The organism is Mycobacteriales bacterium (genome assembly GCA_035533475.1).
Classification (GTDB): Bacteria; Actinomycetota; Actinomycetes; order DATLTS01; family DATLTS01; genus DATLTS01.
Genome location: DATLTS010000045.1, coordinates 57,041 through 100,665, shown reverse-complemented (window position 1 = coordinate 100,665; position 43,625 = coordinate 57,041). Strand labels below are relative to the sequence as shown.

At 71.5% G+C, this 43,625-nt stretch carries 42 protein-coding genes (1 of these 42 cut by a window edge); 16 read left to right on the top strand and 26 right to left on the bottom strand.

Annotation, left to right across the window (positions count from 1 at the left end; genetic code table 11):
• Positions 1–152 precede the first annotated feature (152 nt).
• A complete protein-coding gene (locus tag VNG13_11030) occupies positions 153–1,025 on the top strand; it encodes a GNAT family N-acetyltransferase (protein HVA61051.1) in 873 nt (290 codons plus the stop codon).
• Positions 1,026–1,045: 20 nt separating this feature from the next.
• On the opposite strand, the gene VNG13_11025 is transcribed toward VNG13_11030, so the two are convergent.
• The 9 genes from VNG13_11025 to VNG13_10985 form a co-directional block, all read right to left on the bottom strand.
• On the bottom strand, positions 1,046–2,008 hold the full coding sequence (locus VNG13_11025) for a response regulator (protein HVA61050.1): 963 nt from the start codon (positions 2,006–2,008) through the stop codon (positions 1,046–1,048).
• A gap of 22 nt (positions 2,009–2,030) precedes the next feature.
• Entirely contained in the window at positions 2,031–4,211 is a 2,181-nt protein-coding gene (locus VNG13_11020) for a response regulator (GenBank protein ID HVA61049.1), read from the bottom strand.
• Between the two features lie 30 nt (positions 4,212–4,241).
• On the bottom strand, positions 4,242–5,960 hold the full coding sequence (locus VNG13_11015; protein ID HVA61048.1) for a methyl-accepting chemotaxis protein: 1,719 nt from the start codon (positions 5,958–5,960) through the stop codon (positions 4,242–4,244).
• Positions 5,961–6,053: 93 nt separating this feature from the next.
• The gene (locus tag VNG13_11010) at positions 6,054–7,619 is read right to left on the bottom strand and encodes a methyl-accepting chemotaxis protein (GenBank protein ID HVA61047.1); all 1,566 of its coding nucleotides are present in this window, start codon (positions 7,617–7,619) and stop codon (positions 6,054–6,056) included.
• 73 nt (positions 7,620–7,692) lie between these two features.
• Positions 7,693–8,181 carry a chemotaxis protein CheW gene (locus VNG13_11005; protein ID HVA61046.1) on the bottom strand — a complete coding sequence of 163 codons (489 nt, stop codon included), beginning with the start codon at positions 8,179–8,181 and terminating at the stop codon, positions 7,693–7,695.
• 143 nt (positions 8,182–8,324) lie between these two features.
• Positions 8,325–8,795, bottom strand: coding sequence for a hypothetical protein (locus VNG13_11000; protein ID HVA61045.1), 471 nt, complete (start codon positions 8,793–8,795; stop codon positions 8,325–8,327).
• 10 nt (positions 8,796–8,805) lie between these two features.
• Positions 8,806–10,722, bottom strand: a complete 1,917-nt coding sequence (locus tag VNG13_10995) for an AAA family ATPase (GenBank protein ID HVA61044.1) — start codon at positions 10,720–10,722, stop codon at positions 8,806–8,808.
• Between the two features lie 162 nt (positions 10,723–10,884).
• Positions 10,885–11,781 carry an N-acetyl-1-D-myo-inositol-2-amino-2-deoxy-alpha-D-glucopyranoside deacetylase gene (mshB, locus tag VNG13_10990; protein ID HVA61043.1) on the bottom strand — a complete coding sequence of 299 codons (897 nt, stop codon included), beginning with the start codon at positions 11,779–11,781 and terminating at the stop codon, positions 10,885–10,887.
• A 9-nt stretch (positions 11,782–11,790) separates the two neighbouring features.
• Entirely contained in the window at positions 11,791–12,216 is a 426-nt protein-coding gene (locus tag VNG13_10985; GenBank protein ID HVA61042.1) for a (deoxy)nucleoside triphosphate pyrophosphohydrolase, read from the bottom strand.
• Between the two features lie 71 nt (positions 12,217–12,287).
• Between VNG13_10985 and VNG13_10980 the strand changes: the two genes are divergently transcribed.
• Positions 12,288–12,587, top strand: coding sequence for a 4a-hydroxytetrahydrobiopterin dehydratase (locus VNG13_10980; protein HVA61041.1), 300 nt, complete (start codon positions 12,288–12,290; stop codon positions 12,585–12,587).
• On the opposite strand, the gene ychF is transcribed toward VNG13_10980, so the two are convergent.
• Positions 12,577–13,653 (bottom strand): redox-regulated ATPase YchF, encoded by a 1,077-nt coding sequence (gene ychF / locus VNG13_10975; protein ID HVA61040.1) that lies wholly within the window; start codon positions 13,651–13,653, stop codon positions 12,577–12,579. The genes VNG13_10980 and ychF overlap by 11 nt on opposite strands.
• A gap of 61 nt (positions 13,654–13,714) precedes the next feature.
• Here ychF and rmuC point away from each other — a divergent pair, with 61 nt between their 5' ends.
• On the top strand, positions 13,715–15,121 hold the full coding sequence (gene rmuC, locus VNG13_10970; GenBank protein ID HVA61039.1) for a DNA recombination protein RmuC: 1,407 nt from the start codon (positions 13,715–13,717) through the stop codon (positions 15,119–15,121).
• A 44-nt stretch (positions 15,122–15,165) separates the two neighbouring features.
• Positions 15,166–15,624 carry a DUF6542 domain-containing protein gene (locus VNG13_10965; GenBank protein HVA61038.1) on the top strand — a complete coding sequence of 153 codons (459 nt, stop codon included), beginning with the start codon at positions 15,166–15,168 and terminating at the stop codon, positions 15,622–15,624.
• Here VNG13_10965 and VNG13_10960 read toward each other — a convergent pair.
• On the bottom strand, positions 15,596–16,579 hold the full coding sequence (locus VNG13_10960) for a 4-hydroxy-3-methylbut-2-enyl diphosphate reductase (GenBank protein ID HVA61037.1): 984 nt from the start codon (positions 16,577–16,579) through the stop codon (positions 15,596–15,598). The genes VNG13_10965 and VNG13_10960 overlap by 29 nt on opposite strands.
• A 74-nt stretch (positions 16,580–16,653) precedes the next feature.
• Here VNG13_10960 and xseA point away from each other — a divergent pair, with 74 nt between their 5' ends.
• Positions 16,654–17,871, top strand: a complete 1,218-nt coding sequence (xseA, locus tag VNG13_10955) for an exodeoxyribonuclease VII large subunit (GenBank protein ID HVA61036.1) — start codon at positions 16,654–16,656, stop codon at positions 17,869–17,871.
• A gap of 103 nt (positions 17,872–17,974) precedes the next feature.
• Complete coding sequence (locus VNG13_10950) at positions 17,975–18,181, top strand: exodeoxyribonuclease VII small subunit (GenBank protein ID HVA61035.1); 207 nt, start codon at positions 17,975–17,977, stop codon at positions 18,179–18,181.
• Between the two features lie 2 nt (positions 18,182–18,183).
• On the opposite strand, the gene VNG13_10945 is transcribed toward VNG13_10950, so the two are convergent.
• Genes VNG13_10945 through VNG13_10935 form a run of 3 tightly spaced genes read right to left on the bottom strand, consistent with a single transcriptional unit; the run spans position 18,184 to position 20,557 of the window.
• The gene (locus tag VNG13_10945; protein HVA61034.1) at positions 18,184–18,756 is read right to left on the bottom strand and encodes a DUF4245 family protein; all 573 of its coding nucleotides are present in this window, start codon (positions 18,754–18,756) and stop codon (positions 18,184–18,186) included.
• Complete coding sequence (locus tag VNG13_10940; GenBank protein ID HVA61033.1) at positions 18,753–19,913, bottom strand: aminotransferase class V-fold PLP-dependent enzyme; 1,161 nt, start codon at positions 19,911–19,913, stop codon at positions 18,753–18,755. Before VNG13_10940 ends, VNG13_10945 begins: the two co-directional genes overlap by 4 nt.
• Before the next feature lie 26 nt (positions 19,914–19,939).
• Positions 19,940–20,557 (bottom strand): TetR/AcrR family transcriptional regulator, encoded by a 618-nt coding sequence (locus VNG13_10935; protein HVA61032.1) that lies wholly within the window; start codon positions 20,555–20,557, stop codon positions 19,940–19,942.
• Positions 20,558–20,643: 86 nt separating this feature from the next.
• Between VNG13_10935 and glpX the strand changes: the two genes are divergently transcribed.
• Together glpX and VNG13_10925 are read left to right on the top strand one after the other, a co-directional pair.
• Positions 20,644–21,678: a class II fructose-bisphosphatase gene (glpX, locus tag VNG13_10930; GenBank protein HVA61031.1), complete on the top strand. Its 1,035-nt coding sequence runs from the start codon at positions 20,644–20,646 to the stop codon at positions 21,676–21,678.
• Positions 21,679–21,770: 92 nt separating this feature from the next.
• Positions 21,771–23,174 carry a class II fumarate hydratase gene (locus VNG13_10925; GenBank protein HVA61030.1) on the top strand — a complete coding sequence of 468 codons (1,404 nt, stop codon included), beginning with the start codon at positions 21,771–21,773 and terminating at the stop codon, positions 23,172–23,174.
• Between the two features lie 86 nt (positions 23,175–23,260).
• On the opposite strand, the gene VNG13_10920 is transcribed toward VNG13_10925, so the two are convergent.
• The 8 genes from VNG13_10920 to VNG13_10885 form a co-directional block, all read right to left on the bottom strand.
• On the bottom strand, positions 23,261–23,692 hold the full coding sequence (locus VNG13_10920) for a cyclic nucleotide-binding domain-containing protein (protein HVA61029.1): 432 nt from the start codon (positions 23,690–23,692) through the stop codon (positions 23,261–23,263).
• A 57-nt stretch (positions 23,693–23,749) separates the two neighbouring features.
• Positions 23,750–24,289 (bottom strand): hypothetical protein, encoded by a 540-nt coding sequence (locus VNG13_10915; protein HVA61028.1) that lies wholly within the window; start codon positions 24,287–24,289, stop codon positions 23,750–23,752.
• 343 nt (positions 24,290–24,632) lie between these two features.
• Positions 24,633–25,949 (bottom strand): PhoH family protein, encoded by a 1,317-nt coding sequence (locus tag VNG13_10910; protein ID HVA61027.1) that lies wholly within the window; start codon positions 25,947–25,949, stop codon positions 24,633–24,635.
• A gap of 117 nt (positions 25,950–26,066) precedes the next feature.
• Positions 26,067–26,834: an isoprenyl transferase gene (locus VNG13_10905; GenBank protein HVA61026.1), complete on the bottom strand. Its 768-nt coding sequence runs from the start codon at positions 26,832–26,834 to the stop codon at positions 26,067–26,069.
• A gap of 28 nt (positions 26,835–26,862) precedes the next feature.
• Positions 26,863–28,404, bottom strand: a complete 1,542-nt coding sequence (locus tag VNG13_10900; GenBank protein ID HVA61025.1) for a phosphoenolpyruvate carboxykinase — start codon at positions 28,402–28,404, stop codon at positions 26,863–26,865.
• Between the two features lie 152 nt (positions 28,405–28,556).
• Positions 28,557–29,105, bottom strand: coding sequence for a hypothetical protein (locus tag VNG13_10895; protein HVA61024.1), 549 nt, complete (start codon positions 29,103–29,105; stop codon positions 28,557–28,559).
• A gap of 62 nt (positions 29,106–29,167) precedes the next feature.
• Positions 29,168–31,156, bottom strand: coding sequence for a thioredoxin domain-containing protein (locus VNG13_10890; GenBank protein ID HVA61023.1), 1,989 nt, complete (start codon positions 31,154–31,156; stop codon positions 29,168–29,170).
• A 21-nt stretch (positions 31,157–31,177) separates the two neighbouring features.
• On the bottom strand, positions 31,178–32,005 hold the full coding sequence (locus tag VNG13_10885) for a UbiA family prenyltransferase (GenBank protein HVA61022.1): 828 nt from the start codon (positions 32,003–32,005) through the stop codon (positions 31,178–31,180).
• 66 nt (positions 32,006–32,071) lie between these two features.
• On the opposite strand from VNG13_10885, the gene arfB reads away from it, so the two are divergent.
• The gene (arfB, locus tag VNG13_10880) at positions 32,072–32,500 is read left to right on the top strand and encodes an alternative ribosome rescue aminoacyl-tRNA hydrolase ArfB (GenBank protein ID HVA61021.1); all 429 of its coding nucleotides are present in this window, start codon (positions 32,072–32,074) and stop codon (positions 32,498–32,500) included.
• On the opposite strand, the gene VNG13_10875 is transcribed toward arfB, so the two are convergent.
• Entirely contained in the window at positions 32,466–32,681 is a 216-nt protein-coding gene (locus VNG13_10875) for a hypothetical protein (protein ID HVA61020.1), read from the bottom strand. The two genes, arfB and VNG13_10875, sit on opposite strands and share 35 nt — an antisense overlap.
• Positions 32,678–33,562, bottom strand: a complete 885-nt coding sequence (gene mca, locus VNG13_10870) for a mycothiol conjugate amidase Mca (GenBank protein ID HVA61019.1) — start codon at positions 33,560–33,562, stop codon at positions 32,678–32,680. Before mca ends, VNG13_10875 begins: the two co-directional genes overlap by 4 nt.
• A gap of 118 nt (positions 33,563–33,680) precedes the next feature.
• Between mca and VNG13_10865 the strand changes: the two genes are divergently transcribed.
• Both VNG13_10865 and greA read left to right on the top strand, forming a co-directional pair.
• Positions 33,681–34,100 carry a DUF4307 domain-containing protein gene (locus VNG13_10865; protein ID HVA61018.1) on the top strand — a complete coding sequence of 140 codons (420 nt, stop codon included), beginning with the start codon at positions 33,681–33,683 and terminating at the stop codon, positions 34,098–34,100.
• 314 nt (positions 34,101–34,414) lie between these two features.
• Positions 34,415–34,897 (top strand): transcription elongation factor GreA, encoded by a 483-nt coding sequence (gene greA, locus VNG13_10860; protein HVA61017.1) that lies wholly within the window; start codon positions 34,415–34,417, stop codon positions 34,895–34,897.
• Positions 34,898–34,916: 19 nt separating this feature from the next.
• Here greA and ilvA read toward each other — a convergent pair whose 3' ends face one another.
• Positions 34,917–36,140, bottom strand: coding sequence for a threonine ammonia-lyase (ilvA, locus tag VNG13_10855; GenBank protein ID HVA61016.1), 1,224 nt, complete (start codon positions 36,138–36,140; stop codon positions 34,917–34,919).
• A 56-nt stretch (positions 36,141–36,196) separates the two neighbouring features.
• Between ilvA and VNG13_10850 the strand changes: the two genes are divergently transcribed.
• The 3 genes from VNG13_10850 to VNG13_10840 all read left to right on the top strand — a co-directional run bounded on the left by VNG13_10850 (position 36,197) and on the right by VNG13_10840 (position 39,278).
• Positions 36,197–37,063, top strand: coding sequence for an alpha/beta fold hydrolase (locus VNG13_10850; protein HVA61015.1), 867 nt, complete (start codon positions 36,197–36,199; stop codon positions 37,061–37,063).
• A gap of 83 nt (positions 37,064–37,146) precedes the next feature.
• The gene (locus tag VNG13_10845; GenBank protein HVA61014.1) at positions 37,147–37,650 is read left to right on the top strand and encodes a winged helix DNA-binding protein; all 504 of its coding nucleotides are present in this window, start codon (positions 37,147–37,149) and stop codon (positions 37,648–37,650) included.
• Positions 37,647–39,278: an MDR family MFS transporter gene (locus VNG13_10840; protein ID HVA61013.1), complete on the top strand. Its 1,632-nt coding sequence runs from the start codon at positions 37,647–37,649 to the stop codon at positions 39,276–39,278. The genes VNG13_10845 and VNG13_10840 overlap by 4 nt, the downstream gene beginning before the upstream one ends.
• Positions 39,279–39,339: 61 nt before the next feature.
• Here VNG13_10840 and VNG13_10835 read toward each other — a convergent pair whose 3' ends face one another.
• Complete coding sequence (locus VNG13_10835) at positions 39,340–40,530, bottom strand: FIST N-terminal domain-containing protein (protein ID HVA61012.1); 1,191 nt, start codon at positions 40,528–40,530, stop codon at positions 39,340–39,342.
• A 42-nt stretch (positions 40,531–40,572) separates the two neighbouring features.
• Between VNG13_10835 and VNG13_10830 the strand changes: the two genes are divergently transcribed.
• Entirely contained in the window at positions 40,573–41,988 is a 1,416-nt protein-coding gene (locus VNG13_10830) for a sigma 54-interacting transcriptional regulator (GenBank protein ID HVA61011.1), read from the top strand.
• Positions 41,989–41,990: 2 nt separating this feature from the next.
• Positions 41,991–43,625: the 5' portion of a VWA domain-containing protein gene (locus VNG13_10825; protein ID HVA61010.1), read on the top strand. 321 nt of this gene lie beyond the right edge of the window; only the first 1,635 of its 1,956 coding nucleotides appear in the window; its start codon is at positions 41,991–41,993; its stop codon lies beyond the right edge, outside the window.

Sequence of the window (43,625 nt, the reverse complement as noted above, 5' to 3'; positions counted from 1 at the left end):
GTCAAAGTCACCGACGCGCAGATGGCGGCGGTCGGCCAGGTCCTCAAGCCCCACAGCTTCCACGGAGAGTGGAACTACTCGGTGCGCCCAGGAATCATATCTATGTAACTAACTCGCCTGGGTTATTTCCTGGCAAGCCCTAACGTCGCGGCATGGACGACGTGCGAGTGCGGCCACTGAGCGTCGATGACGTCCCGGCCGCCCAGGAGGTCTCCTACCACGCCCTGCGCGAGGCCGGCCGCCACTATGGCTGGGACATGCCCGAACTCGATGACGGCCTGCGCGATCGGGGCAGGCGCCGGCTCGCCCACTGCGTGGCCCACGATCCGGCCGGAGCGTTCGTCGCGGAGTGCGCAGGGGAGATCGTCGGGATCGGCCTGGCGACACGTCGCGGACCGTTGTGGTTCCTGTCCCTGCTTGCGGTGGCGACCCGCATGCAGAGCCGGGGAGTGGGGCGGCGCCTGCTCGAGGCGACGATGAGCACGTTCGGCGGGACCGGTGCGATCTGCGCCAGCGACGACCCCAAGGCCCTGCGGCGATACCGGGCAGCCGGGTTCGAGCTGCGGCCGACATTCACCGCGAAGGGAACGCTTGACCGGGCGCGAGCACCGGCGATCGACGATGTGCGATCTGGGTCGTACACGGACGACCGGGACTTCGTCGAAGCGATCGCCCGGTCCCGACGCGGAGCGCCGCACGGACCCGATCTGGAATTCATGGCGGCATCCGGACGGGGTCTGTTCATCACCGAAGATGCCCGCGGACGCGGGTACCTGGTGGCCTCCGAGTCAGGTCCGGTGGTGTTGGGCGCGACGACCGAGGACGCCGCGGCCCGGCTGCTGTGGACCGCGCTCGCCGAGACGACCGAGCCCGAGGTCGAGGTGCGCTGGATGTGCCAGCAGCAGCAGTGGGCCTTGGACGTCGTCCTCGAGGCGGGCCTGGCGATGCGCCCCGCGGGGACGCGCTGTGTCGCCGGACCGATCGGTCCGATGTCGCCCTATCTACCCAATGGCGGGCTGGGCTAGGTACGACGTACCTCGGCGGTTCAGGACGTGCGGGCGCCGGAGAGCCGGGCGTTGTCGATGACGATCGCCGCCGGCCCGTCGATCAGGCGAAGGGTGGCGAGGGCAGTCTCGCCGAATGCGTTCTTCGTCGCACTCGACAGCGCGAGTACGCCCATGACATGCCCCCCGTGTCCGCGCAGCGGCATTGACAGGAACGTGGACATGCGGGCGTCGTCCTCCGCCCCAAGATGTCCTTCGGCGTCAGCCAGCCGGACGTCCAGACTGCCGACCGAGATCTCGAGCTCGGCCGAGGCTGCGGCCGCCTCGGCGGCCGCGCTGAGGTTCTCCTCGTAGTGTCCGACCGAGCTGTCGCGGGCGACACCGACGTATGCGGCGCGCTCCTCGAGCAGGAGCACCGTCGCGATGTCGTACTCGACGAAGCGGGCCAGCACCTCGAGCAGGCCCGCGACGGTTTGCTCGAATCCGCGCGCCGTGGCAGCCAGCGCGGTGACCTCGGCGGCCACCGAAGTTTCGAACAGCTTGCGGTCGAGGAGGTCGCACACCCGAGTCAACACGTCGTCGTCGGACAACTCGAGCGGGTCGGGACGCAGCACGGGCCGTCCGCCGCGCGCGGTCTCGGCAGCGGCAATGACCTCGCTCACGGCTGCCGCCAGTTCGGGTGCTTCGAAGTCCTTGGTGAGATACCGGTCGGCGCCAGTCTGCACGGCCCAGTAGCGATCGCTGGCGGCATCCAGCGAGGTGAGCATGATCACCGGAATATCCGCGGTCTGCCAGTCGTCCTTGAGCAGACGGGCGGCGACGTACCCGGACACCCGGGGCATCTGGACGTCCAGCACGACGGCGTCGGGCTGGCTGCGGAATACCGCCTGCACCGCTTCGATCCCGTTCTCGACCGCCAGCACGTCATAGCCCTCACGGGTGAGCACGGAGGTCACGATCCGGCGCAATGTTGCGCTGTCGTCGGCGATGACTACGGAAGGCATTCGGGTCTCCTCACGGGCCGGATCAGCGGCCGAGCAACCGGCGGACGGTGTCGACGAGCTGGGCCTGGTCGAACTGGCCTTTGAGCAGGTAGGCGTCGGCGCCGGCTTCCAGACCGGCCCGCTGGTCGGCTTCGTCACCGCGCGACGTCATGATGATCACCGGCACCTGCTCCCAGCGCGGTGTGCGGCGGATGGTTCGGGTGAGCGCGAAGCCGTCCATGCCGGGCATCTCGATGTCGGACAGGACGAGGTCGACCGGGTCCTCACGCAACTGCGCCGCCCCTTCGAGCCCGTCGACGGCGGTGACCACCTCGTAGCCAGCTCCCTGGAGGATGACCCGCTCGAGCTCCCGGACTCCAACCGAATCCTCGACGACGAGGATACGCGCGGGCTTTATCGCCGGGGTATCGCCGGCCTCGCGCTCGACTGGCATCGAACTCCCCAGCCCGCCGGTACCGCCGGTGACCCGGTCGCCGAGCTCGCGCAGGTCGAGCAGGCAGACGACGCTTCCGTCGCTGTCGATCGTCGCCCCCGTCACCAACGGCAGCCGACCCAGGAAAGGTCCGAGGTCCTTGACTACCAGCTCGAGCTCGCCTTCGAGCCGGTCGACGGCCCAGGCCACGAGCCGTTCGCCGTGGCGAACGACGAGCGCGGCGGTCGGGGCACGCTCGCCGGCCACGTCTAGAGCCCGACCGAGGTCGAGCAGTGGCACCGACATGCCATGCCGCACGACGACGGCGGTACCGGCGACCTGGTGGATCTCGGCGTTACGCAAGCCGATCGACTCGGCCACGCCCGGAACCGGGATCGCGTAACGCTCGTCGCCCACCCGAGCGACGAGGCAGCGCAGCACGCCGAGGGTCACCGGAAGGGTGAGCACGAAAGAAGTGCCGCGGCCGGGCACGGTGTTCACCTCGACGCTGCCTCCCAGGTCCTCGACGGCGAGCCGCACCACGTCAAGCCCAACGCCGCGACCGGAGGTCTCGGTAACAACCCGGGAGGTGGACAGCGCCGGGGCGAACAGCAGCTGTAGCAGGGCGGGGCCGTTGACCGTCGAGTCGGCGGGTATCAGTCCGTGGCGTACCGCGGCGGCGCGCACCTCGTCCTCGTCGACGCCGGCGCCGTCGTCGCTGACTTCGAGCACCACCGTCCCTCCGGCGCTTCGGGCCGCGACGGTGACCGTCGCCTGGGTCCGCTTGCCGGCGGCGGCCCGCACCTCAGGTAGCTCGCAGCCGTGATCGACCGCATTGATGACGAGGTGCTTGAGCGCATCGGCGACGCCGTCGAGCACCTGCTTGTCGAGTTCGACCTCCTGCCCGGTCAGCACCAACCGGACATCCCGTCCGGTCGTTGCGGCAACGTCCCGGACCAGGCGCGGGAACGCGGCCACCACCCGGCGGACCGGCACCATCGCGAGGCTCATTGCCCCGTCGCGCACCTCCGCCAGCCGGCCATGCGCCTCGTCGACCAACTCCCGAAGATCGCCGGCCGCATTGCCGAGCGCGTCACCGGTCCCCACGAGCCGGTGCAGGGCCAACTCGGCGTCCTGCGGGAGCCCGGCGCCGGGAAGCGCCTCCCGGAGCGCCTTGACCCACCGAAGCTGCTCCTGAGCGAGCCCGACCAAAGCGCCGCTTGCCCGCTCCACCCGGCGCACATCGAGCTCCGCCTCGCCGACGACGTCGAGCAGGTCGTAGACCTTTCCGGCCGCGACCCGGACCGAATCCGTGGCCCGAGCCCGCACGCTCTCGTCATGCTCGTCATCCTCGGCCGAGTCCGGCTCGGCCGTGACGAGCGATGGGACCTGCGCCGGGTCGTCCCCGGCGATCGCGCCACGCAACGCGTCGGTCAGCGGAACGAGATCCGTCGCGGCCAGCGGCGCGACCGCACCCGGCATGGACCGCGCGATGCCGTCACAGGCGACGAGCAGCAGGTCGACCAGGTCCCGGCGAACCTCGAACCGGCCGTCTCGCAACGATCCGAGCAAATCCTCGGCCAGGTGGGCGACGTGCAGGACGCCGTCCAGGCCGAGCATCCGGGCCGAGCCCTTGACGGTATGTGCGTCCCGGAACAGTCCGGCGACCACCTGGCGCGGCGCGGGGTGGGCCTCGAGTTGCAGCAGGCCGGCGGACAGCGACGCCAGGCGTTCCTCGACCTCGGCGCGGAACGTCGCGACGAGCTCGGGATCGTCAGCCCAGCCAGCCATTGCTGCTCACCCTTACTTCGTCGGCCATGCTCAGGCGACCTTGAACCCGGTGAGCGACTCGCGCAGTTCCTCCGCCAGGGCGCGCAGCTGCCCAGCGGAGCTCAGGTAGCGCTGCGAACCCTCCTGGTAGCTCGCCGATGTGGTGCCGAGCTGAACCATCGCCGAGGCCACCCCGTCCGCAGCCACCTGCTGCTGCCGGGTGGCCAGCGCGATCTCCGCGGCCGCGGCGACGGTCCCGGCGGCCTCGGTGGCGACGTCGCGCAGGGCCAGGGCCACCAACGCCGCACGGTCGGCGCCGAACGCGACGTCGACCGCGCCGCCCTCCCCCATCCGGACCGTCCCGTCAGCCTCGCCGGCGACGGTCTCCAGGCTGCGGCGGGCCTCGGCGGTGACCTCACGCGAGCGCTCGGCCAGCCGACGGATCTCGGTCGCGACGAACCGGAAACCCCCGCCGTGCTCACCGGCCCGGGCCGCCTCGATCGCCGCGCCGAGCGCAAGCCGATTCGTTCGCACCGCGAGGGCGTCGATGCCGGCGAGGATGACCCCGATCTGCCGGGTGCGCTCGGCGAGGCTTCGCGCGCGGGCGGTGATGTCGTCGACCCGCACGGCGATCGCGTCCATCGCGACGCCAGCCTCCTGAATCGCGGAGGTCCCCGCGTCGACGTGCGCCATCGTGTCGCGCGCACAGTCGGCCACCCGCACCGCGGTTTCGGCGATGACGCTCGCCGTCCCGGCCAGCTGTTCCATGGTGCTCGCGGTCTCCCGGACCGCCTCGTGCTGGTGCTGCACCGCGTCGGCGTGCCCCTGGGCCGTCCGCAGCACCTCGCCCGAACTGGCGGCGAGCTGGCCGCCGACCCCGGCAAGCCGGCGGGTCAGCCGGCGCAAGGAGAGCAGCGTGTCGGCGAAGGCGACCGCGAGCCGGGCGGTCTCCGGCGGCGAATCGGGAGGCAACGACGGCACTCGGGTGAGGTCACCGGCGGAGACGGCATCGAGCAGGGAGATCAACTGGTCGATGTCGCGGGCGATGGCCGCGCGATGCGCGGCGGCGTCCCGCGCCGCCTGCCGGGCGCCCACGCAGAAGGCGCTCGAAGCCCAACCGGCGGTGGGAAACAACGGCATGACGATGAGGAGCATGCCGGCGCCGCCGAGCGCCGTATGCGATGCCCAGGCGGCCACGTACACGCCGCCTGACGCCAGCGCGCCCAGGCTCAACGCCGCCGGTGTCCCGACGGTGGCCCCGATCAGGAGCACGACCGGAACGAACAGCACCCAGTAGGGCCCCGTTATCCCACCGGTGCTCGCCACCACGCCGGTCAGACCCGCGAGGTGCAGGGCGAGCAGTCCGAGCATGACGGCCCATCCGGGACGCGAGCGGCGCGGGCCGGGCCGGGAGGCGGCAATGGCCAGCCCGAGGGCCGAGCTGGACGCGAGCAGCCCCCACCCGGCCAATCCAGCCAGGCTCAGCGGGCCGCTCGCGTGCAAGCGGACCATGACCGTGGCCGCGACGGTGCCGAGCAACAGGCAGCCGAGCGTGACGAGCTCACCGATCCGGAGCAGCCGGGCCCGGTACTCGGCGGTCGGGCTCGGCTCGGCCCGCGGCCGCGCGGCGGGGACCGCGGGCTGGGGGGGCGCAGATCCGGGAGCGGCTTCCCGTGCGAGCGACCTGGGGACCGGAAGGGAAGGGCGGGGCGGCCGGCCCGGCGCCCCGCGGGGAGCGGGGATGGCGATGCGAGCTCCGCGCGTGCGCATCTGCCACCTTCCGGCCCCGGGCTGGTGCTCCGATCGGTCCAGTTAGATGTCGGCGATCGGCCGCGCCGACTTCACCGAACGGGCCGACCGGGGTCAGGCGACTTTGAATTGGGCGATCGAGGCACGCAACTCGGCCGCGAGGACGTTGAGCTGGGCGGCGGCGGCCGCGGCCTGCTTGGATCCCACCGCGTACTGCCGGGAAACGTCCGAGACCTGGGTCATGGCCGCAACGACCTGGTCCGAAGCCGAGCGCTGCTGCTGGGTGGCGATCGAGATCTCCTTCGCCGCGGTCGTCGTCTCGTCGACCATGCCGGAGATCCGCTCGAGCGCGTCCACGACGCCCCGCGCCAGGGTCGACCCGTTGCGGACCTCCTTGGCGCCTTCTTCGCTGGCGATGATCGTCGCGTTGGTCTCGGTCTGGATCTCGCTGACGATCGCCTGGATCTGACCGGTCGACTCCTGCGCCCGTTCCGCGAGCTTTCGCACCTCGGACGCGACAACGGCGAAGCCGCGCCCGTGCTCGCCGGCCCGCGCGGCTTCGATCGCCGCATTCAGTGCGAGCAGGTTCGTCTGGTCGGCCAGGTCGTCGATGACCTCCAGGATCCGGCCGATCTCCTGGCTCTTCTCGCCGAGGCTGAGGGCCCGCGAGGCGATCGAGTCGACCCGGTTCGCGATCGTGTCCATCGCGTCCACACTGGCCGAGACCGCGGTGCGCCCCTCCTCCGCATGCCGGAGGGTCTCCGCCGCGTAGCGCGCGACGGCCTCCGCCGTCTCGGCGATCTGCGCCGCGGTGGCGGCCAGTTCCTCGATGGTGGAGGTGGTCTCCGACACGGCGGAGGACTGCTGGGTGGCCGAAGCGGCGTGCTCCTCGGCGGTGGCCAGCAACTCGCCGGCCGCCGCGCCGATCTGCTCGCCACCGGAGCGGATCTGACCGACGAGGGATCGCAGGTTCGACAGCGTGTGGGCGAAGGAGCGGGACAAGGTGGAGACCGCTTCGTCCGACGACGCGGTCGCGGGCTGTTCGTCGAGGCTGACCGCGAGGTCTCCTTCGGCGGCCCGGGCCAGGGCGGCGGACAGGTCCTCGACCCGCGCCTGGAGCGCATCGCGCTCATCCCGGGCGAAGCGCCGCATGGTCCAGACGGAGCCGGCGAGCGTGCCGTTGAACCAGGCGATCATCGGAAACAGCGGCACGATCAGGACGAGCCACCCGGCGTCGGCGAGGGCCAGGGTGTGTGCTGCCGCGGATCCGACGAGCAAGCCGATCGACCCGAGCGCACCGAAGACCATGCTCTGCCACTGACGCATGCTCACGGCCGCGAAGAGCACGACCGGGATGTAGAGGATCCAGAACGGGCCACGGACCCCTCCCGCTACCGCGAGGGTGCCGGTAACGAAGATCATGTCGGTGGAGAGCAGGACGACCCGGTAGCTGGTGATCTTGTCGCGGACATGCGAGCTCACCGAGTGCAGCGCAGGCAGCACGCTGAGCGCGATCGCGTTGATCAGACCGAGCCCGTTCCAGATCAGGAAGGGCTGAAGGTGCACGCGGATGAGGCCACCGGATTCGCGCGACAGCAGGAAACCGGCGGCCGTTGCCAACGCCAGGCTGCCCCAGGTCGCGACGGCCGCCACCCGGGTCAGCCGCTTGGAGAAGTCCACCTGTCCTCCCGAACGCCGCGTGTTCCTGTCGAAGGCATCGGGCGCCGGGCAGCCCGGCTGTAGCCCAGTCGGCTCAACCGCGTCGCACCCGGGGCAGGGAGTCGCGCAGCCGGAACACTGCGGCGACGTTCAGGACCGCGATGGGGCCCTGCGCGTCGAGGACCTGACCCGCGATCAGTGCGGCTGCCGTGTCGGTCAGCGTCACCGGGGGCGGATCGAGGTCCCCAGGCACCGTGATCACCCCGTCGACCCCATCGGTCAGCAGGCCTAGCGTGATCCCCTCGTGGCTGGCCACCACCAACCGCGAGCCGCCGAACGCGGACCCGGACTCGTTGCCGAGCAGCCGGCGCAGATCGAGCACCGCGAGGATCCGGCCGCGCCAGTTCGCCACCCCGGCCGACCAGCTCGGGACGCCCGGTACCCGGGTCAGGACCGGGGGCCGGCCGACCTCGGCCACCGCCGACATGGCCAGCGCGTAGCGCCCGCCCCCGATCCGCAGGACGACGGCCGCGTGCTCGGCGTCGGTCTCCGGGTCGAACGCGACGTCCGCGCTTTCGGTCACGGTTGCCTTGTCGGCAGCGCTGGCCGCCCGGTGAAGCCGGCGGGCTCAGCAGCGCATGTCGGCTGGCTCGAGTGGGCGATTGTGCTGATCTTCCACGCGGCGACTGGGCGGATTGCCCCGGGCAGACCGCCCACTCGCCGGGATCAGGGACCCGGCGGGGGGTTCACCTGAGCTGGGGCGGCGATCCGGACCCGGTCCGGCCGGCGGATCGGGCGGCCGCCCCAGAGAATCGGCAGCAGCGCGCCGACGGCGCCGCCGAGCATGAACCCCCACGCGACTCCGAGCAGGTTGCCGTCGCCGACGGGGTAGGCGAGGACGAGGCTTCCGCCGGGACCGTGGACCATGCCCCAGACCAGGACGAGGAACCAGCCGAGCGCCGGGGCGAACGCCCCGAGCCGGCTACCGGTGCTCAGCGAGGCCAGCCGTCCGGCCAGCAGGTTGCCGACCAGCGCGATCGCGATCGAGATGCCGGTCAGGCCGCTCGGCACGAGGAACGCCCCGATCAGCCCGAGCAACACGCCGAGCCCGAACCCGACGGCGACACCGGCCCCCCGGAACAGGATCGATCCGCCCCCGTGATCCGCCGGCGCGGCAACCTGCTCCCCGGGCTGCACCCCGCCGAGCCTACGTCTGGACGGTGACCGCCTCGTCCCGCAGGTCGATGACCTCGGTGACCACCTTCGGTTCGGCGGCGTGGGCGGCCTCGAGGACGGCGGTGATCTCCGGCCCGATCAACTCGTCCCGGTCGAGCAGGGCGTCCCGGAGCGCCTCGAGAAGATGGCGGTTCTCCACCAGCCGGGCGCGGATCAGCTGCTTCTGCTCCTGGAGCAGGGCCTCGACCCGGCTCCGGCCGTCGGGGTCGCCCAGCACCCGGCCGACGATGTTCGTGTCGGAGAAGGCACTGTTCTGGACTGCGGCGTAGCTGACGAGCGTGCCGACCATCCCGGACGAGCCGATCATCTCGGCGGCCAGGTTCGTGGCGTAGAGCAGGTCGCCGCCCGGCCCGGTCGACACGTCACCGAAGAAGATCTCCTCGGCGCACTGCCCGGCCAGCGCGATCTGGATGAGGGCCAGCAACTCCTTGCTCGATCGGGTGAAGACCTCCTCACGGTCCCCGTGGGCCAGCAGCCCGAGCGCCGAACGCCGCTTGATGATCGTGAGCACCTCGAGCCGACGGTCGGGCGCCACCAGGTGCGCGGCCGTCGCGTGTCCCGACTCGTGGGTGGCGATCAGGCGCTTCTCGTGCGCCGTGTACCCGACCGGCTGCCCCATGCCCACCTCTTCGGTGAGCCGAGCCCGCTCGACGTCCTTCCAGGACATCGCGGGCTCCTGCCGGCGCACGGCATTGATCAGAGCCTCGTCGAAAAGGTGCTCGATCATGACCGGGCTGTAGCCCTGGGTGACTGCGGCCAGGGCGTCCCTGCGGTCGTCGTCGTCCAGTTCGGGGGTGTGCGCCTTGGTGGCGAGGAAGTGCTCGATGAGCTCCCGGCGTCCCTTCTTGTCCGGCAACTCGAAGGTGAGCCGACGATCGAAACGACCGGGCCGCAGCAGAGCCGGGTCGAGCTTGTCGGCGCGGTTGGTCGCGGCGATGAGCAGGATGTTGGTCGCCGGCGGGACCGGCTTCGGGATCTGCCGCTGCGCGGGGAGCAGCAGGTTCAGCCCATCTACGACCTTGCCCCACGCTTTCTGCCCGCCGCTCGGCTCGTCGAAGGACTGCATCTGCACGAGCAGTTCGTTGACTACGCCGCCGACCCCCTCGCTGATCGCGTTGTGGTTCTGCACCAGGGCCGGGGCGCTCTCGCCCGCGCAGCTCGTCGCGAGCATCCGGGCGATATCCGGGCCCGGGGCCATCGCCAGGCCGCTGCGCGTCCCACCGATGGCGTCGATCTCCTCGATGAAGCCGATCGCCCCCCCTTCGGCCCGGGCAGCCTTGCGAAGCTCCTTGAAGTAGGAGCGGATCTTCCGGGCGGTCGCCCCGTAGAACATCGACTGGAACGACGTGGCCGACACGAACAGGAAGGGCACCCCAGCTTCGGCGGCCATCGCTTTCGCCGTGAAGGTTTTGCCCGTACCCGGCGCGCCTTCGAACAGCAACCCCCGGCGAGGGCGACCCCCCATCTGGTCCCTGAACACCCGGTGCGCGAGGAAGAGGTTGAGCGAACGGACCACTTCCTCCTTCACCTGGTCGATGCCCTTGACGTCGTCGAGCCGGACGTCGATCTGCTCCGGCCGGTAGGTGATGTGCGGCGATCGACCCGAACCCAGGTACTGCCCGACCACCGCGAGGATCAACAGCAGGAAGAACAGAACCGGCGCCATGACCAGCCAGTCGATGTGCGGCAACTGGAAGACGTTGAACGGTCGGTGGTCCGCAAGCCGGTACCAGAAGTAGGCGCCCGGGATCGCGAGGAACGCGGCGAGCTTCCACAGCCGGCGCCGGCGCTGGCGTTCGCGGGTCACTCCGACGTCGGTGCCGGCGCCGGCAAAGACGGCCGACCCGGTCGCGAACGGCAGGATCGTCGTCGGAGAAGCTTCGCCCACGGAGTGCTCCCCAAAGAAAGTTGCTGGCCGGGCTCAAGTTGCCGGCCGGCCGGGCCGATATCGGGTGTGCGATCGGTGCTGCGCGCTCAGTCTTGCCCATACCGACCGTTTTGACTACGCAGGGTGACCATCTTCACCCGAATGGGCCATCGAGCGGGCCCGTCAGACGCAGACCAGCCCGCCGAACAGGTCGGTCTCCCAGCCCTGGTCGCCAGCCCCCGGCCCGCGCTCCCCTCGGATCAGCCGGAAGTACTCCTGGCCGAGCGCGGCCTGCCCGAGATTGTCCGACAGCGCGAAGAACGGGGCGTCGACGCTGATCTGGCTGCGGTGTGCCCGCATCGCGGCAAGCTTCGCCTCGAGATGGTCCCGCGCGTCCACCATGGTGGTCACCAGCTCGTCCGGCACGCCGAACGGCAGGTCCTCGGCGCGCTCGACCGCGGCGAACCACGAGGTGTCCCCGGCCGCACGGAGCGCGTCGATGCCCCTCTGGAGCACCGACCGGGGAAGCACCGCGTAGTAGAGCTTGCCGATCCCCCAGGGCCCGCCCGCGCCCGGATAACGGTCGCCTTCGGCGGCGGCGGCCAACGCCGCCACGGCCACGTCGTGAGCCCGGATGTGATCCGGGTGCCCGTAGCCGCCGTTCTCGTCATAGGTGACGAGCACCTGTGGTCGCACCTCGCGGATCACGGCCACCAACTCCCCCGTCGCCTCCGCCAGGTCGGCCCGCCAGAAGGCACCCGGCCGTTCGTTGCTCGGGGTTCCCATCATCCCGCTGTCCCGCCAGCGACGGGGCCCGCCCAGGAAGCGCTGGTCCGTGACGCCGAGTTCGCGGCAGGCCCCCGCCAACTCCTCGATCCGGAGCTCGCCGAGCCGGTCCTCCTGCTCGACCGACAGGTGGGCGAGATCGGGAACTACGATCTCGCCCTCTTCGCCTAGGGTGCAGGTCACCAACGTCACGTGCGCGCCCTCGGCGGCATATTTCGCCATCGTCGCGCCGGTCCCGATGGTCTCGTCGTCGGGATGGGCGTGGACGAGGAGCAGCCTCCGGTCGCTGGTCATATCCGAACCCTACGACCGGCCCTGATCCCCCTCCGCCGTGAGCAGGCCCCGCAGCAACGGCACGAGAGGCAGGTCGCCGGGGAGCCAGGGAACCTCGTTCAAGGTAGCGGAGGTCAGCCAGCGCAGCCGATCATGATCGTGAGGCACCGGCTGCCCGGCCACGATCCGGGCGACCCACACCCGAAGGGTGCCCGGCCGGCCCGCGACCGTGACCGTAAGGTCCGGTCCCAGCCGGTTACCGAGAGTGACCTCGATGCCGAGCTCCTCACGGCACTCCCGGCGGAGCGCCGCACGGTCGGACTCCCCAGGTTCCACCTTTCCGCCTGGCAGTTCCCAGCGCCCGGCGAGCTGGGCCGGGTGGGTCCGTCGGGCGGCGAGCACCCGCGGCGGGGGATCGCGCAGGATCGCTGCCGCCACGATCGTCGGGTCGTCCACGAGACGGCAGGTTCGCACGTCTGGCCGGGCGGCGCGCACAATCTGGCCGGGCAGCGCGCACAATGCGGGTCATGCCAGACCATCTGAGCGCGGAGCGGGTGACCACCGAGCTGGCCGGTCTCGACGGTTGGACCGGCGACACCACCCGGATCCGGCGCAGCGTCGACGCGGGATCCCGGTCGGCCGAGATCATCGAGGCGGTGGCGGTCACCGCGGCGGAGCTCAACCACCACCCGGTCGTCGCGAGCGAGGCCGGGACGGTGACCTTCGAGGTGTGGACGCACTCGGCGGGAGCGGTGACCGGGTTGGACATCGAGCTGGCCCGACGAATCGACGCGGTCCTTCACGGGCTGCTCGACCTCAACCGGTGAATCGGAACTCCACCACGTCGCCGTCCTGCATCACGTAGTCCTTGCCTTCGATGCGCGCCCGGCCGGCCGCGCGCGCCGCGGGCAACGATCCGGCCGCCAAGAGGTCCTCGAAGGACACCACCTCCGCCTTGACGAAACCCTTCTGGAAGTCGGTGTGGATGACCCCCGCGGCTTCCGGCGCCGTCGCCCCGCTGCGGATCGTCCAGGCCCGGGCTTCCTTGGGCCCGGCGGTGAGGAACGTCTGGAGACCGAGCGCCTCGAAACCCACCGCGGCCAGCCGGTTGAGCCCGGGCTCGTCCTGACCGGCCTCGCGGAGCAGTTCCGCCGCCTCGTCGTCGGGTAGCTCGACAAGTTCCGATTCGAGCTTGGCGCACAGCAGGACCGCCGGCGCCGGGGCCACCGAGGCGGCGAGCTTCGCCGCCAACTCGCGGTCGCCGAGATCGGTGTCATCGACGTTGAACACGTAGATGAACGGCTTGTCGGTCAGCAGGTGCAGGTCGGCCAGCGCCGCACGGTCGAGGTCCGGCTCGCCGGCGATCGGCCGGCCGGCGTCGAGGACAGCCCGCGCGGCCTGCACGGTGGCCAGCCGCGCCTGCATCTCCGGCCGCATCCGGGACTCCCGCTCGAGCCGGGCGAGTCGGGAGTCGACGGTGTCGAGGTCGGCGAGTACGAGCTCGGTGTTGACCGTGCCGATGTCGGACTCCGGGGAGACCCGACCGTCGACGTGGGCGACGTCGGGATCGGCGAATACCCGGACCACCTCGCAAATCGCGTCCGCTTCGCGGATGTTGGCGAGGAAACGGTTACCCAGCCCCTGCCCCTCGCTGGCCCCACGGACCAGGCCGGCAATATCGACGAAGCTGACGGTCGCCGGAACGATCCGGGCGCTGTCATAGAGGGCCGCGAGGCGTTGCAGCCGGGGGTCCGGAACCGGGACCACGCCGACGTTGGGCTCGATGGTGGCGAAGGGGTAGTTGGCGGCGAGCACGGCCGCCCGGGTGAGGGCGTTGAACAGGGTGGATTTCCCGACGTTGGGCAACCCGACGATCCCGATGGCCAGACTCACTCCGGCATTGTCCCGGCGTGTGCTCCCCGAAACTGTCGGGCCCCCCTGCCACGATCGGCCCATGACCGCATCACTGGTTCTGGCCGCCCTCCTCCTGGGCCTCGCCGTCGGCGCCGCCGCGGTGGCGCTCGCTCACCGTGGCCGACTTGCCCGGCTCACCGCCGAGGCGGGGCAAGCCGCCACCGAGCTCGCCCGGGCGCAGACCCGACTCGCCACCGCGGAGGAATCCGCGACCGAGCGGCGCGCGCTATTGGATCAAGCTCAGGTGGAGCTGGCCGACCGGTTCCGCGCGCTCTCCGCCGAGGCCCTCGACCGTGGCGCAACCCGGTTCCTGGAACTCGCCGACGCCCGGCTTCGCGAGGCGGGCGCCAAGGCGACCGGCGAGCTCGACCAGCGTCGGGCGGCCGTCGAGTCCCTCGTCAACCCGCTCCGCGAGACGCTCGCGAAGGTCGAGGTGCAGTTACGTGATCTCGAGCAGGCCCGACTGACCGCGTACACGGCATTGAGTGAACAAGTCAATTTCGTCCGAACGACTTCCGAGCAGCTCCGTCACGAGACCGGAGCTCTGGTCACCGCCCTACGGGCGCCCCAGGCGCGCGGGCGTTGGGGCGAGATGCAGCTGCGCCGGGTCGTCGAGGTGGCCGGAATGGTGGAGCACTGCGACTTCGAGGAGCAGGCCACGGTCCTGACCGACGACGGCGCGATCCGGCCAGACCTGGTGGTGCGCCTGGCTGGCGGGAAGAACGTCGTCGTCGATTCCAAGGTGTCCCTCGCGGCCTACCTGGAGGCCGCCGAAGCCACCGACGAGGCGGTCCGCGCAACTCGGATGACCGCGCACGCCAGGCACCTCAGGACCCACGTGGACGCGCTGGCGACCAAGGCGTACTGGACGGCGCTGCACCCGACGCCCGAGTTCGTCATCTGCTTCATCCCCGGCGAGGCGTTCCTCGCGCCGGCGCTCGAGCAGGAGCCGGGCCTGCTGGAGTACGCGATGAGTCGCAAGGTCGTCATCGCCACCCCGACGACGCTGATCGCCATGCTGCGCACGATCGGCTACGCCTGGCAGCAGGCCGCGCTGACCGACAACGCCCGCGAGGTATTCGAGTTGGGAAAGGAGCTCTACGTCCGGCTCGGCACCCTGGGTGGCCACGTCGACAAGCTCGGCCGCTCGCTGGCCCGGGCGGTCGGGGACTACAACTCGACGGTCGGGTCGCTCGAGCGGAACGTGCTGAGTCAGGCCCGCAAGTTCAGCACGCTCAAGGTGACCGAGGGCGAGCTCGAGCGGCCGCGGACCATCGAGGAGACACCGCGCCCGCTCGGGAGCCCGGAACTGCTCGCAGCCGCGGAAGCGGCCACCGTGGTGCGTCTCGCGCCCAGCCCGGACGACCTCGACGAGGCCGAAATCGCCCAGGTCGCCCTGGCCCGGCCGGCTCTCGACCAAGCTTCGGCTCAGCTCCGGCACGGCTGAGCCGGCCCTGAGCCGCCCCTGGGACCCCCTGAGACAATGGCCCGGTGAGCACCCCACTGTCCGCGCGGCTCGCTGACCGGCGCGGCCTGACCGGCGCCGGGGCGGTGGTCCTCGCCATCGGCCTGACCCTGTTCGGGGCGGTGATCGATGCCGGCACCGGCCCGACCAGCCAGGCCAGCCTGCGGACGCTGTTCACGTTCTGTTTCGTGGTCGGCTGCCTGCTGGCGGTGCTGCTGGTGCGCCGCGACCAGGTCGGCCCGGTGCTCGTGGCGATCCCGCTCGCCTACGGAGCAGGCTGCCTGTTCAGCGGCGCGATCCACGCCTCGCGGGCTCAGGACTCGGTCCTGAAATCGGGGCTGATCGACGGCGTGACCTCGCTCGCCACCCGGGCCCCGAGCCTGCTCATAGTCCTGCTGATCGCCTTACTGCTCGCCACCGTCCGGATCAGATCCGGCCGGGGCTCGCTCCGCCGCCCTAGCCAGCCTGGACTCCCGCGGCCTTGAGATCGCGACGGAGCTCGGGGGGCAGCGCGAACTCCAACCGCTCCCGAGCCGATTCGATCTCCTCGACCTCGGTGAAGCCGAGGCCGGCCAGCAGCCGGAGGACCTCCCCGACCAGCTCGTCGGGCACCGAGGCCCCGCTCGTCAACCCGACGGTGCGCGCCCCGTCCAACCAGTTCGGCTCGATGTCCACGGCGCCGTCGACGAGGTAGGCAGCCCGGGCGCCGGCGTCGCGAGCCACCTCCACCAGGCGCACCGAATTCGACGAGTTCGGCGATCCCACGACGATCACCACGTCGGATTCGGCGGCGATCCGCTTCACCGCGACCTGCCGGTTCTGCGTGGCGTAGCAGATGTCGTCGCTCGGCGGGTCGAGCAGGTTCGGAAATCGTCGTCGCAACGCCGCGACAGTGGCGTTCGTCTCGTCCACGGACAGCGTTGTCTGGGACAGCCAGGCCACCTTCTCCGGGTCGCGCACCCGGACCCGTGCCGCCTCGGCCGGCCCGTCGACCAGGTGCACGTGCTCGGGGGCCTCCCCGGTCGTCCCGACAACCTCCTCGTGCCCCGAATGCCCGATCAGCAGGATGTCGTAGTCCTCCGCCGCGAACCGCCGGGCCTCGACGTGCACCTTGGTCACCAAAGGGCAGGTGGCGTCGATGGTCCGCAGCTCGCGCCGCGCGGCCTCCCGGTGCACCTCCGGCGCGACACCGTGGGCGGAGAAGACCACGAGCGCCCCCGGCGGAACCTGGTCGGTCTCCTCCACGAAGACGGCGCCGCGGGCCTCGAGGGTTCGCACGACGTGCGCGTTGTGCACGATCTGCCTTCGGACGTACACCGGCGGACCGTGCAGTTCGAGAGCGAGCTCCACCGTCTGGACGGCCCGCTCGACCCCCGCGCAATAGCCCCGCGGCTTGGCGAGCAGGACCCGTTTGCCGGTGCGGTCCGGGGGTGGCGTCATTGCTCGATGCTACGTGCCCACAATCGCGCCGATCCCCATCGTGGATCCGGGGCTCGGCACCTAAGCTGCGCAGGATGGCGCTCGAGTCCTCCGCGGAAGCCCCGCTTCCCGTCCGCACCGTGGCCCTCGCGCTCACCCGGTGGGTGGCCCGACTCGGCCGGGTCTGGGTCGAGGGCCAGGTCACGGACCTGTCCCGCCGGCCGGGGGCCGGGACGGCCTTCCTCACCCTGCGTGACCCGGTGGCCGACGTGTCGCTGCGGGTGACCTGCCCACGGGGGCGCCTCGACGAACTCGACCCCCCGCTGTCCGATGGCGCCCGGGTCGTCATCTGGGCCAAGCCTGAGGTCTACCCGGCCCGTGGCACGCTCGCGCTCCTCGCTTACGACATCCGCCCGGTCGGCATCGGAGAGCTGCTCGCCCGGCTCGAACGGTTGAAGAGGATCCTCGCGGCGGAGGGCTTGTTCACGGCCGAACGCAAGCGGCCGCTGCCCTTCCTGCCGGGCACGATCGGGCTGATCACCGGCCGCGGCGGAGCGGCGGAGCACGACGTCGTCGAGAACGCGCGCCGGCGTTGGCCGGCGGTCCGGTTCCGGGTCGAGAACGTGGCCGTGCAAGGGCCGCACGCGGTAGGCGAGATGGTCGGTGCCCTGCGAATCCTCGACCGGGACCCGGCGGTCGATGTCATCGTTCTCGCCCGTGGCGGCGGCTCCGTCGAAGACCTGCTGGCGTTTTCCGACGAGACGCTGTGCCGGGCGGTCGCCGACTGCCGGACGCCCGTGGTGAGCGCGGTCGGGCACGAAGCCGACACCCCGCTCGTCGATCTCGTCGCCGACCGTCGGGCGTCCACCCCCACCGACGCCGGAAAGCTGCTCGTCCCGGACGTAGCCGAGGAGAACCACCGGCTACAGGCCCTGCGCGACCGCGGCCGGCGGGCGCTCGGCACCCGGCTCGAGCGGGAGGCCCAACGGGTCCACGCACTGCGGGAGCGACCGGTGCTCGCCCGGCCGGGGGAACTCCTCGACCGCTGGGCCGAGCAGATAGCGGCGCTCGTCGATCGGTCCCGGCGCTGCGCTGCCGGCGCGGTCGAGGCAGCCGGCGCCGACGTCGCGCAGGCCCGCATCCGGGTCACCGCGCTGTCCCCGGCCGCCACGCTGGCCCGTGGCTACGCGATCGTGCAGACAGTGGCAGGCGACGTGGTCCGGGATGCGGGCGAGGTCGCCCTCGGCGATCCGCTGCGGGCCCGACTCGCCAACGGCGGACTCGACCTGGTCGTCACCGGCGCGGGTCCCTGATCCGGGCGGTGGACGAAGAAGGGCGGCCGGCCGCTCCGCCCCGTACGCTGCCGATGCCCGGCCCAGCGCTGCCGATGCCCGGCCCAGCGACGAGAGGAACGCCGTGACCGAGGCCGCCACCCCGAGCTACGAGCAGGCCCGGGCCGAGCTCGAATCGGTCGTCCGCACGCTGGAGTCCGGTGGCTGCACGCTCGAAGAGGCCCTGAGCCTGTGGGAGCGCGGCGAGGAGTTGGCCGGCATCTGCCAGGCGTGGCTCGATGGCGCCCGGGCCCGGCTCGATGCGGCCCTCCGGCCCCCCGCCTCGAGCTGAACTCAGCCGAGCGCCGCGGCCATCGTCTCCAGGTCGGTCAGCCCGGTTGAGCCGTACACGAGGATCGTGACGCCAGCGGCGGTGCGGGTCAGCGCCAGCTCTGCGCGGGTGTCGCGCAGTTCCCGCCAGCCGGTCCCGGCGACCAGCACGGAGTCGCGAACGGTGACCGCCCCCGGGCCCAGCTCGCCGGTGAGGAAAGCGGCCGACCCGGCCGAGCCGGTGACGGCCGCCTCCTCGAGGGCGACGTAGCCCGCGCCGGGGGTGGTGAAGCCGATGTGCAGGTGCACCGGCGTGGGCCCGCCGCCGGTCACCCGGACACTCGTGGCGGTCCAGCCCCCGGGGGGGCGGGCCGGCGCCGGCATGGCCACCCCGGCGAGGCGGCTCGCGACCCGGACCTCGGTGTCGTAGCTCACCGGCGGCGGCCCGGCGTGCCGGCCGGGGAAGAGCAACACCCGGCCCGCGCCAGCGAGCAGCACGACGACGGTGAAGGCCAGAACCAACCCGAGCGAGCGGCCCATGTCCGCGATCGTCTCGAAGCCGCGCCGGCCCCGGGCCGGCTCCCCGCCAGCGCTCACCGGGCGCCGATCTGCCGGCAGATCGCGTCGATCTCGTCGAGCACCCGCGTGCATTCCTCGGCGGTGGAGAAGAAGTGCGGCGCGATCCGCAACCCGCCGCCCGGACGATAGTCGACGACCACGTCGCGCCGGATCAGCTCGTCATGCACCCGCACCCCCTCCGGGATGTCGAGGGTGACGTGCCCACCACGCTGCGCAGGGTCGCTCGGCGAGCCGACGAGGTAGCCCCGGGAGCGGGCGTCCTCGAGCAGTGGCTGGGTGAGGCTTACCGATCTGGCCCGGATCGCCGCAACCCCGATTTCGACGATGGCCCGGTAGCCCGGCTCGGCGGCGTAGGCCGCCGGGACGTTCGGCGTGCCGCCGGCGAATCGCCCGACGCCCGGGGCGTAGCGGATCTCGTCCAACTCGAAGGCGAAGGGCTCGGCGTGCGAGATCCAACCGACCGCGGCCGGGCGCAGGGTCTCCGCGAGTGCGGGCCGTACGTAGAGCCAGCCGTTTCCCGGCCCGCCACACAGGAATTTCACCGAGCCGCCGACGCAGAAATCGACATCGAGGTCGACGACGTCGATCGGAACCGCCCCGACGCCCTGGTAGGCGTCGAGGAGGACCAGGGCGCCGACTGCGTGCGCCCTGTCGATGATGGGCCGCGGGTCGATGAGGGTCGAGCTGCGAAAGGTCACGAGCGAGATCGCGACCAGAGCGGTGTGCTCGTCGACCGCCGCGCAGACCCGATCGACGTCGATGTGAATGCCATCCGACGCCGCGGTCACCACTACCGGCCGAGCGCCGAACCGGCGGTACTCCTGCCAGAGATAGTGGCTGCCCGGCCAGTCGAGGTCGGTCGACACCACGGCGTTGCGGGAACCGGTGAAGTCGATCGCGCTCGCAACACTCACCAGGACGTCGGCGACATTCGCGCGGAGAATGGTGCTCCCCGCCGGGGCGCCGATCGTCCGACCGACGAGGTCGGCCACCCGCGCCATGTTCGGGAACCAGGAGTTCCAGGCGAGCACGCCGTTCTCGTCCCAGAGCCGGGCGAACTCGGCGAGCCGGCCCGGGGTGTCCCGGTGCATCGCGCCGAGGGAGTTGTTGATCAGGTACGTCTTGCGCCCCAGAATCGGGTAATCGCAACGTCGTGCCAGCAGTTCCGGGTGCACCTGCCGGGACGCCGGGGTCTCGCCGGTCAGCGGGGCGTGCCGATCCGCGAGATGAGCTCGAGCACCTCGTCGGCGAGCCGCCCGGCGGCTGCCTCGGACTCCTGGATGGCCACCTCATGCCCGGCCTCGCCGACCACGGTGGTGAGCACGAGCACCAGGGTGTCGCCGAGCGGCTGCTGCTCCGGGCGCAGGAGGTAGGCGTTGCGGGCCGTCCAATCCCGGTATCGGCGGCGCGCTACCAGCTCGAATCCGGGCGGCCCGCCGCCGGCGAGGAAGAGCCGGGCCAGGTCGCGCTCCGCCCAACAGCCGGCGAGGTAGCCCCGCGAGCCGGCGATGAACAGGGCGATCGGGTCGGTTTCGCCAGCCAGCCGGGCACGCCGAACCTCCGCCGCCGCTCGACCCTCCTGCCGGGACTGGTAGTCCTCGAACAGCGCCAGGTAGAGGTCCGCCTTCCCGCCGAAGTGGTGGTAGAGGCTTCCGACGCTCGCGCCCGCCCGGGCCACGACATCGGCCACGTTGGCCTCGGTGAATCCGGCGCCGGTGAAGACCTGCTGCGCCGCGCCGAGCAGGGCGGCCCGGGTTGCGACGGCCCGCCCCCCACCGCGCACCGGGCTCGGCGCGGCCACTGCCTCGGTGTCGCTCACCCGACCACTCTCGCATCCGAGGAGGCGGCCGCCCACTCCCGACGACGCTACGATGCCCGGCGACGACCGCAGAGGGGTGCCCGCCGATGACCGACGACACCACCGACCCGGACGAGGCTGCCGTCCGGCGCGAAGAACCGGACCGAAACCTCGCCCTCGAACTGGTCCGGGTAACGGAGGCGGCGGCGATGGCCGCCGGGCGCTGGGTCGGCCGGGGCGACAAGATCGGGGTCGACCGGGTCGCGGTCAACGCGATGCGCCAACTCATCCACACCGTGTCGATGCGGGGCGTGGTGGTCATCGGCGAGGGCGAGAAGGATGAAGCGCCGATGCTCTACAACGGCGAGTCCGTCGGCGACGGGACGGGTCCGGAATGCGACGTAGCCGTGGACCCGATCGACGGCACCCGGCTCGCGGCCATGGGAATGAGCAACGCGGTCTCGGTGATGGCGGTCGCCGAGCGGGGCACGATGTACGACCCGTCGGCGGTGTTCTACATGGAGAAGCTGGTCACCGGTCCGGATGCCGCTGCCGGCGTGGACATCGAGGCGCCGGTCGCCGACAACATCGCGGCGATCGCCAAGTCCAAGGACTCCGCCGCCGAGGACGTCACCGTCGTCATCCTCGACCGCCCGAGGCATGCCGACCTGGTCAGTGAGGTACGGGCGACCGGGGCGCGGATCAAGTTCATCACCGACGGCGACGTGGCCGGGGCGATCATGGCGTGCCGGGAGGGCACCGGGATCGACCTGCTGCTCGGCATCGGTGGCACCCCGGAGGGGATCATCACCGCCTGTGCCGTCAAGTGCCTCGGGGGTGTCATCCAAGGCAGGCTCTGGCCGCGCGACGACGACGAGCGCCGGCGTGCCCTCGACGCCGGACACGACCTCGACCGGGTACTGCTCACCGACGACCTGGTCGCCAGCGACAACGTCTTCTTCGTCGCCACCGGCGTCACGGACGGCGAACTGCTCCGGGGTGTCCGCTACCGGGCCGGGGGCGCAACGACGCACTCCCTGGTCATGCGGTCGAAGAGCGGAACCATCCGCAGCATCGAGAGTCAACATCAGCTCACCAAGTTGCGCTCCTACGCGGCGATCGACTTCGACCGGGCCGGCTGAGGAGAGCCGCGATTCCTCGGCTACCGGTCAGCCGCGATGGCGGCGAGGGATAATTCGCGCAGGGTCCCATCGGGCGGCGGGAAGGCACGAGAATGGCCGGCGAAGAGTTCCGCGTCGAGGCGGACTCGATGGGCGAGGTCCGCGTGCCGGTCGCCGCGAAGTGGCGGGCCCAGACCCAACGCGCGGTCGAGAACTTCCCGGTGTCCGGGCTGACCGTCGACCGAGCCCTGATCTCGGCCCTGGGCGCGATCAAAGGCGCGGCTGCCCTGGTCAACGCCGAGTTGGGGGTGTTGCCGGACGACGTCGCGAAGGCGATCGCCGACTCGGCTGCCGAGGTCAACTCGGGACGCTGGGACGACCAGTTCCCGATCGACGTCTACCAGACCGGGTCCGGCACGTCGACGAACATGAACGCCAACGAGGTGATCGCCACTCTCGCCACCGAACGGCTCGGCGCACCGGTGCATCCCAACGACGCGGTCAACGCCTCCCAGTCGTCCAACGACACGTTCCCATCCGCCATCCATATCGCCGCCGTGCAAATGGTCGTGCGTGACCTTCAGCCGGCACTGGCGCATCTCGCTACGGCCCTCGAACGCAAGGCAGCGGAGTTCGTCGACGTCGTGAAGTCCGGGCGAACGCATCTCATGGACGCAACCCCGGTCACCCTCGGCCAGGAGTTCGGCGGCTACGCGTCCGCCATCCGGCTGGGGATCGAGCGACTCGACGCAGCCCTACCCCGGCTCGGCGAGCTTCCGCTCGGCGGGACCGCGGTCGGCACCGGGATCAACACGCCGCCGGGATTCGCGGCGAAGGTCATCGCCCGGCTGACCGACACGCTGTCGCTGCCCTTGTCCGAAGCCCGCGACCACTTCGAGGCGCAGGGGGCCCGGGACGCGCTCGTCGAGGCGTCCGGAGTGCTGCGGGTGGTCGCAGTGAGCCTGTACAAGATCGCGAATGACCTGCGTTGGATGGCCAGCGGCCCGCGGGCGGGTCTCGCCGAGATCCATCTGCCTGATCTGCAACCCGGCTCGTCGATCATGCCGGGCAAGGTCAATCCGGTCATCCCGGAGGCGGTCTGCCAGGTGGTGGCGCAGGTCTTCGGCAACGACGCGGCGGTCAGCTTCGGCGGCGCGGCCGGCAACCTAGAGCTCAACGTCATGTTGCCGGTGATCGCTCGCAATCTGCTCGAGTCGATCCGGCTACTCGCGAACATCTCGCGGCTCTTCGCCGACCTTTGCATCGACGGCATCGTCGCGGATGCCGAGCGGTGCCGGTTCTTCGCCGAGTCCTCCCCCTCGATCGTCACCCCGCTGAACCGCTACATCGGCTACGAGGAGGCGGCGAAGGTGGCTAAACAGGCCCTCGCCGAGCAGAAGACGATCCGCGCGGTCGTCATCGAACGTGGCCACGTCCGCGCCGGCCGACTCACCGAGGCCCAGCTCGACGAGGCGCTGGACGTCCTGGCCATGACCCGTCGGCCGGAGAACGGCTGAGTTCAGGCCGGGTTCGTTTCGAGCTCTCCCGGAATGCCGGCATCTCGGTCAGCTTCGGGCTACCGACCTCGAACGGTCGGCTCGACTCACCGCACCGGCCTGGCATCGGCCTCGTGCAGCCGACGAGCCATCCCGACCAGCAGCTTCGTCGTCACCGCCGGCTGATCGGCGAGCAGGGTGAAGAACTGCCGCTGGGCAAGCACGAGGACCCGACCCGGGCTCACCATGGTGACGGTCGCGTTGCGCGGACCGGGCTCGAGCAGGGACAACTCACCGAAGAAGTCTCCCGGGCCAAGCATGGCGAGTGTCGCCGAGCCGCGGGTGACTTCGGCCTTGCCTTCGGCGAGAACGTAGAACTCGGCGCCTCGGGAGCCCTCCCGAACCAGCTCTTCGCCGGCGGCCACGACGATCTCGTCGGCCAGCCGCGCGACCTGCTCGAGCTCGCGGATCGAACAGGCCCGGAACATCGGCACCGCCCGTAACCGCTCGACGTAGGTGTGCCTGCTGATGCGCGCCATCCCCGGCCCCCTCGCCATTGCCCCAGTACGGGTCGACACCCCCCGTTTCCCGGCGTACTAGTAGTAGCCGTACCAATCCGAATGCGCAAGGGCGGTGCAGGGGGTGCCGTAGGTGCCGGCGATGTAACCGAGGCCCCACTGGATCTGGGTCAGCGGGTCGGTGCGCCAATCCGGCCCGGCGGTGGCCATCTTCCAGGCCGGCAACGCCTGCGGGATCCCGTAGGCGCCGGAACCGTAGTTGACGGCATCGAACCGCCATCCGCTCTCCCGGCTCCACAGTTCGTCCAGACACGTCCATTGCCCGGAGTACCAACCCCGGCCCGCGACCAGGGTCTCCGCCAGAATGCGCGGATCCAGGGCGGTCCGGACGCTCGTCCGGCTGGCCCGATGGACGCCCCGGAACGGGAGCCGTTGGGCCGGGTGAAGGGGCGGGACGCCCAGTCGCCATGCCACGCTGACCCGCCGGGCGACGGTCGCTACCGGGGCCGCGGTCGCGGCGAACGCCAGAGTGGGGACGGCAGCGGCAACGACCATCGCGGCGGCGCCCCCGAGAGCGAACGCAGCAGACATCCCCCGGGCGTGTGTCCGGCTTCTCATGAGTCCTTCCTCGATCGGCGGCGCGGGAAAGTCCGCGACGTCGGGTATCCGCAGCCATCTGCGGGACCGCCGGTATCGGCGGGGCGACGGGCGACCGCTTGTCGCCCGGGCGGCTCATGCCGCTCGAGTTGTTCAGCTGTGCTAACTCCAGCAAGCATCCCCGGGATTCGCAATTTCATGCGTGAGGAAGCTCACATTCCGCCGGGCAAAGCGGACAAACACGCTCAGCCCGGCGGAAAGATCCGGCGAGTGGATGCGAGGTTTTGCGAGTTGCCGCGTTGAAATGGGGAGGGAGCGCCCCGTCCGGCTGGGCGGACGGGGCGCCCTCTTTGTGTCCGGGTGGCTACAAGGCCAGTTCTTCGAGCATCTCGGTGACGAGCGCCGCGATCGGCGAGCGCTCCGACCGGCTCAACGTGACGTGCGCGAACAGCGGATGGCCCTTGAGCGCCTCGATCACCGCCGCGACCCCGTCGTGCCTGCCCACCCGAAGGTTGTCCCGCTGCGCCACATCGTGGGTCAGGACGACCCGGGAGCCGGCACCGATCCGGGACAGCACGGTGAGCAGCACGCCGCGTTCCAACGACTGGGCCTCGTCGACGATGACGAACGAGTCGTGCAGGGAACGCCCGCGGATGTGGGTGAGCGGCAGGACCTCGAGCATCCCGCGGTCGACGATCTCGTCGACGACGGCCTCGGAGACCAGGGCACCCAGGGTGTCGAAGACCGCCTGGGCCCAGGGCGCCATCTTCTCCGACTCGCTGCCGGGCAGGTAGCCGAGTTCCTGGCCACCGACCGCGTAGAGCGGACGAAAGACCACGACCTTGCGGTGCTGGCGGCGCTCCATAACCGCCTCGAGGCCGGCGCACAGGGCCAGCGCCGACTTGCCGGTGCCCGCCCGCCCGCCGAGCGAGACGATGCCGATGTCGGGGTCCAGCAGCAGCTCGAGAGCGATCCGCTGCTCGGCGCTGCGGCCGTGCAGCCCGAAGGCCTCCCGGTCGCCGCGGACCAGCCGCACCGACTTGTCCGGCTGGACCCGGCCGAGGGCGCTGCTGCGCTCGGAGAGCAGGACCAGGCCGGTATGGCAGGGCAGGTCGGCCGCGGCCGGCAGCACGGCGGACTCCCCCGCGTAGAGGGCATCGAGCTCGGTCGAGCCGACCTCGAGCTCGGACATCCCGGTCCATCCGGAGTCAACCTGCTCGAAGCGGTATTCCTCGGCATCGAGGCCGACACTCGCCGCCTTGACCCGCAGCGGCAGGTCCTTGCTCACGAGGACGACGCTCGCACCCTCCGCGGCGAGGTTTCTGGCGACGGCGAGGATCCGGCTGTCGTTGTCGCCGAGTCGGAAGCCGGGCGGCAGGACGCCCGCGTCGGTGTGGTTGAGCTCGACGCGCACGGTCCCGCCGTTGTCGCCGACCGGGAGCGGGGCGTCGAGCCGGCCGTGCCGGCTCCGCAGGTCGTCGAGGAGTCGCAGCGCCTGGCGCGCGAAGTAGCCGAGCTCGGGATGGGCGCGCTTCGCCTCCAGTTCGCTTATCACGACGACCGGCAGGACCACCTCGTGCTCGGCGAACCTCGTGACAGCGGCCGGATCGGCGAGCAGGACGCTCGTGTCGAGAACATAGGTGCGTCGTGCGGTCCGACGGGACCGGCGTGGAGTGCTCACCTGGCCTCCCCGGCGGTCGGCGCCGCGCCAAGCCGCCAACCGCGACGGTACGACCGGCTGGGGACGGCGCCCGGCTCCGACACGCGGCGCCATCGACGGGGTCGGCCGCCGACATGGTCAACCGCCGAAACGACGCTCGCGATCCGCGTAGGCGCGCAGCGCCCGGAGGAAATCGACCTTGCGGAACTCCGGCCAGTAGGCCTCGCAGAAGTAGAACTCGGAGTGCGCGCTCTGCCAGAGCAGGAAGCCCGAAAGCCGCTGCTCCCCGGACGTCCGGATGACCAGATCGGGATCGGGCTGGCCCCGGGTGTACAGGTGTTCGGCGATGTGCTCGACGTCGAGGTAGGACGCTACTTCCTCGATCGAGAACCCGCGGCTGGCGTGCTCCTGGAGCAGCGACCGGACGGCGTCCGCGATCTCGCGACGCCCGCCATAGCCCACCGCCACGTTGACCAAGAGGCCAGGCTTGCCCACCGTCGCGTCGGCGGCCTCCTTGAGCGTGCGCGCGGTCGCGTCCGGCAGGAGGTCGAGCGCTCCCACCGGATGCAGCCGCCACGGCTCGGCTGGCGCGGCCAGTTCGGTGACCGTCGCCTCGATGATCCCGAGCAAGGGCGCGAGCTCGACCTCGGACCTGGTGAGGTTGTCGGTCGACAGCAGCCACAGGGTGACCACCTCCACCCCGGCTTCCTCGCACCAGGCCAACACTTCGGCGATCTTGTCCGCGCCGCGACGGTGCCCGCTGTTGAGGTCCACGGCACCGGTCGCCCGGGCCCAACGCCGGTTACCGTCGAGGATCACCCCGACGTGGCGTGGCCGCGGAGCGCCGGCGAGCTGGGCGAGCAGCCGTCGTTCGTAGAGGGAGTAGACGAGCTGCCGCGCACCCACCGGCCGAGCGTAGCGGGCGGGTGCCCCGTCAGCCGATCGACTTGACGATCTGCTCGTCGAGTCCGACGAAGGTGGCCAGGTACTCGCGGCGCTCGCGCTTGAGGCGCTCCACGGTTTTCTGGTACTCATCCGCGCGGCCCTGCCGCTCGTAGAGCCGACGAGGCTGAAGGATCTCCAGGTCATCGATCCCGGGGCAGCTGGTCGCGATCTCGTAGCCGAAGTCCGGGTCTTGCTCCCATTCGATGGTGCCTTCGGCAATCGCCTGCACGAGTGCCGACGAATGCGCGATCTTGACCTTCGTCGCCCGATCGCTACCCGCCGGGCCCCCCACGGCCCCGGTGTTCAACACGTAGACCTTGAGCTCGTGACTGTCGAGCAGCTCGAGCAGCCGATTGCCCATGTCGGCATGCGCCCGCGGGAAGAAGGGATTGGTCCCCGGCACCCGCAGCGCCTTGCCCTCCTCGTCCTTGCCGCCGGCCGACGTGCCGGTGGTCTCCCCCAGCATGAAGAAGGCGGCAGCCTGCGCTCGGTCGAGCCGGGCGACCCCGGGCACGATGTTCTCGTTGCGGTTGAGGATGAGCAGGTACTCAGCGGGCGGCAGGTCCCGGGCGTCGAACGGGTCCACGTACTTGAACGGCCAGGTGGTACGGCCGTTCTTCGTGTACGAGGTATCGAAGAAATCGACCTTGCCCGAGGCGTCGACGGAGACGTTTTCCAGGTAGGCATCCGGTTTGGTCGTCGCGCCGTAGATCTCCGGCTCGGTCTCGGCGGACAGCCCGAACGTCTTGGCGAAGCAGCCGTTCTCGGTGCCGTAGACCTTGCCACCAGGCATGAGGCCGATGAAGTCGTCCTGCACGGGGCGCGATTTGAGCTGGGTGGTGAACGTCGTGGTCGTCTTGCCGGTGCCGGACAGCCCGACGATGAGGACGGTCTTCTTCTCCCCCTCGACCGGGATCATCTTGCAGCCGGCGTGCATCGCCAGGCCGCCCCGCTCGAAGACGATGTTGTTCCACATCCGCAGGCCGCCCTTTTTGGACTCTCCGAAGTAGTCGGAGTTGATGACCCGCGTGATGTTGTGCTCCAGGTCGACGAGAATCGCCCGATCGTTCGGATAGCCCGGCACGGCCAGGTTGGGCGTGTATACGACAGTGGTCACCGGCTCGGTGGTCGGTTGCTCACCGGCCGCCCACTCGCCAGGGAAGAACAGTTGCTGCTGCATGCCCGCGACGTTGGCGTTTGCCGACTCGATGATCAGTCGGGCTCGGACCCGAAAGTCCGGGTCGTTGCCGATGTAGCCATCGACAGCGACCATCGCCTGCTCGGCGATGTAGGCGTCCTGGAGCGCGGACAATCGCTCGTACTCCGCTCGGGTCACCGACTGGTCGGTGACCGACGACGGGTCGTCGGTCACGATGTAGGTGGATGCCTTGCTCCGAGAGTCCACGCGGGCCTTGACGACGAGATTGTCGAACTCGGTGCGCTGCGCATTGGGCATGAGCTCAGTCAGCTCCCGGAGCCGCTCCGGTGACGGATTCCACTCGACCGACCTGGCCTTCAGCTGGTACGCCACGGTGCGCTCCTTCACAGGGAAATGCAGACCCCGGGGCGCCACGCGCGCCGGGGCCGGGTATCGGGGAGCCGTCAGTCTACCGGAGTCTGGACACAATCCTGAGCTTGGCCACCGCGCCGTTCACGGGCGACCAGTCGGCGCGCTCGGAGCGGTCAGGCACTCGCCGGTCCGGCGCGACGGACGCGCTCGACGTCACCGAGCGCCGTCCGCAGATCGTCGAGCCAACTGCTCGTGTGCTCACCCACGAGTTTTACGCACCAAACCAGCGCGTCGCTGCGGCTGCGCGCGACACCCGCGTCGACGAGGGTGTCGAGCACGAGACGCTCCGGCTGGCGAAGCCGGGTCATCACCGGCATCGAGAGGGTGGTGAACAGCTGCCTGGTGCCGCCACAGGCGGCGCCCCACGCGACCTTCCGTCCGTAGCGGTGCTCCGCGTCTCGGGCGATGGCCATCCGTGCCTCGCGTGTCTCCTCGCGAAAGCGCGTGATCCGGCCGGCCTCGGCCGCGGCGACCGCCGCCGGGTTGCCCTCGACGGTGATGGCGGGGAGGACGCCAACGACGAGGATCTCGTCCCGGTCGACACTCACCTCAGGGGTCCCGTCGAACCAGGCGTCGGGCAGCCGTCCGGTCAGCCAGGCGGTCACGGCCTCGGCCGGCTCGGTGTCGTCGGCGCGGTCGCTTCTCGCTCCTGGTGCCTGCATGAGTTCCTCCACTGGCCCCCCCGGCGGGCCGCCCCGGCCGTTTCCGTGACGCGATTACATAATTACACAGTAAACGTGGGGGAGTCCAGGGTCACGCCCAGGGCGACGGCGAGCGCGGCGGGGTCGGTGATCGGGGCGGCGCAGACGAAATGACGGCAGATGTAGGCGGCGCCCGCGCCGCGGTCCACGAGCAGCGGAGAATCCCCCTCGGTGACGACGACGGCGCCGGGCGAGGGGGTGCGCCGGGCGATCCGGACAAGATCGGGGCGCCCGATGACGGCGATCTCGAGCGGCCCGGCGAGCAGCGCCTCCCCCACCGCGGCCGCGGCCGCGGCGAAGCGTGGCTGCCGTTCGACGAGCGGGGCCACCAGGGCCAGCGCCGACTCGGCGGCCGCCCGGTACTCGTCCTCACCGGTGAGGGCGGCGTAACCGAGCAGCGCCCCGGCCGCCGCGGATCCACCGGCGGGCGTCGCGTTGTCGGTGACGTCCCGCGGCCGGCGGATCAGCCGCTCGGCGTCGGCCGCGGTGTCGTAAAACCCACCGTCGTCGGCTCGGAACTGGCTGAGCACGACGTCGAGCAGGCGGCCAGCGACCTCGAGCCAGTGCGCCTCGCCGGTGGCCTGGTGCACGGCCAGTAAGCCGTCGGCGAGGTCGGCGTAGTCCTCCAGCACCCCGGCATCGGTTCCCGCCCGGCCGGCCCGCGACGTGCGGCGCAGGCGGCCCCCGATCAGCTGGGTTGCGGTGACGAGCCGCGCAGCCGCCGTCGCCGCGTCGACGAAGTCGGAACGACCGAACAGCAAGCCGGCGTCCACCAGCGCGGCAATGGCCAGCCCGTTCCAGGCGGCCACCACCTTGTCGTCCCGGGCGGGTCTCGGCCGGGTGTCACGCGCCGCGACCAGCCGGGACCGCACCGAGGCGAACCAGTCCGGATCGGCGGGGTCCACCGGTAGTTGCAGGACCGAGCTGCCGTGCTCGAAGGTGCCGCCGGAGGTCACGGCGAACAGGCGGGCCGCGGCCGGCCCGTCGGCGCCGAGCACCGCCCCCAGCTGATCCGGGGTCCACACGTAGAACCGACCCTCGCCGCCGTCGCTGTCGGCATCGAGGGAGGAGGCGAACCCACCCTCCTCGGTACGCAGCTCGGCGAGCAGGAACCCGGCGGTCTCCTCGGCAACCCGGCGGGCCAGCCGGTCGCCGCTGACCCGCCACACGTGGGTGTAGACCCGCAACAGCAGAGCGTTGTCGGACAGCATCTTCTCGAAGTGCGGAACCGTCCACGAGGCGTCCACCGAGTACCGCGCGAACCCACCGCCGAGCTGGTCGTAGATGCCACCCCGGGCCATGCGATCCGTCGTGTTGGTGACGACGGCCAGAGCCGCGGCGGAACCGGTCCGCGCATGGTGGCGGAGCAGAAACTCCAGACACATCGCTGGCGGGAACTTGGGGGCGCCCCCGAAACCACCATGGGCGGTGTCGTGGTCCGCGACCAGGGAGGCCGCGCCCGCGTCCAGCGTGATTCCGTCGAGCGGCCGGCCACCGGACCGCGGCGCCGCGGTCACCTCCGCCAGCCGGGAGACGATCTCCCGGCCGGCGGCGTCGATCGCATCGCGACGGGTGCGCCACGCCTCCGTGACCGCGCTCAGCACCCTCGGGAATCCGGGCATCCCGTGCCGGTCCGTCGGCGGTAAATAGGTGCCCGCGTGGAATGGAGCGCCGTCCGCGGTGAGGAAGGTGGTCATCGGCCAACCGCCGTGCCCGGTCAGCGCCTGGACCGCGTCCATGTAGACGGCATCGACGTCAGGACGCTCCTCCCGGTCGACCTTGATGCAGATGAAGTGATCGTTCATCTGCGCAGCTATGGCCGGGTCCTCGAACGACTCGTGTGCCATGACGTGGCACCAGTGACAGGCGGCGTAGCCGATGGACAGCAGAACTGGTATGTCGCGGCGCTTCGCTTCCTCGAACGCCTCGTCGCACCAGGGCCACCAGTCGACCGGGTTGTCCTTGTGCTGCAACAGGTAGGGGCTGGTGGCGCCGGAAAGCCGGTTGGGCATGACCCACCGTGCCACGGCTGGTCAATGGACCAGGTGATGGCCGCCCGAGACCACGAAACCAAGCACCAGTACGCCAATCGCGATCAACGCCAACCGGAAGGCCGCCGCCGTGCTGCGACCGGAGCGGACGAGCAACGCCGAACCCGCCGCGACCGCGGTCGCCAAGACGCTGGCCAGGACGGCGAACCCTGCCGCCCGCGTTCCGGTCAGGAGCAGGACCGAGCCGACGGCGACGAGCGCGCTACTCACCAGGGCCGACCGACGGGGCCCGATCCGCTGCGGCAGGCCGCGGACGTGGGTTCGGGCGTCGGCCAGCGCGTCCGGCACCGTGTTCGCGAAGTGCGCTGCGACCCCGAGCACGCCCCCGGCGGCGACGAGCAGCGGCCGCGGCGGGGGGTTGCCGGGTAGCGCCAACGCGACGAAGACCGGCGGGACCAAGGAAAAGGAGACGAGGTAGGGGAGCCAGGAGAACAGGCCGAACTTCAGCCGGAGGTTGTATGACCAGGCGGAGGCCACCGCGACCAGATGGGTGGCACCGGCGAGGCCCCCCAGGGACAACGACAGCGGGACACACGCGCCGGACGCGGCAGCCGCGGCGGTCCACGCCGTGCGCCGGGAAATGTCGCCGCGTGGCAGCGGCTTGTCCGACCGCCGCGCGGCACGGTCCCGAGCGACATCCAGCGCATCGTTGGACCATCCGACCGACAGCTGACCGGCGAGGACCGCGGCGGCGAGCAGCACCGAGCGGATTCCGAGCCCCGCGGCCAGCGCCGTCGCGGTGCAGAACAGGGTGACCGCCGCGGTCGGCTCAGGGTGCGTCGCGCGTAGCAGCGCGATCGCTTTCTTCACCGGCCGAGCGTAGGTGTTGTGCGACGCTGCGCCGGTGGCGCGCCCGCGGCCGAAGAGGAGGCGACGTTGACGGGAGGACTCGAAGTCGGTTCCGGCATCGTGATCCCGGAGCACGAGCTCGGCTGGCGGTTCTCCCGATCCGGTGGCCCGGGCGGCCAGAAGGTCAACACCTCCGATACCCGAGTCGAGTGCAGCTTCGACGTGGCCGGGACGTCGGTGCTCCCCGACTACCTGAGGGCCCGGGTCTTGGAACGGCTCGGCCACCGACTCGTCGACGGCGTGCTGACGGTCACCGCGAGCGAACACCGCTCCCAGCTCCGGAACCGGGAGGCCGCGGCGGCTCGCCTCGCGGCCCTGCTCCGGGAGGCGCTTCGGCCGCCGGCGAGCCCGCGGCGACCTACCAGGCCGACCCGAGCGGCCCGCGAACGACGCCTGGACGCCAAACGCCGCCAGGCGGCCCTCAAGAGGGATCGGCGGACTCCGGGGGGCGACTGATCGGCGCATCTCGGGTCGGATCGGGTCCGGTCCCCGGCGGGGGGCTCGGGAAGTCGGTACGCACCTTCCGCAGTTGCGTGTTCATCGACCGGAACAGCAGCGCGCTGGCACCGATCAGCCCGAGGACGACGAGGAAACCGAGCAGGCCGGCGCCAATCGTCGAACCGGCGGCAAGGGTCACGCCTCGAGGGTACGCCGGGCCGGATCGCCACCGGTCGGATCGCGCAGCCCGGCGAACAGGTCGTTCTCTGGCGTGGGTGCGTCGACCAGGGAGCGCGCCAGCTGGAAGTCCTCGGTCGGCCACGCCCGCTGCTGAAGCTCGAGCGGAACGGCGAACCATGACGATGCCGGATCGACCTGGGTCGCGTGCGCGAGCAGCGCCTGGTCCCGGACCGGGAAGTAGTCCGCGCACTCCACCCGGGTCGTGAGCCGATTCGCATCCTCCGGCTTGTCCACCCACGCGACCAGCCGCTCCGCGTAGGGCGAGTCGAGCCCGGCTTCTCGCATCGCCGCGTCGAGGGCGAGGAACCGGTCCTTGTGGAACGGCAGCTGGTAGTAGAGCTTTCGCGGGCTCCACGGCTCCCCCGTACCGGGGTAGCGCTCCGGGTCCCCCGCCGCGTCGAACGCCTCCACGCTCACCCGGTGGCACATGACGTGGTCGGGGTGCGGATAGCCGCCGTGCTCGTCGTAGGTGACGACCACATGGGGCCGCCCCCGGCGGATGAGCTCGACGAGTGGCCGGGCCGCGACGTGCAGCGGCTGGAGTGCGAAACATCCGTCCGGCAGCGGTGGCAGCGGGTCGCCTTCGGGCAGGCCGGAGTCGATGAAACCCAGCCACACGTGGCGAATGCCGAGCACCGCCGCCGCAGTCGCCATCTCCGCGCGCCGGACCGCAGCAAGGTGGGCCCGGACATCGGGACGGTCCATGGCTGGATTGAGGATCGAGCCCCGCTCCCCGCCGGTCAACGTGACGACGAGGACGTCCACACCCTCGCGGACGTAGCGGGCGCAGGTGGCCGCGCCCTTGCTCGACTCGTCGTCCGGATGGGCGTGCACCAACATGAGGCGCAAGGGCGTGTCCGAGTCGAGCGGCACGACGTCTCCCGTCCGGGGTGGGCCACGGCGTCCGGTCACCGCGCGGGACGATTGTCGCCGATCCACCTTTCGCGGGGAGCCGCCGATGCCCAACCAGCCGCCGGGCCCGCTCACCGCCGCGGGCCGCCGGGTACCGGCGGACCGGTACGGCCGACCGCGCGAGGGCGCCCGACCTGGCTGGCGGATCGCCCTCGGGGTCGTGGGCGCGGTCCTGCTTGCCGGCGTGGTCGGGCTGGCACTGTGGATCGCCACGCCGGCCGTCAGCGACGGGGTAACCGGTTACCAGGTGCTGTCCGCCCGGGCGGTCCGGGTCGACTTCGTCGTGCACAAGCCGCCCGGGTCCGCCGCTGTCTGCGTCGTGCAGGCCGTCGCCCTGGACGGCGGAACCGTGGGGCAGCGTTCCGTGGTCGTGCCGGCGGGATCCGGACGCGTGGCGTTGAGCGTCGTCGTGCCCACCACCGCACTCGCGATCACCGGCGACCTGGCGAGCTGCAACCTGCGCTAGCCCGGCCGGGCGGATCGCCGAATCCCGGGTGGGACCGCCACGCCCCGGCGCCGAGTGGGCGGTTGGGTCAGGCACAACCGCCCACTCGGAGCGTGGCGGTCGAGGCAAACCGCCCACTCGGCGCGGGCGGGCAGCCGGCAGGGCGGGGCGGGGCGCCAGGGCAGGGCGGGCAGCCGGCAGGGCGGGGCGCCAGGGCGGGTCGGGGCGGGGCGGGGCGGCCAGCAACCCGGATCGGCCGGCCGGGCGGCAGCGGGTGCCGCGCGCTGTAGCCTCGATCCATCGTTCCCGGTCCCCTGCCCGCGGAGGCATACATCGTGACTGAGGCCTGGCTGACCCAGGAGGCCTACGACCGGCTGCAGTCCGAGTTGGACGAGCTCACCGGCCCGGGCCGCGTCGAGATCACCAAGAAGATCGAGGCGGCCCGATCCGAAGGTGACCTCAAGGAGAACGGCGGCTACCACGCCGCCAAGGAGGAGCAGGGCAAAGCCGAGGCCCGGATCCGACAGCTCACCCAGCTGCTCCGCGAGGCGCAGGTCGGTGAGGTGCCACCGGACGCCGGGATCGCCGGCCCCGGGATGGTCGTCGATGTCGTGTTCGAGGGCGAGACCGAGGCCGAGAGGTTCCTGATCGGCAGCCGCGAGGAAGCCCACCTGTCCGAGTTGGAGGTGTACTCGGCGCAGTCGCCACTGGGCAAGGCGCTGACCGGCGCGCGGGTCGGGCAGACCGTCGAGTACACGATGCCGAGCGGTCGGACGATGAAGGTGGAGCTGATCGCCGCCAAGCCGTACTCCCGGTGAGTGCTGCGCGGCCGCAAGCTCAGCGAAACTCGATCGGGTAGCCGGCCGCCCGCAGCCGGTCGAGGACCTCCGCGCAGTGCGCCGGGCCGCGGGTTTCGAGTTGCAGTTCGACCTCGACCTCGTCCAGATGCAGCCGCGGCCCGGTCCGGACGTGCTCGACGTCGAGGACGTTGGCCCCGGAGTCGGCCAGCTCGCCGAGCAGGCGGGCCAGCTCCCCCGGGCGATCCGGGATCCGCATCCGGAACGAGAGGTAGCGCCCGGCCGCCGCCATCCCGTGGCGCAACACCCGCAGCAGAAGCACCGGGTCGATGTTGCCGCCCGAAAGCACGACGACCACCGGCGGCTCGAACGCCGCCGGGTCCGCCATGACCGCCGCAACCCCGGCGACGCCGGCCGGCTCGACGACGAGCTTCCCGCGTTCCAGGCAGAGCAGCAGCGCCTGGGACAGGGCCTCCTCGCTGACCGTCGCGACAACGTCGACCAGGCGCGTCACATGGGCGAAGGTGAGATCGCCCGGACAACCGACCGCGATGCCGTCGGCGATGGTCGCGAGGCCGGGCAGCGCCACCGGGTGACCGGCGGCGATCGACGCGGGATATGACGCGGCCCCCGCGGCCTGTGCGGCGACGATCCGCACGTCCGGCCGGGTGCCCTTCACCGCGGCCGCAACCCCGCTGATCAGCCCGCCGCCACCGGTCGGCACGACGAGCGTGCGGACGTCGGGACGCTGCTCGAGAATCTCCAGGCCGATCGTCCCCTGCCCGGCGATGATGTCCGGGTGGTCGAACGGGTGGATGAACACCGAACCGGTCTCGGCGGCGTGCGCCTCCGCCGCAGCCAGCGCCTCGTCGATCGTGGTGCCGACCAGATGCACCTCACCGCCATACGCCAGCGTCGCCTCGATCTTCGGCAGGGCCGCGCCCTCCGGCATGTAGACGGTTGACCGGGCGCGGAGCAGGCGGGCGGCGAGCGCGACTCCCTGCGCGTGGTTCCCGGCGCTCGCCGCGACCACCCCGCGGGCGCGTTCGGCGTCGCTCAGCCGGGCGATTCGCACGTAGGCGCCCCGGATTTTGAACGACCCGGTCCGCTGGAGGTTCTCGCATTTCAGCCACACCGGTCCGCCGACGAGATCGGCGAGCGGCCTCGACCCCTCCATCGGGGTGACGCGCACGACATCGCCCAGCAACACCCGGGCGGCCACGACATCATCGACTTCAACGAGCACCCCCGCCGCCCCGGCCATGTCGGCAGTGTGCCGCAACGAGGAGTAGCGTCCGCGCGGAACCCAGAGGAGATGGCATGCACGACCCGCACCCGTTGCCCGGTAGCGATGTCGTCGTCGACGGGGTCCGCCTGCATGTCACCCGGCACGGTCGTCCGGGCGGCCCGCCGGTCCTGCTCATCCACGGCCTGCCGACGTCGGCCTATCTGTGGCACGACGTGATGCGCGACTTGGGGCACAGCCGGCTCACGATTGCCACCGACCTGGTCGGGCTCGGCCGGTCGGAGCGGCCGCCCGGGCGGTACTACGGGCTCGGTGCCCAGGCCGTGCTCCTGCGTGGCCTGCTGGACCAGCTGGGCTTCGATCGGGTGGTCGTCGTCGGCCACGATCTCGGTGGTGCGGTCGCCGTGCACCTGGCCGGGCTCGCCGCCGATCGGATCGCCGGACTCGTGCTCGTGGACAGCCCTGTGCACGCCGACGCGTGGCCGACCCGACCGGTGCTGCCGTTGCTCGCGCCGCTCGCCGGCGAGGCCTTCGCGGCCGGACTTCGGGCCACCCCGGGCCTGGCCCGCTCGGTGCTCGCCCGCTCGCTCGGCGCCTCGCTCGCGGACTCCCGGCTCACCTCCCGCGAGATCGACTCCTACCTGACGCCGTTGCTCGGCCCGGACGGCCCGCGTGGCCTGCTCCGGTTCGTCCGCGCGGTGGACCTCGAGGCGACCGAGTCGGTCTGGCGGCTGGTCGCCGCCGCCCCGCCGCCGGCGCTGGTCCTGTGGGGCGAGCGGGACCACCTGCACCCGGCGGAGTACGGCCGGCGGGTGGCGGGCGAGCTGCGGGGTGCCGCCTGGGTGCCGGTGAGCGGAGCGGGACACCTGCTGCCGCAGGAGCGGCCCGAGCGGGTCGCCGAAGAGCTCACCGGGTTCCTCGCGGAGTTCGCCGCGGCCTGACCGAAAACCCGTGGCGCGCCGGAATACCGGTGTGCGAAACTTGCTTGACACAAGCAATGTCCGCCGGATCGGGAGAACGCCAGATGCCGAGGTCCGCGACCGCCGCCGGGGCCGGGGCCGACACCCTCGACGCGCTCGACCGGGCCCTGTTCCGGGTGGCGCGCACCGCTTCGGCGCTGCGAGTCGACGCCTACGCCCACGGCGCGCCCTGTGACCGGGCGGGCCTGGCCATCCTGTCCAGCCTGTCCAGCCTCGAGCACGGCGAGCGGCCCCGGCTCTCCGATCTCGCCCTCGCGCTGGGCCTGGACCTGTCCACGGTGAGCCGGCAGATCCGCGTCCTCGAGGAGGCGACTCTCGTCGTCCGCGAGGGCGATCCGGAAGATGGGCGGGCCTCCCGGTTCGCGGTCACCGACCGTGGTCGCAGCGTGCTCCACGAGGTCCGCAGCAAAAGGCGCGACATTCTCGGCCGCGCGCTGTCGTCCTGGACCCCCGCCGACCGGGCAGCCCTCAGCAACCTGCTCCAGCGACTCGCCGATGACCTCGGGCCCGATCCGTGCTCGCCCTTGATCCGAAAGGAAACTCCGTGACCGTCGACCGGGACCCTGCCGCCGGCTTCGAGCTGACGCACCGCCAGGTACTCATCGTCTTCGGTGCGGTCATGCTCGGCCTGCTCCTCGCCGCGCTCGACCAGACGATCGTCGCCACCGCCCTGCCGACGATCGTCGGTGATCTCGGCGGCCTCAACCACCTCTCGTGGGTGGTCACCGCCTACCTGCTGACCTCGACCGCCTCGACCCCGCTCTACGGGAAGATCTCCGACCTGTACGGCCGCAAGCGGATCTTCCAGGTCGCGATCGTGATCTTCCTGATCGGCTCGGCGTTGTCCGGGCTGGCCCAGTCGATGACCGAGCTGATCGCGTTCCGGGCTATCCAGGGACTAGGCGCCGGGGGTCTCATGACCCTGGCCATGACGATCATCGCGGACATCGTCAGCCCGCGCGAGCGCGGCCGCTACCAGGGCTACTTCGGTGCGGTGTTCGCGCTGGCCAGCGTGGGCGGTCCGCTGCTCGGCGGCCTGTTCACCGACCACCTGTCGTGGCGTTGGGTGTTCTACATCAACCTGCCGATCGGCATCGTCGCCCTCGTCGTCACCAGCACGGTGCTCAACCTGCCGTTCAAGCGCCGGGACCACAAGGTCGACTACACCGGCGCCGCCCTGATGGTCGCCGGCGTGACGGCGTTGCTGCTCGTCACGGTGTGGGGTGGCCAGCAGTACGCCTGGACGTCGGCCACGATCCTCGGCCTGGCCGCCGCCGGCTTCGCCCTGGTCGCGGCGTTCCTGCTGTGGGAGACCCGGGTCGACGAGCCGATCCTGCCCCCGGCATTGTTCCGCAACCGGGTGTTCGCCGTGTCGACCGCCGTGACGTTCATCCTCGGCGTCTCGATGTTCGGGGCGATCATCTTTCTGCCCTACTACCTCCAGCTTGTCGACGGGGTCTCGGCTACCGCGTCCGGGCTGCTGCTGCTGCCGGTGATGGTCGGCATCCTGACCACCTCGATCGCGTCCGGGCGGCTGGTGTCCAGGCTCGGACGCTACAAAATGTTCCCGGTCGCCGGCACCGCCACCCTCGCCGTCGGGATGTTCCTGCTCTCCCGGCTCACCGCTACCACGTCGCATCTCGAGACGAGCCTGTACATGGTCGTCGTCGGCGCCGGCCTCGGATTGTGCATGCAGACCCTCGTCATCGCCGTGCAGAACTCGGTCCCGGTCCAGGACCTCGGCACAGCGACGTCGGCCATCACCTTCTTCCGTTCGATGGGTGGGTCCTTCGGCACCTCGCTGTTCGGCGCGATCCTGACCGCGCGCCTGACGTTCTGGGTCCCGCGCCTGCTTCCGGCCGCTGCCGCCCGCAGATTCTCCGGTGGCAACATCACGAGCAGCCCGGCCGAGCTGCACAAGCGGCTGGCCCACGAACCGGCCATCCTGCACGGTGTGATCGAGGCATTCGTCCGGGCCCTGCACGACGTGTTCCTCGTCGTCACCCCGGTGGCCGCGCTCGGCTTCGTCATCGCGATTTTCCTCAAGGACGTGCGGCTCCGGGATACCCCAGGGCTGGCCAGGGACGTCGACGCGCTCCCGGGGGGTGAGGTCGCCGAGGGCGCCTGGGCGGAGTCCGAGCAGGTTCAGCCGGTGGTGGCCGCCGCCGACCAGTAGCCCGGCAGCCCGACCGAGGGCGGCGGCCAGCTTGGTGCCGCCGATGTCTACGGCGAGGAGGTCAACCACCGGTGCCGCGCGCGGCGGTCGGACCGGAGCCGAAAGCGAGCACGGAAGCGGTGAAGCCGTGCAGGTAGTTCCGGCCGCCGACCGGGCCGATCTCTCCGGCCGCGAAGAACCCGCCGACCCCGCTGGTCGCGAGTCCCCGGCGGACCAGCTCGACGTCGTGGTCGGCGGTGGGGAACAGCCGGGCCCCGCGCCCGTTGCAGGAGAACAGCAGCGCGCCCTCGACGGTGTCGAAACTCGGGTCGGCGCGGAAGCCGGCCAGCAGCTCGCGGAGGTCCTCGTCGGCGGAGTCGGCGTCACGGACCTGGAATCGCACCGTGCGGCCGACCTCTACGAGGTCGGCGACGAGCAACGCCTGCCGATCCCGGTCGGCCCCGACGATCCCGCGCACCAGGAAGTCGCCGCGCTCGTGATTCTCCGCGTATTCGTCGATCACCACGCCGAGCTGGAGGCCCTCGCTGACCAGCGCCTGCTCCACCACGCCCAGCCCGGCCACGATCGACTCCAGCTTGGTCAGCGCGGGCATCCCGGCCAGCTCGAGGATCGCGTTGGCGTCGGCCGAGGTGACGATCATCTCCGGACCGACCGGACGGCAGCCCTGGCTGACCAGCGAACGCGCGCCCACCGGCCCGCCGAGCACCGCCCCGACCGCACCACGCCCGACCACCCGGTCGTCGACGAACAGCCGGGCTGAGCCGGCTCCGCCGGATCCGCTGGCGAGCCCGCCGACGAACGGCAACCCGCGCAGGGCGCTGTTCGACTGGGCGACGAAGCCGTCGACGGGGAACGAGTAGGGGTCGGCGAGCAGGATCACCACGGCGTCGGCGTCGGTGCGCTCGGGCAACCCGACGACGGCGAACCCCTCGTCAGCACGCATCACCTCGAGGTGGAACGTCCGGATCCGCACCCCGGGCAGCACTCCCGCCCAGACCGCGACCGCACTGGTCCCCTCCACCCCGCGACCGGCGCCGATGACCCCGGTCCCGGTGCATCCGATCACCTGTCGGGCGCCGGTCAGCTCGGCGGCCCGCAGGCCGGCGGACTCCACGTCGTCCGAACCGCAGACGAACACGCAGGCCAAGTCCGGGGTGCGCCCGGCCAACGGTTCGATCGCCTGACGGGCGGCGCGCTCAGCCGCCGCGACGAGGTCGGCGTCGGTCGCGAGACCATCCCCGAAACGGGCCACACCGGCATTGTCTCCCGGCTTGACCCGGCGACGTAGCGTGGTCTGGTGACCCCACCCCCAGCGGCGACGCTCGGTGCCCTCCGCGACTCCGGGCACCGCCACCGAAGCGTCAAGGCCGAGATCCGTGACAACCTGCTGGCCCGACTGGCCGCCGGCGAGGAACGCTTCCCCGGCATCGTCGGCTTCGATGACACCGTCCTCCCGGAGCTCGAACGTGCCCTGCTCGCGGGTCACGACCTGGTTCTGCTCGGCGAGCGCGGTCAGGGCAAGACACGCCTCATCCGTTCGCTCGTCGATCTCCTTGACGAGTGGACCCCCGTCATACCGGGCTGCGACGTGAACGACCATCCCTTCGCACCGGTGTGCACCCGTTGCCAGCGCCTCGTCGAGGCCGACGGGGACGAGACACCGGTCGGCTGGCGGCATAGGAGCGACCGGTACGGCGAGAAGCTGGCGACCCCGGACACGTCGGTCGGCGACCTGATCGGCGACATCGACCCGGTCCGGGTGGCGGAGGGGCGCACCCTCGGGGATCCGGAGACCGTGCACTTCGGGCTGGTTCCCCGGACTAACCGCGGGATCTTCAGCGTCAACGAGCTGCCCGACCTGGCCGAGCGCATCCAGGTGGCGCTGCTCAACGTCCTGGAGGAGCGGGACATCCAGGTCCGCGGGTACACGCTACGGCTGCCACTCGACCTGCTGCTGGTCGCGTCGGCGAACCCCGAGGACTACACGAACCGGGGCCGGATCATCACCCCGCTCAAGGACCGCTTCGGGGCCGAGATCCGCACGCACTACCCGATTCGGCTCGACGACGAGCTGCAACTTATCCGGCAGGAGGCGGTGCTCGAGTGGGGGCGGGACGCGGTCTCCGCGGCGCTGCCCGATCACCTCGTCGAGGTCATCGCCCGCTACGCCCGGCTGGTCCGGGAGTCCCCGGCGGTGGACGCCCGGTCCGGCGTCTCCGCGCGGTTCGCCATCGCCGCCGCCGAGACGGTGGCCGCGTCGGCGGTCCGCCGGGCCGCGATCACCGGCGAGGCCAGCCCGGTCGCTCGCGCCTGCGATCTCGCGGCCATGGTGCCGGCCACCCGAGGCAAGGTCGAGTTCGACGCGAGCGAGGAGGGTCGCGAGCTCGAGGTTCTCACCCACCTGGTCCGCCGGGCGGTCTCCGACACCTTCCGGGCCCGGCTGGGCGGAGCCGACCTGACCGGCCTGCTCGCCCCGTTCGAGGCGGGGCAAACGGTGGAAAGCGGCGACCTCGTGCCCGCCGAGGACCTGCTCCGCCAGGTGGGACCGGTCACCGGGCTGGCGAAGATTCTGGAGCGGCTCGGCCTGGACGAGGCGGCGGAGAATCCCGGGCTCGCCGCCGCCGGGCTGGAGTTCGCCCTCGAGGGCTTGCACCTTCAGCGGCGGCTGTCCAAGGACGAGGTGCCCGGCCGCGTCGTTTACGGCGGCTAACGGTGGTCTTCCGCTACGGCGAATGGCAGGGCGGCCCGGATCCGCTGGAGCCGCCGTTCGACGCCCGGCACGCCCTCGACGAGATGGGTGACGCGATCCTCGCCGGCGATTCGCCGCGGGCCGCGCTCCGCGAGCTGATGCGTCGGGGCCTGCCGGACCGGCGCGGGCTCGACGACCTGCTTCGTCGGGTTCGCGAGCGGGCGAAGGCCGTACGTTCCCGCGGCCGGCTCGACGGCACCCTCGAGCGGGTCAAGGAGCTGCTCGACGAGGCGCTGGCGGCCGAGCGCCGCGACCTGTTCCCCGACCCCTCCGATGACGCCCGACTGCGCGAGGCCGAGCTGGACCAGTTGCCCGCGGATCCCGCCCGGGCGGTCCGCCAGCTCGGCGAATACAGCTGGCGCTCGCCGGAGGCGGCCGCGAAGTTCGCCGAGATCCAGGACCTGCTCAGGCGGGAGGTCCTCGACAGCCAGTTCCGCGGGATGCGCCAGGGTTTGCGGGACGCCGATCCCGCCGCGATGGCCCGGGTGAAGGACATGCTCACCGAGCTGAACTCGATGCTCGACGCCGACGCCCGGGGCGAGGACGTCACCGAGCGATTCGAGGCGTTCATGGGCCGCTACGGCGACCTGTTCCCCGACCGGCCGGGAAGCCTCGAGGAGCTCGTCGACTCGCTGGCCCGCCGCTCGGCCGCCGCGGCCCGACTGATGGCCTCACTCTCCCCGGAGCAGCGCGACGAGCTCGCCAACCTGATGGCCGCCGCACTGTCCGACGCGGGCCTGGCCGGCGAGATGGGCCGGCTCGCCGACGCCCTGCGCGGCCGGCGCCCCGACCTGGATTGGACCGGGCGGCAGCGGATGCGCGGCAACACCCCGCTGGACCTCGGGGACGCCACCACGGCCCTGGAGGAGTTGGCCGACCTCGACGAGCTGGCCGCCACCCTCGGTCAGGACTACCCGGGGGCCAGCCTCGACGACGTGGACGAGGGGGCGGTCGCGCGGGCGCTCGGACGGCAGGCGGTCGACGACATCGAGGCGCTCCGGCGGATCGAGCGGGAGCTCGAGCGCCAGGGGTATCTGCGCCGCGAGCGTGGCGCCCTCGAGCTCACCCCCCGCGCCGTCCGGCGGATCGGGGAGACCGCGCTCCGGCGGGTGTTCGCGCAACTCACGGCGCAGGGACGCGGGGACCACGACGTGCCGGACGCCGGGGCGGCCGGTGAGCTCACCGGCGGGTCCCGGCCGTGGCGGTTCGGCGACGAGCAGCCGCTCGACGTGGTCCGCACCCTGCGCAACGCCGTGCTGCGCTCCGGCGTCGGATCCGGCCGGGTCCGCCTCGACGTCGACGACTTCGAGGTGGTCGAAACCGAGCGCCGGACCGGTGCCGCGGTGGCCCTGCTGGTCGACCTGTCCTACTCGATGGCCCTGCGCAACACCTGGGGAACGGCGAAGTCGACCGCGCTCGCGCTGCACACGCTCGCCACCACCCGCTACCCGCAGGACGCGGTGCAGATCATCGGATTCAGCGACTACGCCCGGGTGCTGAGCCCGATCGACCTGGCCGGTCTGTCCTGGGACATGGTGAAGGGGACCAACCTTCAGCACGCGCTGATGCTCGCCGGCCGCCACCTCGCTCGGCACCCG

Excerpts from the sequence above, each read along its gene's own strand:
- rmuC (HVA61039.1), top strand. The coding sequence starts at position 13,715 with ATGACCGCATCACTGGTTCTGGCCGCCCTCCTCCTGGGCCTCGCCGTC.
- VNG13_11020 (HVA61049.1), bottom strand. The coding sequence starts at position 4,211 with ATGGCTGGCTGGGCTGACGATCCCGAGCTCGTCGCGACGTTCCGCGCC.
- VNG13_11030 (HVA61051.1), top strand. The coding sequence starts at position 153 with ATGGACGACGTGCGAGTGCGGCCACTGAGCGTCGATGACGTCCCGGCC.
- ilvA (HVA61016.1), bottom strand. The coding sequence starts at position 36,140 with ATGGCCGGGGCGGCGGGGGTGCTCGTTGAAGTCGATGATGTCGTGGCC.
- VNG13_11015 (HVA61048.1), bottom strand. The coding sequence starts at position 5,960 with ATGCGCACGCGCGGAGCTCGCATCGCCATCCCCGCTCCCCGCGGGGCG.
- VNG13_10890 (HVA61023.1), bottom strand. The coding sequence starts at position 31,156 with ATGCCCAACCGGCTTTCCGGCGCCACCAGCCCCTACCTGTTGCAGCAC.
- VNG13_10920 (HVA61029.1), bottom strand. The coding sequence starts at position 23,692 with ATGGCGCGCATCAGCAGGCACACCTACGTCGAGCGGTTACGGGCGGTG.
- VNG13_10915 (HVA61028.1), bottom strand. The coding sequence starts at position 24,289 with ATGAGAAGCCGGACACACGCCCGGGGGATGTCTGCTGCGTTCGCTCTC.
- VNG13_11025 (HVA61050.1), bottom strand. The coding sequence starts at position 2,008 with ATGCCTTCCGTAGTCATCGCCGACGACAGCGCAACATTGCGCCGGATC.
- VNG13_10865 (HVA61018.1), top strand. The coding sequence starts at position 33,681 with ATGCCCAACCAGCCGCCGGGCCCGCTCACCGCCGCGGGCCGCCGGGTA.
- xseA (HVA61036.1), top strand. The coding sequence starts at position 16,654 with ATGGCGCTCGAGTCCTCCGCGGAAGCCCCGCTTCCCGTCCGCACCGTG.
- glpX (HVA61031.1), top strand. The coding sequence starts at position 20,644 with ATGACCGACGACACCACCGACCCGGACGAGGCTGCCGTCCGGCGCGAA.
- VNG13_10980 (HVA61041.1), top strand. The coding sequence starts at position 12,288 with ATGCCAGACCATCTGAGCGCGGAGCGGGTGACCACCGAGCTGGCCGGT.
- VNG13_10960 (HVA61037.1), bottom strand. The coding sequence starts at position 16,579 with ATGACGCCACCCCCGGACCGCACCGGCAAACGGGTCCTGCTCGCCAAG.
- mshB (HVA61043.1), bottom strand. The coding sequence starts at position 11,781 with ATGACCAGCGACCGGAGGCTGCTCCTCGTCCACGCCCATCCCGACGAC.
- mca (HVA61019.1), bottom strand. The coding sequence starts at position 33,562 with ATGTTGGTGCACGCCCATCCGGACGACGAGTCGAGCAAGGGCGCGGCC.
- VNG13_10845 (HVA61014.1), top strand. The coding sequence starts at position 37,147 with ATGCCGAGGTCCGCGACCGCCGCCGGGGCCGGGGCCGACACCCTCGAC.
- VNG13_10925 (HVA61030.1), top strand. The coding sequence starts at position 21,771 with ATGGCCGGCGAAGAGTTCCGCGTCGAGGCGGACTCGATGGGCGAGGTC.
- VNG13_10895 (HVA61024.1), bottom strand. The coding sequence starts at position 29,105 with ATGCAGGCACCAGGAGCGAGAAGCGACCGCGCCGACGACACCGAGCCG.
- VNG13_10850 (HVA61015.1), top strand. The coding sequence starts at position 36,197 with ATGCACGACCCGCACCCGTTGCCCGGTAGCGATGTCGTCGTCGACGGG.